Here is a 57,671-nt window from a genome sequence, read left to right as displayed (position 1 = left end):
AAGCTATCGTCCGTCAGGGTGCGATTGATGATGTGGACGCTGTCTTTGGGCTGCATCTCTGGCAGCCTCTTGAGAGAGGAAAGATCGGAATCAGTATGGGCGCGATGATGGCGTCTGCTGATGATCTGCGCATCGTCATTACCGGACGTGGAGGACACGGCTCGATGCCACACGAAACCGTTGATCCGATCTATGTGGCAAGTCAGGTGATTAACGCGATTCAAGGAATCGTGGCGCGCTGCGTCAACCCAATCGAACCTGCGGTCATTTCCATCTGTCGGATGGAAGCTGGCTCGACCTATAACATCATCCCGAATCAGGCCGTTTTATATGGAACATTGCGGGCGCAGTCAGAAAAGACGAGGCAACTCTTGGCTCGCGAGCTGAAGCAGACGATTGAGACATTGTGTTCGGCATGGGGCGCAGATGCCGAAGTCATGGTAGATTGGGGGACCCCGCCTGTTGTCAACGATGAGCGAATGAGTCGATTCGTTGCTGATGTCGTAACCGATCAATTTGGCGAGAGCTGTCTTGCTATTGTGGAGCCGGTTATGGGTGGCGAGGACTTTTCTTACTATTTGGAGCGCAAGCCTGGCAGTTTTATTTTTATAGGAATGCGTGGAGAAAAGAGCTGCTACCCCCACCATCATCCGCGTTTTGACATTGATGAGGATGTCATTCCGACCGCTGTTGAACTATTGATTCAATTAGTGAAAAGATTTTAATAAGGAGGAGTAGTTCATGTCGTTGACGGTATCCTTTCTCGATATTGTAAAGGCTCACAAGAATCTAAAGGGGCAGGTTGTCCATACCCCGTTAATTTCATCACCCGCGTTGTCTGCCATCGCAGCTGCCGATGTCTGGCTGAAGCTGGAATGCCAGCAGAAAACAGGCTCATTCAAGGCGCGCGGTGCGCTAAACAAAATCGCATCCTTGACGGAAGAGGAGCTAGCTCGGGGCGTAATTACCGCTTCAGCAGGCAACCATGCGCAAGGGGTGGCGTATGCGGCTTCGCTTCGAGGGGTGTCGGCCTTGATCGTCGTGCCAAAAACCGCACCAGAGACCAAAAAAGCGGGGATCAAGCGCTACGGTGCGGAGTTGGTCGTGTATGGAGACAGCTATGATGACGCAGAAAGATATGCCTATGAACTGGCGAAAGAAACTGGGCGAATGTTCGTCCACGCCTTTGAAGACAACGAAATCATAGCAGGACAGGGAACGGCAGCCCTAGAAGCTCTTTTGGAAGAGCCGGATTTTGACGTCATTCTCGTACCTGCTGGCGGCGGAGGGTTAATTTGCGGAGTAGCGCTCGCAGCAAAGGCAATCAATCCGGATGTGCAGGTGATTGGGATTCAGACACATGCGTCTCCGCCCTGGTACTATTCGTTCCGAGAAAAACGGTTGGCTGATGTGGTATACAGCGATTCGCTCGCAGATGGTCTTCACGGGGGAATTACCCAAGGCAATCTGGAATTGGCCCTTCAGATCGTCGATGACTTCCTGCTCGTAGAGGAAGAACATGTTGCCCAAGCCATGAGTTGGCTGGCAAAGGAGCATCATCTGATGGTGGAAGGCTCTGGGGCGGTAGGTATCGCTGCACTCATGCAGGGAACGGTACCCGATCTTGAAGGGAAAAAGGTACTGACGATCGTGAGCGGCAGTAACGTAGATGCTCGCAAGCTGGCAGAGATTATAAAGAAGCACGCATAGGGTATCGGTTGAACATAGAGCCACTCTCGGCTACACTTTTTCTAACAGAGTTTGTTCAAAAAGCTGACTTTTTGAACACGCACGTACACGAAGAATGGGTGTCGTTCGGTGAGGGAGTGGATAATCAATCATGGAGTTACGCAATCTGAAGACATTTCAGGTCGTTGCCGAGCATTTGAACTTGACGAAGGCTGCAGAGCAGCTCGGATACAGCCAGCCTACGATTACACTCCAGATTCAAGCATTGGAGCGGGAGTTGGGACATCCTCTGCTCAATCGGGTAGGCAAGCGCACGTTTTTGACACCGGCCGGAAAAATAGTGAAACAGCATACGGATCAGCTTTTCTACGTTCTTCAGCACATGGCGGAGGGACTTAATCACTTAGACATGCCTGTAGGACCGCTGGTCGTGGCGGCCCCGGAGTTTTATTGCATCCAATACATGCCCCAAATTCTGAAAGCTTATGTGGAGACACATCCACAGGTCAATCTGCAGGTGATTTCATGCACCAGCCAGGAGACTTTGAAAAAAATCCAAGCCCACGAGGCGGATATTGGGATCATTGCGGGCACCACCTCGCAACCAGGTATTCATTCCAGCGTCGTGGACTTAGAACAATTTACCTTGATTGCCTCTCCTGATTTGATGAAGGACAAAACACTGGCAGACGCACTCGTGACCTTTCCTTTTTTGTCCTATCAGGAGGGGTGCAATCTCGATGAATTTATTACCCAGTGCCTGATGGAGTTAAACTACATCCCACCCTCTGTCATTAAATGTAGCAGCGAAGAAACGATCAAACGGTCAGTCCTGAATCAAACTGGCATAGCCCTGCTCAGTAAGGTTCTAGTGGAAAAAGAGCTTCGAACAGGAGAGCTAATCGAGCTGTACCGCTTTTCCAAGAAAGCAGAAACATCGCTGGTCTGTCTGGGGCGCCGAAGAGAAGAACCCGCAATCCAGACCTTCATGGAGCTCGTCAAAGACATCTGGTTATCCGTAAGAGAAGAGTAGTCATGAGAAGGGTCTGTCCGCTACTTTCAACAAGTTATGTGCGATTTCCCGAATTCCTAACTCGACATAAGGGCAAATTATCTCTTGGAAACAATGCTTGCACCTTCTAGAGCGAGGGTTGTTTGCGTGATATAATTTTGATTTCTTTCATTTGGAACGGCAATGATAGTGTAAAATGACAGAAGGTAAGAGAAATAGGAGATGACAACAAATGAGTAAGCAAGTAAACGAAGCCGAACTCGTTTCGCATGTAGCTACAAAAACAAAAGTAGACCCGGAAAAAATCAGGATCGTACTCAAGCATGAGCAAGCGTACATGAACAGTGCGAAGGCAGATGCAAAAGGTGATGTCGACGTTGATTTTGATGATCTCGTAGATTACGTCATGGGTAAGGCAGATGTGAAGCTGGATGAGATCACCGTCGAGAAGATCCTGGATGTAGAGATGGAATACTTGATTAAAAAAGGAGTCGCTGGATACATAGACTAATAGAGGACGTTCCAAGCACATTCCCCTGTAGAGGGTGATGTGCTTTTTTTATATCTGAAAGACAGTGGCTGCGGTGGGGAGAAGAATATTTCCAGACTAGGCTCAGTGCTCCGTCCCGCTGAGGGTTGAGACTGTCCGCTCCGAAGGGATTCGCGGGGAAACGCAAAAGTGGTAGCCGCTTCGTCGTATGGGCACGGTTGCGTTTCTTTTGCCCGCAAATCCCTTCTCCGCTCGGTAGGACTCCACAAGTCGCTACGTCTGGAAATATTCTTCTCTGTCGTGACTGAGTACATTCTTCCATCTTTTAAGGCTTTTAAAACTCGTTTAACACTGGAAGCTCGTAGAGGAAACAGGAGAACTAAGCGAAGATCTTTGGTACACCGACCGAGACTCCATACAAAAAGCGAAACACGATCTTAAGCGTCCACCTCTGAAACACATCCTGAATGGACCACTTTGGACGCGGTTTCGCTTTTTGCATGGGGTCGGGCAGTGAATCCCTCAGCGGGTGGGACAAGAATCTGAGCGTTTTCTCCTGTTTCCTCCCCACCACAACAGCGTAGCGACTGGATTTTTAGTATTTTTTAACAAGGGATATATACATTAAAAAAACCAAAAAATATCTGAAAGACAAATGTAAATTGTTTGACTATTGGGTGCAGCCGTGTCTATAATTTGGTTATCTTTGTTAGTAATGTTAACTAACTGTGTGGCGGTGATCGATGAAGCGTGCAAGCTCCCAAAAAAACAGGTAACAGCAAACTCGTGAAAAAACTGAATAAAGAAGAAGTATTGCAACAGGTTGTCCAGCACGGGCAGATTTCTCGCGCTGATATCTCCAAACAGACACAGCTCAGCCGTCCGTGTGTTTCCGCCCTCGTGGATGAAATGATCCAGGAAGGACTCCTGCAAGAAGTAGGAATGGGCGATTCAAAAGGCGGCCGCAAGCCGATTTTGTTGGAGTACAACTATCAGGCCTACGCCATTGCCGGCGCGATTTTTGAAGGCTCTACCCTGAACATGGCCATCGCAGATATGAAAGGCGAGTTCTTGGCTCGCTATCGCAAACGGCTGGCGCAACCAGCGAATGGCGAAACGGTCATCGAAGATTTGGCTGCCGGACTGGATCGCTTGTTGTGTGAAAGCGGAATCCCGCGAGAGCGCCTGCTCGGAATGGGCGTCGGTTTGCAAGGGGTCACACAGCGTGGCAGTGGAACCGTCAGCTTTTCACCCAGCACAGGCTGGATGGGTTCACCTATTCAACAGACCATCGAAGCGCGACTCGGACTGCCCGTCATTATCGACAATGACGTGAATATGATGACACTGGGCGAGTACGTTCGTGGAGCAGGGGTCGGCCATACCAACGTCGTCTACATGTACGTAGGAACGGGGATTGGGGCCGGGATCATTTTGGATGGACAGTTTTATCGGGGGAGTCGTGAGGCAGCAGGAGAAATCGGCTTCATGATGATCGGCCCGGTACATAATCGCCCGAATGGCGCGTCAGGCGTGTTTGAGACGCATTATTCGATTCCGGGCATCCAAGAACAGGCTAAGGGATTTCTCTCTGACCTTCAGGAAGGGTCGAGTGTCATAGAAGAGCTGATCCGGCACGCCAAACAAAATGCACAAGCAAAGGAGCTTCTTGCGGATGTGTATCGACATTGGGCGTACGGAATGGCGAACATCATCAGTATTTTGAACCCGGAAATATTGATCCTGAGCGGGGAGATGGTCCATGTCGATGGTGAAGGGGTGAAGCAAATTCACGAATGGCTGAGAGAATGGGTGCCCGAGGTGCCTAATCTTGAAAAAGCAAGTCTGGGGGAGCGAGCTGGTTTAATTGGTGCTGTCCACAGTGTTTTGGAAGCGTTTCCTTTCACACGACTGCTTGACAAAGAGTGAGAAGAACAAGAGGGGGAGTTCGTTTTGAAGAAGACAACTAGCAAGCTGAAAACATGGATGAAAGGCGTATTTGTCAGCTCCTTGGCTCTGACTGTAGCTGCCTGCGGCAGTGGAGGACAGGAAGCAAAGCCTGCCGACAACAGCGCAGGCGGCCAATCGGGCACGGCTGCTCAACCTGCTGATTCATCGGGTGACCCACAAAGACTGGTGATTTACACCGGACGGGACAAAAACATTTTTGAAATCGTGTTGCCAAAATTCAAAGAAAAGTACCCGAACATTGAAGTGGAAACACTCGAGATGGGTGCCCAACAAATTTTGGAGCGCGTTCGTGCAGAGAAGGCGAACCCACAGGCTGACTTCTGGTGGGGTGGTACACAATCTGCTCTAGCGACAGCAGCCAATGAAGATCTGCTGGAGCCTTACAAGCCGACTTTTGCAGACAAGGTTCCAGACCTGTACAAAGATCCGCAAGATCGCTGGTACGGCGAAATGCTTTTGCCAGAGGTCATCATGTACAACTCGCAGGTGCTGAAGCCAGAAGAAGCGCCGCAAGATTGGGACGAATTGATCGATCCGAAATTCAAAGACAAGATCGTGATCCGAAACGTACTGCCGTCCGGCACCATGCGTACCATTTATTCCGCAATGATCTTCCGTCAAGGGGCGGATACTCCTGAAAAAGGTTTTGAATGGCTGACCAAGCTCGATGCCAATACAAAAGAGTACACACAAGACCCGACAAACCTGTATCTGAAGCTGGATCGTCAAGAGGGCGTCATCTCCTTGTGGAACCTCCAAGACGTTCTGATCCAAAGCAAAAAGAACAACCATCCGTATGACTTCATTTATCCGAAGAGCGGAGCACCGATTCTTGTTGACGGCGTGGCTCTGGTAAAAGGCGCGAAAAACCTGGATGCAGCGAAAAAGTTCATGGAATTCTTGATGAGTCCTGAAATGGCTGCCCAATTGGCGAAGGAGCGCTTCCAATTCCCATCTCGTACAGACATCAGCAAGGACGAACTGCCAGACTTCATGAAAAATCTCGAGCTGAAGCCAATGGAACTCGATTGGGCTGTCATGGCTGAAAAAGAAAAAGAGTGGATGCAGCATTGGGATGAAAACATCAAGGGGAAAGGCAAGAAGTAAGGAAGGGTTTTTCGAAGCAGCTAGGCGGGAAGGAGTTGTCCTTTCCGTCTAGTCACTTATAGAAGTTGTTTTTATACGGACGCAGCTTGAAATGACTTGCGATGAAGGAGGAAACACAACCCGATGAGCAGCGTAACACTTGATCACGTTCACAAAAGGTTTGGCCAAGCAAAAGGGGTCGAAGATGTGCACATTCATATCGAATCAGGAGAGTTTTTTACTTTTCTCGGTCCGAGTGGCTGCGGCAAAACGACTACCCTGCGCATGATTGCCGGCTTTTATTATCCAACGGAAGGCCATATCCGCTTTGGATCACAGGAGGTTACATCTCTTCCTCCCCACAAGCGCAATACCGGGATGGTATTCCAAAACTACGCGTTGTTCCCGCACATGACTGTTTTTGAAAATATCGCGTTTGGCTTGCAGGTTCGGAAGGTGAACAAAACAGATGCAAAAGAGCGCGTAGAACGGATCATGAAGCTGGTCCGTCTGGAAGGCTATGGCGAACGCCGCATTGATCAGCTTTCCGGGGGACAACAGCAACGGGTAGCACTGGCACGGGCGCTGGTCATCGAGCCGCAGATTCTGCTGTTGGATGAGCCGCTGTCCAATCTGGATGCGAAGCTTCGTGAAGAGACGCGCTTCGAGATCAAGAGACTCCAGCTGGAGCTGGGGATTACGACGATTTACGTTACACACGATCAGGCGGAAGCCATGTCCATGTCAGATCGGATTATGGTCATGCAAGGCGGAGAAGTGCAGCAGATCGGGACACCGCATGAGATTTACCATCGTCCTGTAAACCGTTTTGTCGCTTCTTTTATTGGCGAGACGAATCTGTGGGAAGGTACAGTTACAGGGTTTGACGGCGATGAAGTGCTGGTTCGCACAGCTTCTGGACAAATGCTCAGCGGATTTAAGAAAAATGCCTCGCCACGTGCACAGCTGTCAGTTGGGGAGAAAGTAACGATGTCCATTCGTCCTGAATCCGTTCTGGAGAGTACAGGCAACGAGGGACAAAATGTAGTGACAGGCTCTGTTGTCATGTCTGAATTTACAGGGGCGTGTGTCAATTACGTCACGGAAGTAGGAACGGAGAGCCTGCGCAGCATGTCCATCAACCTGGGACGACCAATTAAACAGCGCGGCGATGCCATCGGCCTACATATACCGAAAGAGAGCATTTATTTTGCCGGATAAGGGGGAAGAAGCTTTTGAGAGCAGAGTTGCAGCAAGCGCCGACAGCAGCCAGACGAAAGTCCATCACCGCTTCACCCGCCTTCGTCTACGTGCTGGTATCGCCACTCTTTTTAATATTGTTGGCTTATGTCGTTTATCCATTGTTCGAAACGTTCGTTGCGAGTATCAAAATCGATGAGGAAATTACGTGGAAAAACTACATTCGCTTCTTCAGTCTGGAGCATACCGCTAACCTGGAAGCGTTGTGGAACAGTATCTACATATCGGTTCTGAGTGTCATTACGTGCGGAATTGTCGGGGTTGCGATGGCGTTTTTATTGGAGCGTTATGAGTTTCCTGGACGAAAAATTCTTTCTGTGCTGGCTTTGGTTCCGATGGCGTTGCCTCCGCTCATTGGCGTTCTCTCGTTTACCTTTTTGTACGGAGAGAGCGGAATTATCCCACGGGCGATCAAAGAGCTGTTCGGGCTTGCCCAGGTTCCTTTCTCGTTAAAAGGAATTTGGGGTGTGGTCGTCGTTCATACGTTTACGATGTACACCTATTTCTTCATGACAGCAACAGCAGCAATCAAGGGACTCGACCCGTCCTTGGAAGAGGCGGCTGCCAGTCTTGGAGCGAATCGCTTTACCGTTTGGCGGCGCATTATTTTGCCGATGCTCACGCCAGCCATGGTCGCGTCTTCTCTGTTGGTTTTCATGATTTCGATGGCTTCTTATACGGCGCCACTCATTTTCGGCATTGACCGGACGATGACGATGCAAATCTATCTGTCTCGCACCAATGGAGATTTGGACATGGCTGCGACACAGTCTACGATTCTTTCGATTGTTTCTGTTGCTTTTCTTTTGATCATGCGTTGGTACCAAGGCGCGCGCAACTACCAGAACCTGAGCAAAGGGGTCAGCGTGCATCGTACCGAGATCAAGAGCAAAGCGGGACGCTACACCACGATTGTGCTGTCATTTATCGGTACAATCATTCTGATGCTGCCAATTCTCGTATTGGTACTCATCTCCTTCTCAGTGGATGGTACCTGGACGGTGCAAATATTACCACCTGAGTATACCTTGTCGCATTACATGGATTTGTTCACGGATAGCAAGACATGGCGTCCGATTCTGAACAGCTTGCAGTTGTCTGCGATCGCGGTAATCGGGATCGTCATTTTCGGTGTAGCTGCGGCTTATGCCATGGTTCGCCTCAAGTTTCGCGGGAAAACGCTTCTTGATGTGTTGATCATGCTGCCATGGGCATTGCCAGGGACAGTCGTGGCGATCAACCTGATTGCAGCGTTCAGTGAGCCGAATGCATTCAGCTTTGGACAGGTTTTGATCGGAACATTCTGGATTATCCCGTTGGCTTATTTTGTCCGACATCTGCCACTTGTGTTTCGCTCTACCAATGCGACTTTGATGCAGATGGACCCATCTGTCGAGGAGGCAGCGCGGAATCTGGGTGCTTCCTGGTGGTACAGCTTCAGGCGTGTCGTGTTCCCGATGGCGTGGGGTGGAATTCTTGCAGGTACGCTTTTGGCATTTGTTCAGTGTATCGGGGAGTTCGTGGCTTCGATTCTGATTTTCACACCGAAGACAACGCCATTGTCTGTCGCGGTATTCCAACGCATGTACAGTAATGAATTCGGCACCGCTTGCGCTTATGGTGTCTTGCAAATCGTGGTCATCATCATCGTGTTGTTCATCTCCAGAAAACTGACCGGAGATAAAGCGGGAACTGCCGTGTAAAGCTGGATGCCTTCGTGAAAAAGGAGGGGCTTCACGTGGATGTCAGTGAATCGATGGACAAGAAATCACCGATGGTACAGCCGACCAAACTGCCCTGCCCGCCAATTCCCGCATCTGTTCGCACCATGCAGGGGGAACACGGATTGCTCGATCTGTGGAAAGCAATCAAGCCGCTCGCTACCATTGCCAGTGCCATGAACACAGGTGCCCATCCAGACGATGAGCACAGTGCCATGCTCGCTTACTTGGCGCTGGGGAGAGGCGTGTATACCACGAGTGTGATCGCGACGAGAGGCGAAGGCGGCCAAAACGAAATCGGCTGCGAGCAAGGAACCGCGCTGGGGATTATCCGCACGCGTGAGCTGGAAGAAGCCTCATCTCTTAGCAATGTGACGCTTGGCATCTTAAGCGAAGAGCTGGATGATCCCATCCATGATTTCGGGTTCTCCAAATGCGCCGAAGAAACCTTCCGCAAATGGGGCGAAGAAGTCGTGTACGAGCGATTGATTCGAAAAATCAGGGAGCTGCGCCCCGATGTGGTCATCGCATGCTTTGAAAATGAACCGACGACACACGGACATCACCGGGCGATTACGTTACTGACACAGCGAGCTTTCCACGAAGCAGCAGATCCACAGATATTTCCGGAGCACAGACAGACTGGACTATTGCCGTGGCAAATGAAAAAGCTGTATCTGCCTATCATGGACAACGATGATTATCACGTCGCTGTACCCGTGGGGGAATACGACCAAATCTACGGCTCATCCTATGTACAGCTTGGTGAGCGATCGAGGTTTATGCATAAGACACAGGGCATGGGTGTTCATTACGATGAAGGTCCGACCTACAATTACTATCGCCTGGATGCCTCTGTTTTTCCGGCACCGGAAAAAGAGCGCGACTTTTTTTCTGGACTGCCCGTCAGTTTTGCTGATTTGGCTCAGAGCATCGCTGCAAAAGGCGGGCAAGAACTCGCGGAAGTGCTTCACCATATGCACGATGCGGCTACAGATGTACTGAATGCCTACCCGCGTTTTGCTGAGGTAGCCCAAAGGGTTCACCGCATGAAGGCTTTGCTTGCGACTGCACAACAAGAAGTACGCAAGGCTCCACTCGATGAAGAAACAAAGATTGATTTGATGTATCGGCTAGGACTCAAGGAAGCGCAGCTCAACCGTGCCAGTGCGGAGGCTCTGTCTTTGGTCGTGAAAATCAAGCCCGAGACGGGCGAGTGGGTGGCAGGCCAGACGACAACGGTTACCGTAACGGCTTACAACGGCGGCTCCCTTGAGGTTGAGCATGTGCAGCTGCGTATGCGTGTCCCCGCTGGATGGACGGCGAAACCGCTTACGCCAACTGCGTTTCCGCGACTTGCTTACAATCAGACGGTGTGTACCGTATTTGAGGTATCGATTCCTGCACAGACGGAGCTGTTCCATCCTTACAAGCCGCCCGTGCTCGATGTCGAGGTACTCTATTTCGCCTTCGAGACAGCCAGTACGATTCGTGTAGAGCCGGAAAGCCGTGTAGCTGTGCTTCCGCCGTATGCCGTGACGCTGACTCCGTCCGATGTGGTGCGAAACACGCTGCATACGGATGAGACGATCCCGGTTAAGGTAACACTGAAACAGTACCGGCCGGGAAGCTCTACAGCCAAAGTCGCTCTCGTTGTCCCGGCAGGCTGGACAGCGGAGCCAGCCTTTGTCGATGTTCCGTTTTCTTTCCGCAGCGAGACGAAAACGATCGCTTTTACTGTTCATACCACACCGCAGGTGACGAATGGCAAATATCAGATCAGCGCTACGGTCACGGGAACAGACGGTGTGACAGAGATTGCGCAAGATGTGCAGGTCATTGAATACCCGCATGTCGGCCGCACGTATTTCATTCGGCCCGCTACGCTGACTGTTCAAGCCTTTGACCTGGCCATCCCGAAAAACCAACGGATCGGCTACGTATCCAGCGGCTTTGACAATATGGATAAATACTTGCGCGCGGTTGGGGTGAATTGCCTCAATCTCGACGCAAACGAAATACAATCGGGCGATTTGTCCCGCTACGACACGATTGTTCTCGGCATTCGGGCATACGGATTCCGCCGCGAATTAATCGAGAGCAACCAACGTCTATTGCACTATGTAGAAAACGGCGGAAATCTCGTCGTTCAATATCATAAGCCGGAGGACAAATGGAAGCCGCACTTGGCGCCATACCCCATTTTTATCGGCGAATCGCTGATCGATTGGCGGGTGACCAATGAGCAATCAGACGTCCGTATGCTGGCCCCTGACCATCCGATGTTCCAAGAGCCAAACGTGATTACCCAAGCAGACTGGGATGGATGGGTGCAGGAGCGCTCCATCTACAATCCTTCTCGCTGGAGTAGCGAGTATACCGAGCTGATTGCGACAAGTGATCCGGGAGAACCGGAGTTCCGCGGCATTTTCCTCACGGCGCACTATGGAAAAGGGACGTACACCTACAGCTCGCTTGCCTGGTTCCGCGAGATTCCACAGCTAGTCCCTGGCGCTTTTCGCTTGTTCGTCAACATGATCAGTCAGAAGCAGTAATGCCCCATCCACTCCGGGCCAACCGTGGGTCGATCCATGGCTACATCAATGAAATGCAAACGTACAGACCGCCATGATTGATATAGACATCAATCTGAATGGAATGGAGGAGTTGTTCATTGAGTAAGGGGAAACTTGCCAAGCTGTACACGATTACGACTGCAGCGGTGCTGGCCACGAGTCTGATTATGCCGGTAGCACCCGAGACCGCCCATGCAGACCGCGGGGTTGTCGACCTGTGGAAAGCCATCAAGCCGCTCACCACGATTGCCAGTGCGATGAACACCGGAGCACATCCGGACGATGAGCACAGTTCAATGCTTGCGTATTTGTCGCTTGGCAAAGGGGTGGACACATCCAGTGTCATTGCGAACCGAGGCGAGGGAGGACAGAACGAGATAGGCAGCGAGCTGGGCAATGCGCTGGGGATCATTCGTACCCGCGAATTGCAGGAAGCTTCCAAAATCACGAACATCCATCTGGAGAACCTCAGTGAAAAAATCGATGACCCTATTTTTGACTTCGGCTTTTCCAAAAGCCCGGATGAAACCTTACAAAAATGGGGCGAGGATGTCGCGTACGAAAAGCTCATTCGCCGTATCCGGACACTGAGACCCGATGTCGTGATTCCCGCATTTTTGAACGAACCTTCGACTCACGGTCATCATCGCGCGATTAATGTCATTACGGTACGGGCATTCAAGGATGCCGCAGATCCAAACGTTTTTCCACAGCATGCAAAGGAAGGCTTGGCTCCGTGGCAGGTGAAGAAGCTGTATCTGCCTGCAAAGGAAAAGGATTACACAGTAAAGGTGCCTGTTGGCGACTATGACGAAATTTATGGCGCCTCTTACGTCCAACTCGGCGAAGAATCCCGTTTCATGCACAAGAGCCAGGGCATGGGACGTCACTATGACGAGGGGCCAAGCTTCAATTATTACAAGCTCGATCAATCCATCGTAGAGACAAAAGACAAGGAAGCAGACTTTTTTGAGGGAATTGCCTATTCGTTTGACGATTTAGCGAAGGAAGTTGCCAGCCAGTCTGGCGGGGAAAAAGTCGCAGGCGAACTGAAAAAGCTGGAAAAGGATGCCGCAGAGGTCATTGCTGCGTACCCAAGCTTTGCCTCCGTAGCCAAGGAAGCGCATGAGATGCTGGCGGATGTGGAAAAAGCGACGGCAGCAGTCGAAGCGTCCTCCTTGCCAACTGACACGAAAACAGACTTGCGCCATCGTTTGGGAGTGAAAAAATCCCAGTTGAACAAAGCCAGTGCCGAAGCGCTCTCGCTCGTAACCAAAGTAAAGCCTGAGACAACCGAACTGGTAGCAGGCCAAACGACAAAAGTTACGGTCACGGCATACAACGGCGGCCAAGCAAAAGTCGGGAAGATCCATCTCGCGCTGAATGTACCAAAAGGCTGGCAAGCCAAGCCGCAATCGACAACGAGCTTCTCATCGCTCGGCTACAATCAGACGGTGAAAACGACCTTTGATGTTACAGTTCCTTCTGATGCTGCTCTGTTCCAACCGTATGCCGCTCCTGCCATTACAGCTGACGTCAGCTACAGCTTTGCAGGCTCGACGGCGAATAGCCATGTGACACCAGCAGATGCCATTGCAGTTCTTCCATCTTTTTCTATGGTGCTGAGTCCAAATGCGACGGTTTTGAATACGCAGAAGCCAGAGGAGCCAATCCCGGTCAAGGTTACGGTGAAAAACTACAATCCAGGTGCAGCGAAAACAACCATCTCTCTCGATGTGCCAAAAGGCTGGAGCGTGGAGCCACAAGCAGCACCGCTCGCCTTTGAAGCCAAGGGAGAAACGAAGTCGGTTGCCTTTACGGTCAAGGCAGATGCTTCGGTCCAACCGGATAAGTATACGGTGACTGCAGTAGCGTCTGGCAGTGGTAAAGAGAGCCGACACGGAGCCCAAGTCATCCGTTACCCGCATATCGGCACGACTTACTTTGTTCAACCAGCGACTCTTGCCATCCAGGCATTTGACCTGAAGGTGCCGGAAGGTTTGAAGGTCGGTTACGTATCCAGTGGCTTTGACAATATCGATCAGTATTTATCCCAATTGGGAGTCGATGTGACGAATCTGTCGGCAAAAGACATCGAGTCTGGCGATCTGGATCAATACGATACGATCGTGCTGGGTATTCGCGCTTATGGTTTCCGGCCAGAGCTGATACCTTCGAATGCCCGCTTGCTGAAATACGTGGAAAACGGTGGAAATCTGGTCGTACAATACCACAAGCCAGAGGATAAATGGAAGCCGGAGCTGGCTCCTTATCCGATCAAAATCGGTGCTCCGCTGATTCAATGGCGTGTCACAGACGAAACCTCCAAAGTGACAGTATTGGCGCCTGATCATGCTTTGTTCCATTCGCCAAACAAAATCACGGAGAAAGATTGGGACAACTGGATTCAGGATCGTTCCGCTTACAACCCATCCGAGTGGGGCAAGGAATACACAGAGCTAATCTCCAATGGAGATGAAGGCGAGAAGGAATTTACGGGTACGTACCTCACTGCCAAGTATGGAAAAGGAACGTATACCTACAGCTCACTTGTGTGGTATCGCGAAATTCCGTCACTCGTACCGGGTGCGATCCGCTTGTTTGTCAACATGATCAGCCCACAGCAGTAATCATAGTAGAAGGGAAGGCGATCGTTCGGCGGTCGCCTCCTCCTAAAAGAAGATCAGACGCAAAAATAGAAGCAGCTTACGAATGGATAGGGAAGGAGATGCAAGAAAAATGAATTACAGAGAGCGAATTTTTCAACAGGAGGGAGCCAGCTTCCCTGGCAAGACATACGTGGAGGCGGTTTTGGAGCCTGCATTCAATGAAGCGAAGCATCATCTGCTGCATCCGATGATGGCGATTAACAAGGCACATTTGATCATGCTTCGTGAACAAGAATTGCTCACAGACGATGAGGCCAAAAGAATTGCTGGTGCACTGTGTGGGATCGAAATGGAAGAGCTGCGCCAATCGCATTACACCGGACAGTTTGAAGATTTGTTCTTTCAGGTAGAGAGCCGTTTGCTTGAACTGGCTCCTGATGTGGCAGGAAATCTGCATCTGGCTCGCAGCCGCAACGACATGGGGATTACCATTTACCGCATGGTGCTGCGTGAAAAATTGTTGGTGACCTTGGCTTCTGCCCTCTATCTGAAAGAGCATTTGCTCCTCTTTGCAAATGAGCATGCGGATACGATTATGATTGGCTACACACACACGCAGCAGGCGCAGCCGACGACAATGGCGCATTATATCATGGCGGCTACTGACATGCTCAGCCGTGATATCAAGCGACTGATCCAAGCCTATCACACAGTCAATCGCTCACCGATGGGGGCCGCGGCCTTGACGACTTCTGGCTTTGCGATCAGCCGGGAGAGGATGCGCGAATTGCTCGGATTTGATGAGCTGGTGGAAAATTCCTATGATGCAGTCTGCGGCGCGGATTATTTGGGGGAAGTAGCGACAGCCGTACAACTGGCAGCGATCAATTTGGGGCGTACGGTTCAAGATATGCTGCTGTGGTGCACACAAGAATTCGCGGGGTTAAAAGTCGCGAGTCCATACGTGCAGATCAGCTCCATCATGCCGCAAAAGCGAAATCCGGTTTCCTTTGAGCATATGCGCTCTCTGTTGTCCAGTGCAGCAGGAAATGCGACGACAGTGCTCACGATGATGCACAATACGCCTTTTGGCGATATCGTGGATACCGAGGATGACATGCAGCCATACGCGTGGCGGAGCATGGGAGTGCTCGAGCAGATGTATCGCTTGATGGCGAGCGTTGTAGGTACAATGGAAGTGAACAAGGACGTCCTCCTGGAGCGGGCAAAGGGCAGCTTTGCGACCGTCACTGAGCTGGCAGATACATTGGTGCGCACGGATCAGCTTTCGTTCCGCAAATCGCATCATATTGTGAGTCGTGTGGTAAAAGAAGCGATGAGCGAGCAACTCGCTGCGAACCAAATCAGCTTGGAGCTGGTAAACCGTGCAGCCGTGGAAGTAATTGGGCGGGAGCTGTCGCTCACAGCAGAAGAGCTCAGTCTGGCGCTTGATCCGGTTCATTTCGTAATGATCCGCAAGCTTCCTGGTGGACCCAATCCAGAGGAAATGAAGCGCATGATCGCCGCTCGCCAAGCTGTTCTCCAGCAGGAAACAGAATGGCTGGCACAGAAAAAACAGGCGATTGCGAATGTGATGAAAGGGTTAGATCAGATGACAGCTGAATGGAGTGTGGGGTAATGGCAATGGTGCGAATACCTCTTCTGGCAGTGGACGGAGGGGGCACCAAGTGTCTGGCGGTACTTGTGGACCGCTCCAGAAATGAAATCGGTGCAGGACGCTCCGGTTCATGCAATTATCAAGGGATCGGGGAGGAAGCGGCAGCTCGTGAGTTGGTTGCAGCGATCAGTCAAGCTCTGGACGATGCGATCGCTCGTCAAACAGTTGCCCCCTTTATGAGCGGGACTCCGACACTGGATGGACCAATCGAATGGGAAATCGAGTGCGCGGTGTTCGGGATCGCTGGCCTGGACACGGAGTATGATCGACAGGTGATCTCGCGGATGGTGAGCAAGGTGCTGCACCAGCTCGGTATTCGCGTCCAGCAGCTGATTGTGGAAAACGACGGGTTTGCGGCATTGCTCGGTGCCACCGGAGGCAAACCCGGCATTCTGGTCATCGCAGGCACAGGCTCGATTGCCTTTGGTGTAAATGATGAACAGGAAACAGCGCGAGCAGGAGGCTGGGGGCATCGAGTTGGTGACGAGGGCAGCGGCTACTGGATCGGAAAGCAAGCGATTATGGCGGTATTAAAAGCAGCGGATGGCCGCGGCGAGCCGACTGTATTGAAGAAGCTGCTCCTCCCGCACGTTGGACTGGGACGCGTAGAAGAATTGTTTAACTGGACGTACAGTGAGCATTATTCCGTCGAGAAGGTAGGAGAGCTGTCGCCGTTGGTCAGTCAAGCGGCACTTGCTGGCGATAAGGTGGCAGCGGCTATCTTGCAGGTCGCAGGCGAAGAGCTTTTCGATGCTGCTCGGGCGGTCATTGATACATTGCAAATGAAAGCCAAGCCGTTTCAGATGATCATGCAGGGAGGCGTTTTGCAAAACGATGATCGCGTGCGAGAGATCGTCGTAGAGCGCGTCCGAGAGTACGCTTCGCAGGTCGTCATCGAAAATGCGCAAAACGATCCGATTTACGGTGTCATAGCAAAAGGATTGGCTTATTTAGAACGCCAATCGGGAGGCAAGTGAGGTGCCAGAAATGAAAAAAGTAATGGTCGTTTTTCCCCATCCGGACGATGAGTCTTTTGCCTGCGGGGGAACGTTGGCAAAGTGCAAGGACGCCGGACATGAGACATGTTATTTGTGCATTACCTCCGGCTGCAAAGGACGCAGCGGTCCATTCGATATCGATTGCAGAGAAAAGCTGGCAAAACATCGAGAGCTAGAGCTGAAAACAGCGGCGGAAGTGCTCGGAATCAGTCGTCTCGAATTGTTCCGGTACCCGGATGGTTCCCTGCAAAATGCCGATCTGGATGAGCTGGTGGGTAAGATTCGGGAAGCGATAGAGGAATGGAAGCCCAATGTCGTCGTTACGTTTCCGCCGGACGGGGTAACGGGTCATCCCGATCATATCGTCACGTGCGAGGCGACGACGCGAGCGGTCGAACAAGCCGAAGCGAGCTTAACTCCGGCAGAATATCCTGATCTGTACTATGTTTCGATCCCGCACTACTACGATCATTGCCCGGATCATGGTCCAAAGCCAGCGGTTCCGATTACAGGCAAGGTCGATATTTCGGGCTATCGGACACAAAAAGGAGAGGCGCTGAAGGCTCACCTCAGTCAGGAGTACTCCGTGAATCGCGCTTATCCAGGTGTGATCGATGGGGACTTTGGCGTCATTGGCTGCTATGAGTACTTTACTTTGGTGCGGTCAGCGGGCAAGGCGATTGAGCCAGTTAGTGTGGGCGGCAGTATTCCTGTCATTGAGCTATAGTCTAAAAAGTAGAAAGGGCTGACCAGCATGATTTTTGCTGGTCAGCCTCAGACTGTCGAAAAAGTCGGAAGTCTTTTTAATTTATCATAATTACACACGACACCGCGTTAATTTACTGTAAATATGAATGGTAGGTTTTCTACAATCATGAATATGGTTGAGGGGCAATTTTATTTGCTTTATTTTCTCCTGGATTTGTTGAGAGCGACGCAGGAATGAACTCCGAGGTGTCCGCTTCGATATGCATATGTTTTTCAAGCAATGCCAGTAGATAATGAAAGGTAGGAACCGATTCTTTCGCAAGGATAATTCCTTTTTTGTCGATCAGGACAGCAGATGGGATGGCATCGATTTGGTATATTGAAAACGAAATGGCAGAGTCGATATACTGAATATCGTCCTGGTTTTGGGTCTCGTGAATGAGCTTTCCTGAATAAACAACTAGTAATTTAAGCTGAGGAAATCGTAGTTTTACCTTCTCTAAATGCGGAATGATTTGCTGGCATATGGGACAACCTTCTGCCGTGAAAAGTGCAAGTGTAGAGTGGCTTTTCATCTCTGTAAAATCAATGCTTGTTCCAGATGGACTGTTATCGATCAGAACCGGGGCTCTGGAGCCTATCCAGTTGTCTACACTCGGTTTTTTTTCTTTTGCTTGTAATTTATTGATAAAATCTGCTACTAGTTTTGTTAGCAGGTAGATAACGACGAATTGCACAATGACAAATACCCATAACGCAATCACAGACCATTGTATAAACGTTTCCACAGAGGATCTCTCCTTTTTCGTGAGGGAATAATATTTATTTTTGTGCGACTAGCTCCTGTACTTTCTTCCGAATGCTTCCTAGATGTTGACCAATCAGAATCACAAGTGTGGACAACAATGCGATGATCATTAACGTCCAGTACTCTTCCCCATATACGGTCCTGAAATTTCCTGTTTCTAATGCCCATGAGAGATTCCCATAGGTGGTCTGTAGTTGATAGACCCAGAGACACATCGCAATGAGCAAAACGTTTCGGCTGACCAGAACCCATGATAGATTGTGATTGCCGACGATGCCACCACAACCACATGATATTTCTCGTCTTCCGCGCAATAAATTGACCACAATAGCCACGCTATACAGGAGTAGTAAACCACTACCAGCCAGAGCTGCCCAGGAATAGTACAGCCCGAAAATGAGTAGCAATCCAATCAACAATTCAGAATAAGTGTCGAGGGCGGCAAAAAATCTAATAGATCGTTCAGGTAGTATTTTGTAGTCTTTTACCATTGAAGCATGAGTCGTGCTGTTTTTGATTTTTGATACAGACGAGCTTATAAACAACAGTGCTAGAATCATGCGAAAGATAAAGGATGCGATTTCCAATTTTTCACCTACTTTCCACTGGTGTTGCATACCATTGTGCTTGAGCATGATACATCTGAGCATATTCTTTATTACGTGCAATCAGTTCATCATGCGTTCCAGACTCGACTAACTGACCATCCTTCATCACGATAATCCGGTCTGCCATTTTAGCGGCAGCCATACGGTGTGAGACAAATAGGGTTGTTTTATTTTCGGTCAGTTTTCGTACGAGTTGGTATACAGAAAGCTCAGTCATGGGATCAAGCGCTGCTGTTGGCTCATCTAAAATCACAATATCACTATTTCGAAACAGAGCACGAGCCAAGGCAATTTTTTGCCATTGTCCTCCAGAAAGATCGGTTCCCTCTTGCAAATAGCGACTTAAATAGGTTTGGTAGCCATCTGGAAGTTTGGAAACGATTTGATCCACGCCAGCTGTAGCGGCAATTTCTTGCATCCATTTTAGATCGTTTATTCGTTCGGTATCACCAAAACCAATATTATCTTGTAACGTATAGGCATATTTGATGAAATCCTGGAAGATCACCGTCATATTTTTGCGTAAATCATCAGGTTTGATCTGGCTAATACTGAGGCCATCGAAGGAAATGTCACCCTGTGATATGGGATACAACCCCATCACACATTTGACTAAGGTTGATTTACCCGAGCCATTTTCACCGACGATTGCGATTTTTTCACCAGGCCGTATGTGCAAGTCAATATCCCTTAGAACAGGATTTGTCGTATTCACGTAGGTAAATGACAATCCTTTTATAAAAATGCCCCGTTGTAGCGGTGCAGGAAAGAGAGCCGAGCCTTGGTCGCTTGCATCCTTTTCAGGGTGTTCATATTCGATGAAATGAAAAAAATCGTTTATATAGAGAATCTCTCCAAATATTTTGGCTAACTGGTTAGATAGCTGGTTGGTCAATCCTTGTGTTCCCTGCACAGCTTGTCCGATTGCTACAAACTCGCCGATTTGCATAGAGGTGGTACGGATTAACCAGATGATAATTCCAGCTGTCCCAAAGTACAAAAGTGCGGTAAACCCATCTAGGCCGACCTCAGTTGCTTGTTGCTTTCGCAGCACCTTTAATGTTTCAGTGAACTGGTGGGTAATGGAGGTTGACCATCTTTTCAGTAGCATTTGACCTAAGCCAAATACTCGAATTTCCTTGGCTGACTGCCGATCTTTCAATAAAAAACTGGTATATTGTATGTCGCGAATTAAGGGGGTTAAGCCGTATCTGAGCCAATAATTGATACTGCCAAACCGAATTTGAACAAAGAAGACGGGAATTGCCGCGATCAGACTTAAAATGACGAGGCTCCAGTGAACGGTAAGCAAAAAGAGCAAGAAACTGAAAATAGTAATACTGGCTCTAACGATCTCTAGTAGGATCGTGAGTGGTGATAAAAAGCGTGTGCCCACATTCAAGTGAACTCTCTCTAAATGATTGTAAAAATCGGGAATATCAAAATAGAAAAGCGGTACCGCTTCTACCTTTTGAAGTACAAGTGATTGCGCCGCGATTTCCAAAACATTTTCAAGCTTTCCATTCAGGTATTGTTGGATATTGAGAAGCACAGATGTAGCTATCGCTATTAAAAATTGAAGTGAGAGTAAGAAAAAAGCATAACGATAATCACCCACTTGGAGTTGAATGATTTTCGAGACCTCATTGATCATTTCTTTGGATAGCCATAGGGTGGCTACTGGTAGTAAACCAATCATGATAGTTAAGCAAACTAAAAGCGTGAGAAGTAGCCGGGCATTTGCCCATAAGAAAGCGAACAGCTTGATAAATGATTGAACAATCATGAGGAACACCTTTTCTAGTTTTATTGGATGTTGTGAAGCTTTTGTTTCTCCTTGTGCCTCAAGATGTCTACTAGCTCACCAACTGAGCGTCCTACGTATCGAATGATCCCCTGTGAGTCAACAATAAACAGGCTTGGGAAGTTGATGATTTGTAATTCGCTCATGGTTTTTTTGTCGACGGGAACCATAGTAATTTTTCCGCTAAATGTGTCAATAAAGTGCTGATAGTCAGAATCATCCTGCTTAACCGCACATAAGAAAGGAAGGTTAGTTGTTTTTTTCTTGATATGGGTTAAGTATTTTTCTACTTCGTGATGGCATGTATCACATGAGGGGGCAGCGAACATGACAATGGTTGGTGTTTGTGAAAAATGCGTGGGGAATATAAGTGACTCTTTGAGATTTACACCGATAAAATACTGGTTTAGAAGTGAAAATAAAGAATCTTCTACAGAAAAGAGAGTAATGATATTCCTGAACTTTCGGTATGAATAGAGTTGCATGCCGAATAAAGCAACTGCTACCGTTAGTGGAATGAGAACGTACACAGAAACCCTCCCTCAAACTCTAATTTGGTAAATATTTGTAAATAATATATCATTTGACAGTAAGTGTTGCAATTATTATAATTGAATTGAAAGTAAAAAATGTAAAAAAGTGGAGGTAATGACTATGTTAGATCAATTTTCAAAGTTAATTGGCGTCAAGAAAGATTCAACAATCGGTTTCGATCCTCCCTGCACCGTTAATGTGTTTTGTATTTTAGAAAAGGGGACAGCAAAACATAACTTGCAGAACCCTCTCAAATTTACTTGCTGCTAGGAAAAAGAATAATTTAGGGGATGAGGGTACCAGCATTAAACGAAAAATTTGCTAGGATACTAAATCATCCTCTACAAACAAACCTTCAAAACCACGAGAAATGTGGAGCTGGAGGTTTGTTTTGCATTCACAAATATTAATCCTATCCGTACTCCTGATAACGCCGTCGCCATTTCACTATGGATGTTTTGTCAACTCTTTTCGTTACTCGTTAAAACGGAGTTTCTCTACAGTCTTGGGCTGACCAGCATGATTTTTGCTTGTCAGCCTTTTTCATTGGATAGACCATCAGTCGGATTGTTTTACCTTGCTAGATTTGCTTACAATGTGGTCAGAAGCAATTGGAAATCAAAGGGAGAGAAGAAATGTCACACAGAGTCTATGTATATAACGTCAGTGAACCTTCTCAAGCGCAAGGCAACGACACGATGATGGTGGAATGGGGCTATGAGGTCCCATTACTCTTGCAGCCGCTTTTCATAGAAGGTGGTTTGATCGCTGGAAACAATTACAACAACCATACCGAGCCGGACAATTCCGGACTCTTTTACGACGCGCAGACAGGCATCGAAAATGTGAAGCGATTCTACGATTTCCTGGAGAGACAGGAAGGGCTAATCCGTAACAAAGAAGCATTTTTGGAAGCGAGAAACCAGCTTTTTAGCTATCTGGAAAAACGAAGGCTTCCGTATTTTCACATCGACGCCTGGGACGTATTCAATATGGATGACATCCCTCATGACGAGCAGGCGGAAAGTTTGCGCGCCATTATTGCCCATAACAACGAGATCATGACAAAGGCAATGGACAACGATGACATCTCGCTATTGAACTACTCCGAATTGATGGATGTGAACCCGGGCTTTCGTTCTTTTGCCGAGCTGCTCAATTATGAGGACTACCAATACGGCTGGGGACACATCTGGCAGCCTTATGAAGAACATCCTGATGTAGAGATTTTTGAGGAAGCTGGCTTGCTTGGTCTCAAAGACGCAGAGGGAAACGTATTGCTTGCTCCTCAGTTCGATGCCTTTTACGATTTCGCTTCCGAAGATCTCGCCGTAGTCGCTAGAGATGGCAAATATGGCTATGTACATAAATCCGGGAGAATCGTCATTCCGTTGGAGTGGGAGGATGCCTACGATTTTGAATATGGCTCTGCTTGTGCCATTGTCAAACGAAACGGTCGATATGGTCTGATCAATCTGGAAGGCCAAACGATTGTCCCTACCCACTATGAAGAGTTAGAACTGCTTGATTACCAAGGATTTTATACGGCAAAGAAAGACGGAAAGTGGGGCGTGCTAGACGAAGCTGGTTCTGTAACGATAGATTTTGAGCATGAAGAAGCTTTCAAGTGTGGGGACGGCTTTTACCATACAGCGGTCAAAGGCAGGAAAAATCGGAAAATCTTTAATGAATATTGGAAATGCATAGGGGAATTCCCTCTGGCGGCGGTCGAACATATCGGCGAAGGGCTTACCCTCGTCAAACCACACAAGGATGCCAGCCACAGCACCTTGTACAAAAAAGACGGCACTGTCGGCGCATCCGGCTTCGATAAACTGAATCGGCAAACCTATTTTCCGAATCTGCTCGTCCTGCGCAAGGGAAAGAAGTACGCCGCTTACGGCAAGCAGCAGGAGAGCCTTCTGTTGCCGTATGAATACGATGGACTGATTGATTTGCAGGTTTATACGGAGGCAGGGCAGGGCAATCAGGTGCTGGCGAAAAAAGATGGAAAGCTAGGCGTTTTTCATGGAGATGCCGATCGGCCAGCGTGGTTATTCCCCTTAGACGATTATGAGGACATTTTTTGGCTGCATGAGGATGCGTATGCTTTGAAGAGAAATGGATTATGGAGCATTGCCTTATCGCCGGAAAAGCGATGGAGTGATTTCGAATTCGATCTGGTGGTGAAAAAGGATCTGGTCGAGGGTTTTGCTTATGCCTTCAAGGGCAACGACGTTTATTTAGTAAGCGAGTACGGACTGTCGAGGGCAAATAAAACACTCGTGCTGGAGGATGTCGAAGATCGTTATTACAGCAATTGTTTTGATTCCGAGGTTCGGAAGCGACTGTTGGCCTATGCCAAAGGGGAGCAATCCGATGGTGAAAGCATAGATCAGTACACCCCGGTAGAAACATTGTACAACCTGGGCATGGAAGCGTATGAAGCAGGCGATTATGAGAAAGCCATTCTATACGATACGCTTGCTGCCGAAAAGGGCTATGCCCCATCCATGAACAACCTTGCGCATACGTATTACAATCTAGAAGGCTTCGTCGATGCTGATAAAGCTTTTTACTGGTATGAATTAGGGGCTGCGGCAGGCAACCACCATGCTATGAATGGATTAGGCTGCTGCTATCGACACGGGATAGGCACGGAGCCTGATGCCGATCAGGCAATATACTGGATGGGCAAGGCGGCAGAACACGGTCATGCGCTGGCTCACAACAATCTTGGCGCCACCTATTATGACGGGGAGCTGGTGCCGCAAGATTTGGACAAGGCTCTCTGGCATTATGAACAGGGGGAGTTATTGGGCTCGCCGGCTTTTGAGTGGCTTGGCTATCTGTACGATTCAAAAGGAGACTTCGAAAAGGCGCTGCATTATTATCACCAAGATTACGAAGCAGGCGGCGATTTCAGTGCCCATAATTTGGGAATCTTCTACTATAATGGCTACGGTACAGCCAAAAATATCGACGCCGCCATCACTTATTTTCATGCTGCTTTGGAAAGAGATTACCCGCATGCACATATCGAACTGGCAAGGATTTACCGGAATGAAGCGCAATATGTGGACGAGCTTCTGGCGAAACATCACCTCGAAGAAGCAGAGAAGGCGGGTCTTGATATCCCTGAGGAGCTCACACAATCGTAGAAAAAGCAAAAAGCGGATCGACAGAAAAAGTCGTCGGTCCGCTTCCTACTAACCGGCATGTTAAACAATGGCTTCCACTTCAATCTCAACGAGCAGACGCGGGTCAATCAATGCCTTGACCTCAACCATTGTAGCGACAGGCTGAATCTCGCGGAAAAACTCCCCGTGTGCTTTTCCGATCTCCTCCCACTTGCTGATATCCGTTACAAACATCCGCGTTCTGACCACATGAGACAAATCAGCATCTAATTCTCGCAATGCTTTTTCAATCGTTTCCAGGATGAACCGCGTTTGTTCATAGGCATCGCCCACACCAACGACTTCTCCGTCCTTCATGGCGGTGGTACCAGCTACTTCAATGCGGTCTCCTACTCGGATTGCGCGGCAATATCCCACGACAGGCTCCCAAGGTGAACCCGTGAATATTTTCTTCCGATTCATAGTAGAATGTCCCCTCTCATTTCCGCAATACTTGGAATATACTACAAAAGGAAAGGGAGTGGAGTGGTTTATGGACTTTTTTCTCACCCTTTTTTCCAAGTGCAAGTGCTTGATCCACACTGCGTTTGGTCATGAAGAATACATTCGTGTGGCAAATAAGCTAAGCTCTCATGGCATTCGTTTTCGGACACGCATTCACTCTCATAAGCTTCGTCATTTAGGGGGAGACATGGAGATGCTGCCCCAAGAAGATCATAAGCAATATGATATCTATGTTGCGAGAAAAGACGAACACCAAGCACATTCGGCGATACATGCTCGCTGATAGATACCTGTACGAACCCGAATAACCTTCGATATAATGGTTGGGATTCGTATGAAAATGGTAAACCGAGGAGGAACCAGTATGTCCGTACTAGAGGCACTCAAAAGCAGAAGAGCCGTACGTAACTATATTCTAAAAGAAGTAGAAACAGAAAAAATCCAAGCGTTGCTAGATTGCGCTGTGTTGGCCCCGAACGACCGCTTGCGTCAGCCGTGGCATTTTTACGTGATCAGAGGAGAAGCGAAGCTGCGGTTCGAGGCAATCGCGAAGGAATTTTTGCTGGAGCGTTTTCCGACCAAGCCGAATCTCGTGCAGGATTCCTTAACCGTCCTGGAAAAAACACCGCTCGTCATTGTCGCGACTGCTGATGTGATCCCAGGGGATGAAGCATCCTCAGAGGATAACGAATACGCGGTTTGCTGCGCGATTCACTCCATGTGGCTGGCAGCGAAGGAATTGGGGCTTGGCATGGTATGGCGCACGAGAGGAATCGGCTTGGTTCGCGACGAGCGCTTGCTGGAATTCCTCGGATCGCCTGAAAATAAAAAGGTCGTGGGTACACTGTTCATTGGCTATCCCGAGGCAGATGCTCCTGAGACCAGTCGGGTAGCAGCGGAAGAAAAGACGACCTGGCTGTAATGCTCCAGCTGGCTTCTTTGAAAAACACGGAACGGAAAAGAAAAACTGGGTGAAGCACTGTAGTTGTTTGCAACTAAGTCCCCCCACGCACGTATAAATGGTAAAGGTTACACCGTACATAACGAGGGGAGCTGTTAGATCATGTTTGGAAAGCTTGCCGCAGACGCGCTCGGCTTGAGCAATGTAGGAATCGTGGTAAAACCAGCAGATTACGACAAGGTGGACGCTGATGATTACATCATGCACGAGGACAATGAGAAAATCTATTTTTTGATCAAATCAAAGTCCGACGAGTATTGCTTCACCAATCTGGGGCTGGTTCATCTGGATGGAACGAGTGCCACCAGCAAAAAACGCATGCTGCGCCGCTATTCCTACCATACACACCCAATCTCTAACGTGTATTTGGAAACAGCCGGAACCGTCGATTTGGATGTAGAAATCAAGTTCACGATGGGCAATGAGCACTACTCAATCGATGTCAACAAAAAGCATTTGGAGGAGCTAAAAGACCTCTACAAAGCCCTTGTGAAGATCGCCTCGATTATGCACGATAACGAACTTGCGCTCCAGCATGCAAAAGAAAGCCTCCACGTCGCCCAAAGCACACTGGGCCGCGTAACTGGCCAGCAAGCAGACGTAGCTTCACAATTCAAGTCTATCAACCAATACACCTTCGATTGGCTGGAGGACATCCGATACAAGTATGTCGTTAAAGACTTTGGGAAAGTCTTTGAAAAATATATTCATAACTAAAATGGAAGAGCCTCTTTCAAAGAGGCTCTTTTATATTCAAGCGAAATCTTCGTCAAGCTCCTACTCTTACAAGTAGTTCAAAACGAGCAACCCAAACAGCTGTACGGGAAGGAGTGGCACATGTTTGGAAGGAGACCGCCCGAACAAAGTGAGGAAAAAGGCGACTGGAAAACATGTGCCACTCCTTCCTCCCGACCACTACAGCCTGATGACCAAGTTCTTTCGAGCTTTACTCCTTGTGCAAAAGCTTGCCGATCTTGAGCGCCAGCTGGATTTGGAGCAACTCCTCCGAGTTTTTCAAATCCATGTTCAAAATCTCTTTGATCTTCTCGATCCGGTAAATAAACGTATTGCGGTGAATGAACATCGCTTTCGCCGCTTCACTGACGTTTTGATTGTATAGAAAGTAATTGTCCAAGGTCACCATAAGGCTCGTGCCTAACTCTTGATCATGCTCGTACAGTTTCCCCAGACGCTTCAAAAAGAAGTCTTCCAGTTCAATGTCCTTAATGTTGGAACCAAGGAAATGATAGACGGAGTAATCATCGAAATGGGAGACATCGCCTTTGCTGTTGAACTTCTGCATCAGGCGGATCGCTTCGTGTGCTTCGGAAAAGCTTTTATGCAGCGAAGCGATGTTTTTATACTGACGTCCAACTCCAATAAAGAACAAGGTTTTCTTGATTTTATCCACGAGAGCGCTGTACAGCTCATTGGCGAATTGCTTGGCTTCACTTGCAGACACCACAGGACGATGTTCATTTTGTCCGATGAGAATGATGATCCGATTGTTCCGATAAAAGCAGGTGATTTCTCCGGGAGCTTTGTTTGAATAGTCATACACGAGATCCACGCATTTTTTGGCGATCCGATCCAGCTCGTACTTGCGATCGATTATATCCTCCAAATTTTCCAACTCAACAGGCTCGATATTAATAATCATACAAAAATACATGTAGCTCGATTGCAGTCCGTGCAAATCACATAAGGTTTGCAGCGAGTCAGCCGAAGTAATTTTACCTGTGAGCAAGTCATCGAAAAAGTCTTGTCTGATCTTCAGCTTCACTTCCTCGATTTCCCTCGCCTTGATCCGCTCCAGCGCCACGATGGTGGACGCCTGCTCCAGTACGATGTAGTCAAATTCAGTCAGTTCCCACACGGTTTGCCAGACGACGATGTATCCGTAGATGTGGTTGGCAACAGCAACAGGTAAAATCCTGCATTTAACCTCGTAATCTTTCGCATGGTAGATACGCTTGATTGACTTTTTGATCTGGCTAATATTTTTCGGGACGGAATCGGTAAAGTCACGGGTAAAAACAGGTCTGTTTTTGATCAAGGTCAGGCAGGAGTCAAGCGGAATCGGATTATGCCAGATTTCCGTGTAATGAAGCAGATGCCAGTCCTGATCCAGTATAAGGATCGGGTTGTTGATCGTCTCGGACAGCTCGGAAGCGATCCGATCCAGTCCGCCTCCTTCCAGCGCAATGCGAAACAGGGCGTTATGCATGTCCAATGTTTTGCGGTTCAACAAATCGTAGCGCCCGGAGGCTTTCTCGTTAATAATGGCAATCACTTTAGAAAGCGTGTATTCAAAAGGCAGGGCCAAGAGCGGCAGTCCATACTTGTTGGCATGATCAATCATGTTTTGCGGGATTTGATCGAAATAGCGATGCATCTTGATGCAGAGCCCAGAGCAGTTGATTTCCGCCAGTTCCTTGATGATTTTATTTTGCAGCTCGGGATTGTCCTTGAAAATATATCCGGTGGAGAGCAGTAATTCATTGGAAGACAGCCAGTCAAAAGCATCCGGGTTCTCCATGATGTTGACGATGGAGATGACGTTATTGATGCCTTGCTCTCCAGCGATGATTTTGATGCCGTCTATGGATTGAATGGTTAGCAAATCTTTGATGGTCAGCACCCTGTTCACTCCTTTGCCACAAAGGGACTCCTGTAATTGTGCAATGTGCACAAGTGAACCTCAATTTTTTTAGTTTCCATACACAATGACGATTCCATTCACCCTGTCTAAAATAATGATGTAAGTACGGGGGCTTGTCTAATTATTTTTTAAAAAGCAAGCACTCAGCCAATCTTGGCAGGTTGTTCAATCACGAGATCATGGAGGGCTTACTATGACAGACAAAAGCGTAGTACAAGCATTTCTCGAGGCAGCGGCTGAGGGGAATATCGAAGCACTGAAAAAGCATCTGGAGCAGGGCGTAGATATTAACGCAAGAAACAGACAAAAGCGTACAGCGATTCTGACTGCTGCCATGAACGACAAATTGGAAGCGGTATCGTTTTTGGTAGAAGCGGGTGCAGATGTAGATTTGCAGGATGAGACATGCTTCAACCCGTTCTTGTTCGGTTGCATCAACGGCAAGCTGGAGCTTGTCAAAATGATGATCAAGGCAGGAACAAACCTGGAGCTGTTGACTCGTTTTGGTGGCGTAGGGATTACCCCAGCGTGCGAAAAAGGTCACGTGGACATCGTGCGTGAGCTCGTAACGACGACTGACATCAATGTAAACCATACCAACTTTGTAGGGTGGACACCACTCATCGAAGCGATCATCTTAGGTGATGGCGGCGAGAAGCAACAAACGATCATCAAACTGTTGATTGAGCATGGCTGCAATGTGCACATGGTAGATAAATACGGCGTAACACCGCTTGAGCTTGCGAGAAGAAAAGGCTACACCGAGATCGAAAAAATCTTGCTGGAAGCAGGAGCGAAGTAAAGCGTCCCATGTACATCCAGGCGTTGTCTGGTGATGCTGGTTTCCTTGAGCGTTTGGCACGAGCAAACTTTAGCGGGAGCGTACACAGTATTTTTGAGCGCACGATCAATCTGATATGCAGCGAAAACGGGGAATTGTACACCATTGGCAACCATCAGCTAGACAATGCACCGAACACGCTCATCATTGATGTAAAGGGCTTTTCAGAGCTGGGGCTGTCCGTTAACGCTCCGGTCATGACGGAAGATAGCACACTCGTTATCGGAGCGGATTTGCGAATATGGATTCAGCAAGCAACAAAGTGGGAAGGTGAACTCCCTTCCTATCCTTGTGACATAGAAGGCGTAGATGTATTGCGCAGAAATGTGGCGTTCACGAAGAACTACGTGGACGTATACGGCAAGACGGGGGGCATGAAGATGTCCTCCCAACCTGCCAGTCCGTTTGAGAAAGAGATGTCCCGTATGCTGATTCAGCGTGCAGGCATGCTTTCCGACGATCTGGCGAACAAACGCATAGAGTCAGCTACTCAGCATGCGATAAGTCTTATCGGACTGGGGCCGGGGCTAACGCCATCGGGTGACGATTTTTTAGTGGGATTGTGCAGTGTATACAAAATGCAAAACATTCCCTCTTGTTTGTCATGCCCATTTTTCGATGAAATCGTCCGTTCGTCCCAAGCATTAACGAACGAAATCAGTGCGATCACGCTGAAAAAAGCAGCCCATGGACAAGTAAGAGAGTCACTAATTGACTTACTTTCATGCATGGTGTCCGGCTCTACGGAAGAGCTTGTCCCTGCTTTAGACAAAATCATCGGGATCGGCTCGTCGTCGGGGACGGATATCCTGCTTGGCATCCTATGTGGTTTGGAACGAAATCTAGAAGCTGGAGGTAATGTATGTCTACCAAAGTCGTAATCAAGCAAAGCACGTATTTTGACTCGGTATCCCTGATGTCTCTATCTACAAAAGCGAATCAAATTGAAGGTGTCGAGCAAGCGGTTATTGCGATGGGCACCGACATGAACAAAGAAGTATTGAAAAACGTTGGTTTGCTCACACCTGAGCTGGAAGCGGCGAAAACGAGCGACTTGATGATCGTGGTGAAGGCAGCGACAGACGAGCTGTGTGAGAGTGCTCTCATCGCCATCGAAGAGCTGTTCAAGAAAAAAGGCGGCAGCAAATCCGCAACAGAGATCAAATACTCCACGATTGATTCTGCGGCAGCCAGCATTCCAGAGGCGAATCTTGCTGTCATCTCGGTAAACGGTGCATTCGCAGCGAGAGAAGCGAGAAAAGCATTGGAAAACGATCTGCACGTCATGCTGTTCAGCGACAACGTGAGCATCGAGGAGGAGATCGCTCTCAAGCAATTTGCGCATGAAAAAGGCCTCTTGATGATGGGACCTGACTGCGGTACTGCGATTATCGGCAATGTGGCACTGTGCTTCGGAAACGCTGTGAGAAAAGGCAACATCGGGATCGTAGGTGCATCTGGTACAGGAAGCCAAGAGGTGAGCGTGCGTATTCACGACTTCGGCGGCGGTATCACGCAGCTGATCGGTACAGGCGGTCGCGACCTCTCCGAGCAAGTCGGCGGCATCATGATGCTCGATGGAATCAAAGCACTGGAAGAGGATGAGGCGACAAAGGTCATCGTGCTCATTTCCAAGCCACCGGCACCAAGTGTTCAGGAAAAAGTGCTGGCACAGGTGAAAAGCTGCAAGAAACCTGTGGTTGTGTACTTCATTGGTGGAGAAGAAACAGCAGTTCTGGAAGCAGGCGGACATTTTGCCAAGACGAGCAAGGAAGCAGCCATCAAAGCAGTTGTGCTGGCTGGTGCCAACGAAGACGAGCTTAACAAGCGCGCACTCAACTGGCCGCTGATTGAAGAAGTCCGGGCAAAGCTGACACCTGAACAAAAATACATTCGCGGGCTGTTCTGCGGCGGTACGCTGTGCGACGAAGCTATGTACCTCTCGATGGACAAGTATGAAGACGTATACAGCAACATCCAAAAGAAAGCGGACTACAAGCTGAAAAACATCCATGAGAGCAAGGCTCACACTTTCCTTGACATGGGCGATGACGACTTTACAAATGGCAAGCCGCACCCGATGATCGATCCTTCCACGCGCATCGCGAGATTTTTGGAAGAAGCAAAAGATCCTTCCGTCGGCGTCATTTTGATGGACTTCATCTTGGGCTTCGGTTCCCACGAAGATCCTGTCGGCGTGATGCTGCCAGCGATCATCGAAGCAAAAGCGCAGGCTACCAAAGAAGGCAGACACCTGGAAATTCTGGGCTATGTGTTGGGTACTGACCTCGATACACCGAACTTCGATGAGCAAGTGAAGAAGCTGATGGATGCGGGTGTAACGATTGCGAGCAGCAGCACGAACGCAGGTCTTCTGGCTAGAGAATTTGTTGCGAAAGGGGAATAATCATGAGCAAAATCAACGAGCTGTTTAACGGGAAAATTCATGCGATCAACGTAGGGATCGAGTTTTTCAAAGACGATATCATCAAGCAAAATGCGAATGCGTCTCATCTAGATTGGAAGCCACCAGGCGGCGGAAAGCCTGAGCTGATCAACGCTCTCGACAAACTGGAAAATGCAGCTGTCGCTGATAAAATCGCTGCGGCAAACAAGCTGGCGGTAGAGCGTATCATCAACTCCCAGCCGATGCTCGTTGGCTTCGACCAAGCGATCAATGTGGTGCCAGGCATGACTAAAACCACGATTCTGCACGCAGGTCCGCCTATTACTTGGGACAAAATGTGCGGAGCAATGAAAGGTGCAGTAACCGGAGCAATTGTATTCGAAGGCTTGGCAAAAGACATCGAGGAAGCTGAACAGGTAGCTGCTTCCGGCGAAATCACGTTCTCGCCATGCCACGAACACAACTGCGTAGGCTCCATGGCAGGTGTGACATCCGCTTCGATGTTCATGCATGTGGTGAAAAACAAGACGTATGGCAACGTCGCTTACACCAACCTCAGTGAGCAAATGGCTAAAATTTTGCGCATGGGTGCCAACGATGAAACTGTCATCGCTCGTCTGAACTGGATGCGGGATGTTTTGGGGCCAATGCTGCGTAATGCAATGAAGATTGCAGGTGAAATAGATCTGCGTCTCATGCTGGCGCAAGCACTGCACATGGGTGACGAATGCCACAACCGCAACAACGCAGGTACGAGCTTGTTGATTCAAGCGCTGACTCCGTACATTTTGGAGACAGATTTCACAAAAGAGCAAAAGCGCGAAGTATTCGAATTCGTAGCGAGCAGCGATTACTTCTCTGGCCCAACATGGATGGCGATGTGCAAATGCGCGCTGGATGCAGCACATGGAATCGAGAACAGCACGATTGTTACCACAATGGCCCGCAATGGGGTAGAGTTCGGTATCCGTGTAAGCGGCATGGCTGGAAACACCTGGTTTACCGGACCAGCACAAAAGGTAATTGGTCCGATGTTTGCAGGCTACAAGCCAGAGGATTCCGGCTTGGATATCGGGGACAGTGCGATCACCGAAACATACGGGATCGGCGGCTTCGCGATGGCAGCAGCTCCAGCGATTGTTGCGCTCGTAGGCGGAACGGTTGAAGAAGCGATCGGCTTCTCCACCACGATGAAGGAAATTACGACAGCAGAAAATCCAAACGTCACGATTCCACTCCTCGACTTTAGCGGAGTACCGACAGGAATCGATATTCGACAGGTGATCCAAACAGGCATTCTGCCGATTATCAACACCGCCATTGCGCATAAAGACGCAGGTATCGGCATGATCGGTGCGGGTATAACATATCCGCCAATGGAAGCTTTCGAAAAGGCATTGCTCGCAGTAACGGAAACGATTAGCGAATAGCTTTTCATCCTAGGTGACTCAGCTTTCGTAGCAAAAGAAGGTTGCGAAAGCTGGGTTGAAAGAGGAAGGTGAATGAACATGGGACAAGCAAACGTAAAGGAATCATATGAAGAATTCAAGTCCTATGGATACGCGGACGATATTTTGCCAAAGACTTCCGAAAATCGAGATTGGGGCACCTTTAACTACGTGACCGTATGGATGGGCGCTGTGCATAATCTCATGTCGTACATGACGGTAGCCGGATTCTTTGTCCTCGGATTATCTGTTCCGCAAGTCTTGTGGGCAGTCATGCTTGCTGCCTTGATTGTTTCGGCTGGCTATGGGTTGAATGGCTATGCGGGAACGAAGTACGGGATTGGCTATTCGATGCTGTTGCGCAGCTCCTTTGGTGTAAAAGGCTCGATCATTCCTGCTATATGTCGCGGGCTTATCGCTGGTGTTGTGTTTTTTGGGACAAAAACAATTATTGGCGCACAATCCTTTAATGTGATTTTTGAGAAAATATTCCCTGGCTATATAAGGATGGTTCCGGGCTTTGATTTTCTCGGATTAGATTTCCCGACCATGCTTTCTTATGTGATCCTCTGGGTCATTACAGTTGGATTGTTTTTAGGTGGAATGAAAATTCTCAGTCTGTTTAGTAAATGGTCTTCACCGATCATCTATATTTTCATCGTAGGTGCAGCGATTTGGGCGATCAGCGTTGCTGGCGGATTTGGTCCGATCTTTGCTTATGCTCCTGCCAAACCGATGGAGAATTGGCTTGTATTTATCGCATGTGTAAGTGCATTGGTATCGAACTGGGGTGGCCCGATTGTCAATATCGCAGACCTTACGCAAAGGGCAAAACACCCGAAAGCTCCAATGATTGGTCTGCCGCTTGGAATGATTGCATCCTACATCCTGTTTGGTATTACGTGTGTAGGATTGTTGGTTGGAACGCAGATCGCGTTTGGCATCAAAGACTTTAATGTCGTCGCTGCCATTGATCAAATTGGGAATCCTGTTGCCGTCATTATTTTGTTGCTGGCACTGAATATAGGTTCGACGAGCTATGTTGTGTTTGGGAATTTGCTTCCATCTGGACTGCAAATGACAGCGCTTCTTCCGAAAATGTTTACAGTGAAATCAGCGGCTATCTTGACAGCTGTATTGGGGACTGTCATTTTACCTTGGAAGCTGGTGGACGGCACGGCTGCGCTGTATATGTTCTATAGCTTTATCGGTTCCATGTACGGTCCTATTACGGGGATCATGCTGGTTAGTTTCTTTATTGAAAGAAAAAGAAAGCTAGATTTATCTGCTATCTACGTAAAACCAGGTGAACACGGTGAATACAAAAACGGATTAAATATGGTGGCATGCGGCGTACTGATCGTCAGCTTCTTGATTACGCTATCCGGCTCTTTCTTGCCAAATGTGCCACTGTTGACAAACATCAGCAAGTCAGCATTCCTTAGCGGGTCGATCATATCCGGCGTTTTATATGCGCTGTGCTATAAATGGAACAAACCAATCACGATCACGCAGAGTGAAACAACTGCAAAAGTATCTTAACAAAGGGAGAAGTGCCCAGTGGAAAAACTCGTAATTGTTGCAATCGGCGGCAACTCATTGGTTAAGGATAATGGTCGCAACACAATTCAAGACCAATATGAAGCCGTATGTGAAACCGCAGCAAATATAGCAGACATGGTGCAAGAAGGTTACAACGTTGTTGTTACTCATGGCAACGGACCCCAGGTTGGATTTGCTTTGCAACGATGCGAAATCGCCAATGAAGTGTCCGGAATGCCTACAATCCCGCTGGTCAATTGCGTGGCGGATACGCAGGGGGGAATCGGCTACCAAATCCAGCAGGCACTCACCAACGAATTTGCCAAAAGAGGAATCAACAAAAGAGTGGCGAGCGTCATCACACAGGTGGAAGTCAGCAAGGATGATCCGAACTTCCAGAATCCAACGAAGCCAGTCGGCTCCTTCTTCACGCTTGAGCAAGCGGAAGAGATGCGCAAAGAGCATCCGGACTGGGTATTTATCGAGGATTCCGGTCGCGGCTACAGAAGAGTGGTTCCTTCTCCAAAGCCAATCGACATCGTGGAAAAAGACGCAATTAAATCGTTGATCGAAACGGGATATGTGGTAGTCGCTGTTGGCGGCGGTGGTATTCCGGTTGTGAAAACGGACGAAAATACGTACGATGGGATTGATGCTGTCATCGACAAGGATTTTGCCACCAGCTTGCTGGCAGAGCAAATCGATGCACAGACATTGATCATTACGACAGGTGTTCCGCAGGTGTGCATTAACTTCGGCAAGCCGAATCAAAAGGCGCTGGAGCGCATCACGGTAGAGGAAACGAAGCAATACGTTCGTGAGGAGCACTTCGCAAAAGGCAGCATGCTGCCAAAAATCGAGGCAAGCCTGAGCTTTTTGGAGAAAAACGGGTCAAGTGTGATCATTACGAACCCAGAGAGCTTAAAGGACGCGATTACGAACAAAGCAGGGACACACATCGTAAAATAAAAGCCTCTTGAGGGAGGATGCAAGTCTATGGATTACATGAAGCTGGCAGTGGAAAAAACGATGGAAGGCATGAACAACAAGCTCGGCGGGCCTTTTGGAGCGGCTGTCGTGAAAGGGGACGAAATCATCGCCGTATGCAGCAATCGCATGATAGCAGATATGGACCCGTCCCAGCACGCAGAGATGGTAGCCATTCGCGAAGCGTGCAAGACGCTGGGCACGATGAATCTGACAGGCTGCGAAATTTACGCGACATGCGAGCCTTGCCCGATGTGCGTGGGCGCTATCATTTGGTCTGGCATCAAGGTTGTTCATTACTGCTCAACTGCGGAGGATGCGCATGAGAACGGTTTTTCGGATAAGCATCTTCGCGACTATTTTTCCGGTAAGGATCAGAGCGTTTTGAACATGATCAAGGTCGAGAAGCGTGAGGACTGCGATCAGTTGTTTACCCACTTTCATCAACTGAACAGAGAGTAGTGGGTAACTGAATAGCAGAATAGAAACACGGATGTAAGGGCCTTATAAGGGCCCTTTTTCTCTTTGTTATACTTTCCGCATATGGTAAGGTGACTATTTTTTCCAAACACCGTCTTATTGTGTGAGCTTCAACGTCAAGAAAAGATGGGGGATACACGTATGACCTCGACCTCTCAAAGGCGTTATCCTGTACTGGCAAGTAGCGCACTCCTAATAGCCACACTGCTCCTGTCACCAGCCTCGGGCACAGTCATGGCAAATCAGACAGGGAACCAACAAGCAGCAGCTCGCCTTCCGGAAAATCAGTTAAGCGAAAAGGCAAAACGAACGGAGCAAAAGCTGCAAATGCTCTTCCCAGCGCTCGATGACACATCAAGATATGTTACCTTAGTCACGAAAGACCAGCCTGTGTACGAGATCCTTTATGAAAAAAATAATGAATTTTTTGCCATAGCCAATATCCATGCAGAAACAGGGAAACTGCTTACGTATCATTGGGATGACAAGGATCTTGAAAATCCTGATGACAAGCTGGCCTATAATAGCGCCGATACCTTCATGGAGGGGTGGATCGGTGAAATGCGTAGCCTGTACAAGGTAACGCGGGTTCCTGCAGGGGATGTCATCTATAGCCGCTATGTAAATGGCATCGAGGTAGTTGGCGATGAGTTTCGGTTGTCAGTAAACAGTGCGGGACAGGTAACTTACGTTTCGGCAGGAGAAAACACGCTGACAAACATTAATCCAGCTGATTTCCTCCCCCCAGCCCAAGCGATGAAGAAAGATCAGCTCAGTCGCTTTATCCCACCTCAACTGCAACTCATGTACATCCTTGATGAAAATAAAACCGATCTCGTCTACAACACTGTAGGCTCCCATTATTTGGACGCAGTAACAGGAGCTGAGTTGATCCCTAATCGGCAATACATAACCTGGAGGTGGAAACCAATCTCCCTCACACCTGGTGGAAAGGTAGTAAAGGTGAAGAATGAGCAGGAGGCAACCCGGATTTATGAAAGCGAGTTTGGTATCAGCTTGAAGGGAAGTACCTTCAACGGCGTCAGAGACGAGAAGGAAAGAGTCTATGTTTCCCCTGATGAAAATGAGGTTTTGTTTACGAAGGATGGCGTTGTGATCGGTTTTATAAGCAATTCGAACGCCGAACCCCAAAAAGGGAAGCCAACATTGTCGGAAAAGCAGGCTCTTGAGAAAGCTGTTCAGTTCCTGCAACCATATCTCAAACAAGAAGAAAAGGAGTTCTACTACATGGTGAATCCTGATACACAGAATCCACATGAGTATGTAGTAGAGTTTGTGCCATCTGTTGAGGGACTTCCGCTGATATACGGCCGAAGCATTGATATTGGTGTGAATGGAGTCACGGGGAAAATCACCGACTACTATCAAAAGCTCCACCAAAATCCCGCCAAGCTCCCGGATAAGAGGAAGGCTGTCTCCATAGATGCAGCAGCCAAGGCCTTGTCAGAGAAACCCACTGAACTGCTATACATCTACCCATTTATTAATGGAAAGAGATTGGCCAAACCGGTTCTTGCCTATTGCATAGATGGTAACAATATCAATGCCCTGACAGGTAAGGTCGAAGAGTAGGACTCAAGGATGTTGTCATGCAGAAACTGGTATGTTAAAATCGTGCTGACAATTAACGATAGGAGATGAAGAGGATAATGTAATCATTCTTGCCACTTTTTTAAAGAATAAAGCAGAATTTGTCTTATTCTTTATTGGCAAGATCGTTACCTTATTCTTTTCACTCAGAAAATATATCCTTTTTATACCCTGCAATGGGTTGGATGTGTCGTATTTTTTGAGCTACAGGAAAGGTAACTTTCTTGTAGCTCTTTTTTTATTCTGACAAGAGATAAGCCTAAACCATTTCTAGGAGGATGAAAGCGATGGAGATTGAGGTTGTAGATGATTATGTGAACCGGTTCCAATTGTGTGAAGCGGTTCACAAACAAATAAATCGGTTGCCGGAGATTTACCTATTTATCGACAGATGCACGTAGTAATCTGTCTGCAAACGTATGCGCTTTTTCTATATAGATGAATAACGTGTCATAGCGCCCATTGACGGTTGCTTTATATGGTTTCTCCGGCAGTAAGGAGAAGACATGAAACTAACCTCGAAATATGAAACGATTCGGCGAATATTGTCCGAATGCAAGCAGCCCGAGTATCGGTATGCCCAGATTATGGACGCCATTTTCAAGCAAAACATCGGCGAATACGAACGGATGACCATACTACCCAAATTTTTGCGCGACGAGTTGAACCGGATACTTGGTCCGAACGTTTGCAGTATCGCTCCGGTAAAGGAACTCACGTCGAAACAGGTTAGCAAGGTGCTGTTTGCGATTCCGGGCGACGAACAGGTGGAGGCTGTACGACTTACTTATGAGCGGGGGTGGAAATCGTATTGTATTTCCACACAGTGCGGCTGCGGATTCGGGTGCAAGTTTTGTGCTACCGGAACGATTGGTTTGAAACGAAATCTGACCGCCGACGAAATTACCGACCAATTGCTGTACTTTCGCTTGAACGGCCACTCTTTGGACAGCATCTCATTCATGGGCATGGGGGAGGCGCTCGCCAATCCGCATATTTTTGATGCCATGACGATATTGACCGACCCTTCTCTCTTTGCTTTAGGACATCGACGAATTACGATTTCCACGATCGGCCTGTTGCCGGGGATCGAAAAGCTGACGCAGGAGTTTCCCCAGGTCAATCTAACCTTCTCGTTGCATTCGCCTTTCGACGATCAGCGAAGCGAGCTGATGCCGATCAACGACCGATTCCCAGTCCGCGACGTACTGATGGCATTGGATCGTCACATCCGGGAAACAGGGAGAAAGGTGTATATTGCTTATATTCTTCTTCGTGGAGTAAACGACTCGACAGCGCATGCGGAAGCAGTTGCCGAGTTGCTAAGGGGAAGGGGATCTTGGGAACATCTCTACCACGTTAACCTGATTCCCTTCAATTCGACCGAAGTTACGCCGGACAGCTATCGGCAATCAGATCATTCTCGGATTAAAGCGTTTGTTCGGATCTTAAAGTCAAAGGGGATAAGCGTCACGGTCCGAACTCAATTCGGATCAGACATAAACGCGGCATGCGGGCAGTTATACCGTTCTGAATAATCGATGTCGTAAATTAAAATTTATTACGCCGGGCGCAAGCAGGTTTGCAACAGACCTCGATATACCCATTTCGTCAACAAACACTTTAGAATCTAAGTACAAAAGCGCCTCCATCCAGAAAGCCTTGGGGTTTACCTATGAAAAAGATCTATGAAAACACCTCTTTTTCATGAGGTGATTGGGCTATTTATGTGTCGATCTAGATGGAGGATAGTGGTATATTGGATCATAATGGAAGTGGTAAGTGATGGAGGGGGACATACCATGGAGAAACGCCGCGTATTGTTGCTCGGGGCTAGCGGCTACTTGGGAAGTCAAATCTATCAGGAGCTTTTGCGGGATAATGCCATTGATCTGATGGGTACATGCTTTTCTGCACAAGCTGTCCATCAATTGCTTCGGGTCGATGTGACTGACACCCCTTCTTTTTTAGCCATACTGCAAGAGTTTTCACCGAATGTTGTCATTTGGGCGTTGATGAGTGCAACAGATGAACGAGAGCTAATAGAAAAAGGCTTGGATGCTCTGCTTTCTCATTTGCCGGAAAAGAGCAAATTCATCTTCATCTCCACAGACGGTATTTTCGGAAGAGGAACGGGCTCTTATCGGGAACAAGATTATCCCGAGCCATTAGATGAGAGAAATCAGTTAGCTGCTTATTCGAATGCCAAAATACGAGGGGAAGCACGCATTCGTGAGCGGCATCCCAATCATGTTATCGTGCGAGTGGGCCCGATCTATGGTCGAAATGCGGTTGGGCAATGGGATAAACGCGTCGCTTCGATGTGTGCAGAGCTGGAAGCTGGCAGAGAAGTAAGCCGGTCAGGTAATTTGCACAAGACGTTTGTCCATGTGGAAGATGTGGGAAAGGCCATCCACGAATTGCTGCACGGCTCTTACCTTGGAACCCTTCATCTCGGTCCAGCAAAGAAAGAGAGTTATTATTCTTTTTACAAAGCGATGGCTCTGGCATTAGGGCTGAATGCTGATGGTGTAAAAGAAACCTTGTTAACAGAAGTGGAGGCACTGGAACGAGGGATTCCGTTGGATACTTCGTTGTGTACGAAAAAGGCGCATGAACTGCTACAGACCCGTTTTCGTCAGGCGGGATGGGAAAACGCAAATGAAAACGATAACGACAAAGGAGAGTAGAGAACAATGAAAACAATCGGATTAATTGGCGGCATGAGCTGGGAGTCCTCCTTGGTCTACTACCGTTTGATCAATGAAACCGTCAAGGAGCAGCTGGGCGGCTTGCATTCGGCAAAAAGTATCCTGTATTCTGTAGATTTTGCCGAGATCGAAGAAATGCAACGAGAAGGACGATGGGAAGAAGCCGGCGAGCGGATGGCGCTTGCGGCAAAAAGTCTGGAAGCGGCAGGAGCCGACCTGATCGTTCTTTGTACGAATACGATGCACAAGCTGGCCTATGCCATCGAGGAAGCGACCAGCCTGCCATTTCTGCATATCGCCGATGCGACAGCGCAAGCGATCGCGAACCATGGGCATAAACGAGTGGCACTGCTTGCGACGCGCTTTACGATGGAACAGGATTTCTATACAGGGCGTCTGCGTGATGTTCATGGATTAGAGGTACTGTTGCCGGATGAACAAGAGCGAACACTCGTCCATGACATCATTTACCACGAGCTGTGCGTCGGGATCATTCGCGAAGAATCCAAACGTACTTACCAGGCGATTATTGAGCGACTGGTCAAGGAAGGCGCTGAGGCAGTCATCCTCGGTTGCACGGAAATCGGTCTATTGATCACAGCCCAAGATTGCACGGTCCCGGTATTTGATACGACTGCGATTCATGCAAAAGCGGCTGTGGAGGCTGCTTTGCGGTAGATCAAAGCCCAAAAAATAAAAGACTGAGTTCATCTCATTTGCTACTAGAATGGATGACTCAGTCTATTTTTGTTTATGAAGCCAACAAATCACAACTAAAAACACATAAAAACAATCAATTTACGTTGCGTTCATATCGGCTTAATATTTTCCCAGTAAGATTGGTGTCGTAGGAACCAAGAAATGAACATTCCGCAAAGAGGAGAGGTTCTCATGAAGAAATGGCATTATCCTTTACTTGCTTCCGTTCTATCAATCGCGTTTTTAGCAGGATGTGGACAAGCACCAGGGTCACAACCAAACACACAAACTTCCACAAAGGAAAGTACAAACGCCTCCGGAGAGATTACAGTTTATACAGCGCTGGAGGATGACCAGATCAAAACGTATTTGGAATCCTTCAAAGCGAAATATCCAGATGTAAAGGTCAATATCGTCCGCGATTCTACAGGGATCATCACAGCAAAGCTGCTGGCGGAAAAAGACAATCCACAAGCAGACGTCGTATGGGGAACGGCAGCGACAAGCCTGCTTGTACTCGAACAGCAAGGCATGCTCGAAGGCTATTCGCCCAAAGGCATCGAGAAGGTATCCCCGGAGTTTAAGGATTCCAAGGAACCTGCAAGCTGGGTAGGAATCGATGCATGGGAGACTGCAATCGCGGTCAATACCAAGGAGCTGAAAAAACGCAATTTGCCCATCCCGCGCTCTTATGAAGATCTGATCAAGCCGGAGTACAAAGGGCTGATCGTGATGCCAAATCCGGCGTCGTCAGGAACTGGGCTTCTCACCATCAACGGAATCATGCAACTGAAAGGGGAGAAAGAAGGCTGGGCGTACCTCGACAAGCTGCATGAAAATATGGCGATCTACACGCATTCCGGCTCGAAGCCAGCGAAAATGGCCGCATCGGGCGAATATCCAATCGGCATTTCCTTTGGCTACCGTTCGATTACCGAGAAGAAAAAAGGCGCACCCGTTGAAGTCGTCTTCCCAACAGAAGGCTCGGGTTGGGATGTAGAGGCGAATGCTTTGATCAAAAAGAGCGAGATCAAGCCAGAATCCAAGCTGTTCTTGGACTGGGCCATCTCGGATGAGGTCATGAAAGCCTATAACCAGAACTTCGCCATCGTCAGTGTGAAGCAAGAAGGCGCGACACTCCCGGAAGGCTACGCAGTAGATCCGATCAAGCAATTGATCAAGCTCGACCTGAATCAAGCCGCACAAAATCGTGACAACGTCTTGGCAGAGTGGGAAAAACGATACGCGACCAAGAGTGAACCCAAGTAAGCAGCGAGGAGAACAGCATGACACAATCCTATCTATCCATTCAAGGGGTCAGTAAACGCTTTGGTTTGTTTGCCGCATTGGAGCACATTTCCATCGAAATTGACAAGAATGAATTTGTTTGTCTGCTCGGTCCCAGTGGCTGCGGTAAAACGACATTACTGAGAATGCTGGCTGGATTGGAACAGCCGACGACAGGCAAAATGATCCTGGGAGACAGGGAGATTACTTCTCTGCCTCCCGCTAAACGAAACATTGCGATGATGTTCCAGTCATACGCATTGTTCCCTAATTTGACGGCTGCCGAAAACATTGCCTTTGGCCTGCAAGAAAAGAAGCTGGGGAAAAAAGAGATCGCAGCCAAAGTAGAAGAGGCGCTAGACATGGTTGATTTGTCTCATGCCGCCGCCAAATATCCTAGCCAGCTCTCAGGCGGTCAACAGCAGCGAATTGCCTTGGCGCGAGCGATTGCACTATCGCCGGATGTCTTGCTTTTAGATGAACCATTATCCGCATTGGATGCAAAGGTAAGACAAAAGCTGCGCCGGGAGATTCGGCGTTTGCATGAGCAGTATGGCATGACTACAGTGATGGTCACCCATGACCAGGATGAGGCATTGACCATGGCAGACAAGATCGTTGTAATGGATCACGGCGAGGTCGTTCAGGTAGGAACACCCGAGGAGATCTATAACAAACCAGCTAATCCGTTTGTTGCTGACTTTATCGGAGCGATCAACTTTTTTGAGTACAGTCGCTTCGAGAATGCCCAATCTGATCCGAATCGCTTACTTGCGATCAGACCGGAGCATGTGCGGCTTTTGCAGCAAGAATCCGAATGCGCGATACCTGCGACTATTTCCGAAATCGAATTTCGCGGTGCTTTTTACCGAATCTTTCTGGAGTGGCAAGAGGAAGGTCAGATAAAAAATGAGCTTCTGACAATCGATTTGATAGCGGCCGAGGCACAAAGGCTTGGAATTGCCCGAGGAAAAAAGGTGTGGCTGGAGTTTCCGCTGGAGAACTTGCTGACATTTGAGCATGCGCCAACCATAGAGGAACAGGAGTGAGCAGCATGAAGGAAATGACATCGATCTTCGATGGAAAAGCCATACAAAAGTGGCTCATCGGCCTTGTCGTTCTTGGATTGTCAGCGAGTGTTCTGTTGCCGCTTGGCCAGCTGTTTTCCAAAGCATTCTATAACAAGAACGGTCAGTTCATCGGCCTGGACAATTTCGTTACGTATTTTTCCACCCCAGCACTGGCAGGGTCGCTGAATAACACCTTGTATATTTCCGCGATGACGACGCTGATTGCAGTCACGCTCGCTTTTCTGTTCGCGTATGCCTTGACGCGCAGCGGGATTCGCGGAAAACGAGTCTTTCGGGCGATCGCGCTGCTGCCGCTGTTTGCGCCCACGATGATGCACGGAATCGCCCTGACCTACCTTTTTGGGAATCAAGGGCTGGTGACGACAGGGATCTTCGGGTTGCTTCCGTTTCAATGGGACATCGATCTGTACGGCCCAGTGGGGATTATTTTGGCGGAGATCGTCTATGTTTTCCCGCAAGCGTATTTGATTCTCGCTGTTTCCCTTGCGTTTGCCGACTATCAATTGTACGAAGCGGCGGATACGCTCGGGGCGAATCATTGGCGCAAGTTTTTTGTAGTGACGATTCCCAGTGTGAAATACGGTATCGTCAGCGCCTGCTTTGTCTGTTTTACTCTCTCGTTTACTGACTTCGGAGCACCAAAGGTTGTCGGCGGACAGTTTTCCGTACTGGCGACAGACGTCTACAAGCAAGTCATCGGTCAGCAAAATATGACGATGGGAGCAACGGTTGGGCTGCTGTTGATCATTCCCGCTCTGGTGGCGTTTGTCGTGGACCGGATTGTTGAGCGAAAGCAGCACGCGGCTGTAACAGCGAAGTCCAAACCGTATCGAATCAAGGAAAATCGTTTGCGCGACTTGTTTTACTACATTCTTTGTGTGAGCGTCAGTGGATTTTTGCTGCTCCTCATGGCTGCGGTGGTACTGGCTTCTTTCATCAAAGTATGGCCGTACAATCTGACTCTCGGCTTGGATCATTACGACTTTTCCAACGTAGCCGGTGAAGGGATCGAGCCACTGTGGAACAGTATTCTCGTTGCCTTGCTGACGGCAGTGATCGGGACGGCTGTCACATTTATTACGGCCTACACCATTGAAAAGTCCCAAGTGTGGAAGGGGCTTCGCCAAGCGGGATACTTCCTGTCGATTCTACCGCTGGCATTGCCGGGGATGGTCATTGGACTAGCCTACATTTTCTTCTTCAATAATCCGTCGAATCCATTTCACGGCATGTACGGAACGATCTGGATTTTGATTTTGGCGAACGTCATTCATTTTTTCGCAGTCGGCTTTATTACAGCAACGAGTGCGCTGAAAAAGCTCGATCCCGAGTTCGAGCAAGCGGCAGAGTCCATGGGGGTCTCGCAGACAAAGCTATTGTGGCGCGTCACGATTCCCGTCTGTATGCCGGCGATTGTCGAGATGGCGGTGTACTTTTTCATCAACTCGATGGTGACGATCTCGGCGGTTGTTTTTCTGTACGCAGCGGATTTCAAGTTGGCATCTGTCTCTATCGTCAACATGGATGACGCAGGGGATGTGGCTCCGGCAGCAGCGATGTCGGTATTGATCGTCTTCCTCAACATCATCGCACGTGCTGGCGCAGAATGGATCGCATCCAAACTTCGCAAGCGGACAACAGGGTCCTACCAAGAGAAAGGTCAGGTGGCATAAAGCATGAAAGCAGTAGTATTTGATTGGGCAGGAACGATGGTAGATTACGGATGTTTCGCTCCTTTAGCTGTCTTTTTACAGGTGTTCAAAAAACGGGGGATCGAGCTGACAGCAGCAGAAGCTCGTGAACCGATGGGAATGCTTAAGCGCGATCATATCCAGGCCCTTTGCAAAATGGAGCGGGTAGCAGCGCTATGGCAAGAGCGTTACGGTCGACTTCCGAACGAAGCGGATGTGGACGAATTGTACGCCGACTTCGAACCAATGCTGATGGCGACGCTGCACGAGTACGCCACTCCTGTTCCAGGAGCAATTGAATTGGTAGGACGACTGCGTGAGCAAGGAATCAAAATCGGCTCGACCACAGGCTACACAAGGGAAATGATGAATGTTGTAGCAGCATCGGCTAAACAACAGGGCTACGAGCCGGACGCACTGGTCACCCCGAGTGAAGTGCCTGCTGGACGCCCATATCCATGGATGTGCTATCAAAATGCGATCCTGCTGGACGTATATCCAATGAACGAGATGGTCAAGGTCGGTGATACGACGAGCGATATGAGAGAAGGCAGAAACGCCGGGATGTGGACGGTTGGTGTTCTGAAGGGTGGAAGCGAGCTCGGTCTGTCCTTGGAGGAAGTGACGAGCATGTCACAGGAAGAGCTGGATAAAAGGCTGGCTATCGCAACGGAGCGACTGATGGCGGCGGGTGCGCACTACGTGATCGAGGAGATCGGATGCTTGGATGAGGTGCTGAAAAAGATCGAGATGCGTCATGCAGAAGGAGAGAGACCATGAATCAGACAAGACCAACCGATAATCCGTACTTGTTGCTCACACCCGGACCATTGACCACTTCCTCAACCGTCCGCGAGGCAATGCTGCGGGACTGGTGCACGTGGGATCGTGATTACAATGAACTGGTACAGGCAATCCGCCAAAAGCTCGTCCGATTGGCAACATCGCAGGTAGAGGATTATACGAGCGTTTTGATACAAGGCAGCGGGACCTTTTGTGTGGAAGCGGTGGTGAGCAGTGCGATTCCCGCAGACGGCAAGCTGCTCATCCTGACGAATGGCGCATACGGGGATCGGATCGTGGAAATGGCACAAGTTTATGGAATTGCAACGGAGGTCATTGATTTTGGCGAAGTGACAAAAGCCAATGCAGAGGTATTGGAGCAGAGACTAGCGGCGGATGCAACCATTACGCATGTGGCTGTTGTGCATTCAGAAACGACTACGGGCATGCTCAATCCCATCAAAGAAATCGGAGAAGTCGCCAAGAAATACGGAAAAGTCTATATCGTAGATGCAATGAGCAGCTTCGGTGGCATTCCAATGGATGCAGCAGAGCTCTCGATCGACTTCCTAATCTCCAGTGCGAACAAATGCATCCAAGGAGTGCCTGGCTTCGGCTTTGTCATCGCCAAAACGTCTGCGCTCATCAAATGCAAAGGGCTTGCCCGTACGTTGTCCCTCGATTTATACAGCCAGTGGAAGACGATGGAGGAGCAAAATGGAAAGTGGCGCTATACTTCTCCGACTCATGTCGTGCGAGCCTTTTATCAAGCACTGATAGAGCTTGAGGCAGAGGGCGGAGTGGAAAAACGTTACGAGCGTTACCAGCGCAATCAGCAGCTACTCGCTGAAGGCATGGAGCGTATCGGTTTTCGTATCCTGTTGCCAAAAGAATCGCAATCGCCCTTCATCACCTCCTTTTACTATCCCGAAAGCGAGGCATTCACCTTCGCACAGCTGTATGAGCGGCTAAAGCAAGCAGGCTTCGTCATCTATCCGGGCAAAATCTCGCAAGCGGACACATTCCGAATTGGCAATATCGGAGAGGTTTACCCAGAGGATATCGAGAGATTAATCGCTGCAATAGAAAACAATCGTTTCTGGCTGGAGTAAATAACAGGAGGCTATCGTGATGAAAGTGTTTTGCTTGGGTGGAGCGGGAAATATTTGTCGGGAAGCTGTGCTTGATCTCGTGATGCATTCGGATTTTGAGCAGATCACGATCGGTGATTTTAATGAAGAAGAAGGTCGCAAGGTAGTCGAGTGGCTGAACGATCCACGCGTAGATTTTATTCCGGTAAATGTACGCGATCATGCGGATACGGTCCAAAAAATGCGCGGTTATGACATCGTTATGGACGGAACCACGATCACACTGAACGGCCTGTCTACTGCTGCGATTGCGGAGGCTGGCTGCCATGGCATCAATTTGAACGGTTTTGGAGAAGAAAATGCATCAGATGCGATCTTCCGCGACCATGGGAAGACCTGTCTGCCAGGCTTTGGCATGACGCCTGGATTGACCCAAATGATGGCGATGCATGCAGCGAACCAGCTCGATGAAGTCGACGAAGTCCGCGTCAGCCACGGCTCCTTTCGCCCGATTGCCTTTTCCAAATCGATCACAGAGACGACGACCTATGAGTATGATCCAGACTTGCCAGGGCGTGTCGTCTATGAAAATGGCTCGTTCATTCAAGTTCCGCCATTTGCTCGCCCACGCGAAATAAAGCTTCCCGAGCCGTACGGAAAAACAATTCAGTACATCATTCCTCATGCAGAAACGAAGACGCTGGCACAGGCTTTGTCTCCAAAAGGGGTAAAGCTGATCGAGGTGCGGGGAACATGGCCGAAGCAAAACATGGAGCTGGTCAAAGCCCTCTATGATTATGGCTTTTTGCGGAACGATCCGATCACGGTAGGGGAAACAAAGGTGGGAATCCTTGATTGTATCTCCCAATACCTCTACAATTCTAGGGAGGGAAAAGAGACGGATTTATACGGGTATTCGCTTCATGTCGAGGTAACAGGTACCAAGGACGGCCGCAAAGTAGGACACATCCTGTACCATACACATCCGGCATCTGACGGCTCTGTTGCTGACTGGGCCGGGCTGCGCGCCTATACCCGCAACGTAGGAATCCCGCTGGCGATTGCGACTGAGCAGATCGCAAAAGGAAACGTAAAAGCTATTGGCGTCATAACACCAGAAGAGGCATTTGATCCGGCCGTGATTTTTCACGAGCTGGCAAAACGTCAGATTTACATCCATGGAGAGAAGATCGAATTGACGTAAAGTACGATATAGGGGGACATTCGGCGTGTCTTTGTTCGGGGAAGAGCGTAAGCAAATCATTTTGCAGTTGATCAATTCCAATGGCAAGGTGCGGACCAATGAGCTGGTCGAAAAGCTGCAAGTCTCGTCTGAGTCGATCCGCAGGTACTTGGAGGAGCTGGAAGCGGAGAAAAAGCTGAAGCGCGTTTATGGCGGCGCAGTAAAGCTGACAGTGGAGCGCTCCGAGCCCTCTCATATTACCCGTGAAGTCTTGCGAGCGGAAGAAAAGAAACGGATTGGACGGTTGGCAGCAGACTTGGTGCAAGACAGCGATACCATTGTCATCGATGAAGGGACAACGCCTTTGAAAATGATCAGCTTTCTCGTGACGAAAAAAGATTTGACGATCCTCACTAGCTCGATCACGGCGCTGAATCGATTAATCGAGTACCAAAACAATGGAATGCTTGCGGCAGACATCTACTTCCTAGGTGGAAAGGTGAGCGCCAAGCATCATCGGGTAAGCGGGACCTATGCAGAGAAAATGATGAAACAATTTTATGTGGACAAGGCGTTTATCGCGGCTGACGGCATCTTGCTCCATAAAGGCTTGACTTGCTATGAGCCGGATCGAACGGAACTCGCCCGTTGTTTTATCGAAAATGCCAATGAAAGCATTGTGCTAGCGGACCACTCCAAGATCGGGGTCAGCACATTGTGCAAGATAACAGACTTGGGAGAGGTCGATATCATCATAAGCGATACGCCAGCACCAGCAGAATGGAATAAAGGACTCCAAGCAAAAAATGTAGCATGGATGGTAGCAGAGGAGTAGGAGTAAGAGTAAGCAGGCCAGCGATTCCCCACGACAGGGAAGCTGGCCTGTTTGCTTCAGGAAGAATGGCTCAGCAATAGTGGCAGCATATGCAGCAATCTTTCTCTGGTAAGGGCAGCGCCGCAATTCCATTTTTGCGCTTCTACAAAATAGACATAGCCGTTTTGAACGGCAGGCAGACTGTGCCACCTCTCACTTTGCAGTAGTGCGGCAGTAGCTTGACGCGATTCGGGGTCTTCAGACAGCAGCATAAAGATCCGATCACCTGCGTACAGGTGGATGTCCTCCTCTTGAATTTCGATAAAACCGTAGCCTGCTTGCAGTACTTCTTGCATTTTATCCACAGGAGAAAAACCATTTGGATGGTAGAGGGCAGATGAAAGTCCTGAAGTGCCCATTACGAACAGACGACCTCCATGCTCATGGATAAAGACGGAGGCAGTCTCACCCGGCACAAGCTCGGAGCGGAGCTGATTCCACATAGTCGTAGCATTCGTGTTGTATTTCCTGAGCCATTCCCGCGCCTCGTTCTTTTTCCCCAGCCAATCTCCGAGTGTATGCAATCGTTCCTCCAGCGAAGCAAATGAATTAAATGTGAGCGTTGGGGCAATCCGGCTCATCTGCTTGTAATTATCTTCTTCTGCGTTCGCGAAAATGATCAGATCTGGCTTCATTGTCGTCAAATGATCATAGTCAACGGGAAAGGCGATATCCTGCACGTGTCTTACTCTGTCTCGATAGATTGTTCGTTCCATCCAGGTAAAATTTCCGCCGATGATATTTTCCACATGGAGCGCGAGCAAATCATTAAACGTCTCGCCAATATAAATAATGCGTTGTGGCTGAAGGGGGATCTCTACCTCATGCCCTGTCCAGTCCTGCACGAGCTCCATGCGTTGAGTCAGCCTGGAATATTCCCTCGGCGTGTAACCGGTCGTCTTTCGAAAGCGACGGTTGAAATAATACTCGTCTGAGAAGCCGACCTGCGAGGCGATGTCCCGCAATGAATCGTTCGAGCTTTTCAGGAGCTTTTTCGCATGATGAATACGCAGCGCTGTCAAATACTCCAAAGGCTTTTTACCCGTCAGCTGGCGAAAGAGCAGTGTGTACTGCCACGCGGGCACATTGGCCAGTTGTGCCAACTGCTTGACCGTCATGTTCTCTTGATAATTTTGCTGGATATAACGAATGCTGTTCTCGACCTCTTTGCTATTGCTAGGGATAAGGTCAGGAGATAAATTTTGCTCCAGCAAAAATCCGAGCAACTGCTGGAACCGCAATTGCTGCCAAAAGCTGTGCATTTCGGAGGAAGGGGAACTGCCCAAGAGCACCGCGTCACATAAGCGAAAGAGCTGGGCAGGGGGGTGAGCGGACAGCTCGATACGGCCATCAAGCAGTGCATATGGGTACGGGGAGGGCTTATTATCTGTATCGAACTGGATGACGGTAAACGAGATTTGGAAGCAATCAATCGCGCTGTCGTACAGGGATTCGATAGTAAAAGGAGTAGACGGTGAAAGCAAAAAACACTTTCCTGCCAAAAGTGAAATCTTTTGATTGTGAACATGGAGGCTGCCATAACCTTTTGTGAAGAAGAGCAGGGTATGGAAGGGAGTGGCTGAAGGACTAGCCGTCCGCTCTGCCTTACACAACTGAAAATGAAGGGAACCGAGCGGGGGATGAGGTGGTATAAAGTAAAGCATCGGTTTTGCCCTCCTTTTTGTGAGAATAATTATCAATTATTCTATCATTCGAATACAAAAGAAAGAAGCTTTTCAATCATTGTTGAAAAGCTTCTCGTGTTCGATTCAGACGGAGATGATAGATTATTTGGCTAGCATTTCAGGAATCTTTTGCAGGAGCCACTCTCTTGTTGTCGCATCACTGCTAGATTTTTCGATGTCGATAAAGTAGACATATCCATTTTTCACAGCAGGAAGGTCTTTCCAGACGCGTGATTTTAGCAGCTCCTGCGTTGATTTCTCGGCTTCCTCGCTCGCTGTATTCAAAATAAAGATACGATCTCCCGCTATTTCGGGCAAACGTTCCACGGAGATGAGCTCAAATCCTTTTTGTGCATCGAGTATTTCCTGAATGGGCGCAGTGGGATTGAATCCGTTTGTATCATAGAGGACTTGGGAAAGCCCTGTTCTTGCCATGACAAACAGCCGATCACCCGGATAATAGGTAAAGACAGAGGCGGTTTCTCCTTCTTTCATGATGCCAGACTCCTTCAGCTTCTTCCACATCTCCTCCGATTTGCGTTTGTAATCGGCAAGCCATTTCGTAGCTGTCTCTTGTTTCCCAAGAATATCACCGAGCTGGGTCATTCGCTCTTCCAACGGCGCGAATGTATCAAAAATAACGGTAGGGGCGATTTTGGCTAGCTGTTCATATTCTTTTTCTTCCGTATTTGCATGGATAATCAGGTCAGGCTGTAATTCCAGGACCTTTTCGAGATTAACGGGAAAACCGACATTTTCGACATCGTGCAGTTGGTCTTCAAAGATTTGGTTGGTGTAGCCGAAGCCCCCAATCGGTTTTACGCCCAATGCGAGCATATCGCCAAATGTCTCACCGGAATAGATGATTCGTGAAGGGGAGACCGGGATGTTGCCTGCATGTCCGAGATAATCCGTATAGGGACGCGTCTGGCTTTTCTGACTTGCCTCACTGCTCGTTGCGGTCGTTGCTTGCGAAGCAGATGAACTGCATCCGATGAGCAAGCTGCCAGCCAGTACGAAGATCCCTAGCGTTCCGCTAATGTTGCGCATGTGTTTCATTTTCACTTTCCTCCAGTTAGTCGTTCGAATCTGCTTGCTGTCAATGATAATCATTATCATATGTAGCTTGTCAGCACAATGGACAAACGTCAGATACCCACCATTGATTTTGTACAAAGGGAAGGATTTCACACGGACAGTTGTGGAGTTTAGACAAAAAATAATAGAGAAAATGCATTGCCAAAATAGAGAGGAAACTAATATGATCAGGATGCAAAAAGTGAGAATGAGAATCAATTGGGTAATCATCAACAGATGCGAGAGAGGGTAGAAAGATGGTCAGAACGGTTCGGGATGCAGGATTGGCATGGATGGCATTATTATTGATCATGATGCTCGTGTTAACTGCGTGTGCAGAAAAAGCAGCGGAGCCAACATCCACTGAGCAGAAAGCATCGACAGAGAACACCGCTGCGAAAACCAAAGTGGTGAAAGACGCCTATGGGGATGTAGAGATTCCGGTAAAGCCAGAGCGAGTAGCGGCGATTTATCAGGAGGACTTTTTGACAGCACTGGGTGTGACCCCGGTTGTCCAGTGGTATCACCCGGCCTGGGGCAAACAGGATTACCTCGGGCTGGACGTGCCGCTTTTTGATATTACAGGAAGTATTGAAGCGTTACTTGCAGCCAATCCGGATATCATCATTGTGGATGGCTACGCAGATCCGAAGAAATACGAGGAATTCAGCAAGGTAGCCCCTACGTACAAGCTGCCCGATGAACTCCGTAACGACACGATTGGAAGACTCAAGAAAATCGCCGAGGTGTTAGGCGTTCCAGAAAAAGCAGACGAAGCGATCCAAAAGTACAATGAGAAAATTGCGGATACCAAGGCAAAGCTGGAAAAGGCGATTGGCAATGAAACAGTGGCTGTCATTCGTTTGAACGTGGGAAATAAGCCGAATTTGGCCCTCTTCGGAGATGGCAATGTTTACACTGGCATGCTGTATAAGGAGCTGGGCCTTACACCGTATTCTGCTGCCAAAAATCAGGAAACCCACGTGGTATTATCAGAAGAAGCCATCCCGGCTATCGATGCAGACCATATCATTGTGTTCCAGTCAAATGGCACGTGGACCTCCGAAGAAAACAAGGATGCACTAAAGATTTTGGAGAGCCCCATCTGGAAATCCGTTCCTGCGGTAAAAAAAGGTCATGTCTACCCAATGGAGCGAACGCATTGGCAATCTGGTGCCATTCTGGCCAATATGAAGAAGGCAGACGATTTGGTCAAAGCGATTGTAAAGTAAATCGAGTTTAGTAGAGAAAGCGCGTCATATCGGTTGATGCGCTTTCTTTTTTTATTTGTGGAGCTTGTCGTCGAGATGTTAACTCATTATAATAGAAATGATAATCATTCTCACGATAAGGGTGAGGGAGATGAATAACGAAGCATCCGGGGCCAAGCTATCTCCACCATCATTCTTTGCCATGACGGCCATCCAAAAAGTCAATGTGGAAAGCTGGCAGGACTATCAGGAGCCGGAAGACTACACGATGATTGTAGCAACAGATGGAGAAGGGCTCATAGAAATCGAATCATGCACATATCGGTTTACTCGGGAGCGGTGCTGGATTGCAGCACCGCGTCAGAACGTTCGGATCAGCTGCACGAGTCACGTTCTCGACTACTATTCTCTGACATTTCGTGTCGTCCACACGGGAGCTCCGATGGAGGAACAAGCTTCCGTGGATTTTTTCTGTATCGGGGAGTTGACCTGCACGCCTTTTTCACGTGTCGTTGAATTGATTACGGAGATTTACAAGCATCGCGATGCCACGGAGGCGCTGCAACTATTTTTTAATCACGTGCGGTTTGAGGAATTGCTATGCGTTTTGGCCCTGCAAAATGTACCAGGCAAAACAAGTTTGGACCCGAGGCGGGCTGTTGAACGTTCGATTACGTATGTAGAGGAACACTATCAAGAGCCGCTGACTGTAGATCAGCTAGCACAGGAAGCGAATGTTCCGCGTTGGCGATATACGCAGCTCTTCAAGGAAAGGACGGGAGAAATACTGCTCGATTACATAAATCAACTGCGGATCAATCGGGCGAAGCAACTCCTGCTTATGACAGGGGATCGGATCAAAGAGATTGCCCAAAACGTCGGATTCAACAGCGAGTATTATTGCAATCGTCGTCTTAAGCAGGCAGAAGGTAGCCTTCTTGCGCATCTCGGCTGATCAAATCCTCGTGGAAAAAAACTACACATCGCAGGTGCTGTTTCAAGATTTGGAAATAGAGCCGGCCCTGCTGGTAAAAAAAATTTGCCAAGCAAGTGAGAGAAGGGGTGTCGTGGGAAGAGCTGTCTACACTGGATGCCGATCATATCTTTTTTCGCCTTTGACAAATGGCATGGGGGAAAACCAGGTGCCGAACAGCTACAGCTCGACCATCCCGTGTGGCAAGCGCTTCCTGCTGTCCAGAGCAATCGGGCTTACCAGGTGGATTTCATGACCTGGATGAATCACGGTGTGATCGCCAACGGGAAAAAGGTCGACGATGTCCTACAAGTATTAGCGTAAATGTGCAAAGACAACTTCGCGATTGTCCATTGACACTGTTTTCATCCATCGCCTAAAATCCTTATATGATAATAAGAATCACTATCACTAACAACTCAGCTCCAAACTAACGAAAAAAGGTGGCACGTATGAGTCAACACGCACATTCCCTGAAAGAGGGGAATAACGGAAAGCCGGTTGCGTTTCGCTCTCGCCCTTGGGCAGCGACACTCATTTTGACCGGTGGAGTTTTCGCATTAATACTAGGAATGTTTTTGTCTGTGTCATTTGGAGCAGCCGACATCCACTTCGCAGTCGTATGGGAAGCTATTTTTCAATTTAATCCAGATATTACCCAACATCAAATTATTCAGGAGATTCGTTTGCCGCGTCTACTCGGCGGTGCAATGGTCGGGGCCAGCCTCGCTGTTGCAGGTGCCATTATGCAAGGGATGACACGCAATCCGTTGGCAGATTCTGGACTGCTTGGTTTGAATGCAGGTGCCGGATTTGTTTTGGCTCTTTGCTTCGCTTTTTTCCCGGGTCTGCCGTTCATGTACCTGATTCTCTACAGCTTTTTGGGTGCTGGAGTTGGGGCAGGTATGGTCTACGGGATTGGTTCCTTGGCAAAAGGCGGCTTGACTCCGGTGCGCCTCGTTTTGGCGGGTGCCGCATTGACCGCACTATTGTCTGCGTTAAGCGAAGGGATTGCGCTTTACTTTAAAATTGGACAAGATTTGGCCTTCTGGTATGCAGGCGGTGTGGCCGGAACCAAATGGTTTCAGCTCGAAGTCATGTTTCCGTGGATTGTCGCAGCTCTTATTGGGGCGATGATGCTGTCGCGCTCCATCACGATGCTCAGTCTTGGAGAAGATGTTGCAAAAGGATTGGGGCAGCGCACGGCGTTAGTTAAACTGGCAGGGATGATCATCGTCCTGATTTTGGCTGGATCAGCAGTCGCGGTTGTTGGGGCTGTAGGCTTTGTTGGATTGATCGTTCCGCATTTGACCCGCTTTTTGGTTGGAGTCGATTACCGATGGATCATTCCTTGCTCAGCCATTTTGGGCAGCTTGCTCGTCGTTTTCGCCGATTTGGCCGCAAGAATGGTAAATCCGCCGTATGAGACGCCGTTAGGGGCACTTATTGCGCTAATTGGTGTACCGTTCTTCCTTTACCTGGCGCGTAAAGAAAGAAGGGAGATGTAATGATGCAGCAAATGCTTTCCCATTACCAAACCCGCAAAAGAAATAGAGCCTTTGCGGTTATGACGATACTCGCTATCCTCATTTTCGTGGCGTTTATCATCAGCATGAACACAGGCTACATACGGTTGTCACCAAGCGATCTGCTGATGACGCTAATCGGTTCTGGAACAGACAAGCAAAGCCTGATCTTGTTTGAATTCCGCTTGCCGCGGATTGTGATTTCCCTCCTGATTGGGGCAGGACTTGCCGTATCCGGGTGTATTATTCAAGGAATTTCCCGCAATGCGTTGGCTGAACCTGGTATTTTAGGGATCAACGCTGGTGCTGGCTTGATGGTGATGCTGTTCATTTCGTTTTATCCATCAACGTCTGCGGCACCTGTTTTTTTGCTGCCAGTGTTGGCGTTGCTTGGAGCCAGTGTGACAGCAGCGCTGATCTTCGCATTGTCTTATAAAAGGCACAAGGGATTGTCTCCGACCCGTATCGTATTGACGGGGATTGCTGTGGCGGCTGGGATGAGTGCTGCGATGATTGTCTTGACGCTGAAGCTGAGCCCGGACAAGTACCAGTTTGTGGCGACTTGGCTCGCCGGTAGTATTTGGGGGACCAACTGGAAGTTCGTTCTTTCACTCTTGCCTTGGATCGCCATTTTAATCCCTTATGTTTTTTACAAAGCACGTGTTATGAATGTGCTCAATTTGGGGGAAGAATTGGCGAAAGGCTTGGGTGCACCCGTTGCCAAAGAGCAATTGAAGCTGCTGGCTGCCGCTGTCGGGCTTGCCGCTTCCTGCGTGGCAGTGAGTGGAGGCATCGGTTTTGTCGGGTTGATCGGTCCGCATTTGGCCCGCAGATTAGTAGGGCCAAAGCATGAGATGCTTTTGCCTACATCAGCGCTGACTGGCGCGCTATTGGTCATCGTGGCTGATACCATCGGTCGCTGGATCATGCAGCCGTCAGAGATTCCGACTGGTATCGTTGTAGCCGTAATCGGTGCTCCGTATTTCTTGTACTTGCTGGCACGTTCAAAAGCATAGCTTCGCAAATGGTGGATATGGCGAGCGTTTTCCCGTCTAGGTACGAGGGAGACGCTCGTTTTTTTATAGGGCGAAGTGGGGATCAGGCAATTTGGGAATTGAAAAGAGGGAAATGTTGGAGGACAATGGGGAGAAGAAGCAACCGCCTTGTGTTTGCTATAATAACAGCATGAGCATGTATCGGGACGAGAAGGAGTAAAGGCATATGATCGATCGATTAGACCACCTGGTTTTGACGGTAAAAGACATCGAGGCAACCTGTCACTTTTACGAAAAAGTCCTGGGTATGAAGGTTGTTACCTTTGGCGACGGCAGGAGGGCCCTGCACTTCGGCCAGCAAAAAATCAATTTGCATCAAATCGGACAAGAATGGGAGCCAAAAGCGATGCATCCAGTCGCAGGCTCCGCTGATCTGTGTCTTATCACATTGCTTCCACTGGAGCAAGTCATCAAGCATATTCATGCATGCGGCGTCCATTTGGTGGAAGGACCTGTTCAAAAAACAGGGGCCATCGGGCCAATTCGTTCGGTATATTTTCGTGATCCGGATCAAAATTTAATCGAGGTCTCTCAGTACTTGCCACAGGAAACAGGGGAGGATTCCCTTGCTCCTGCCATCAGGGAGATTTCCAAGAGAC

The 57,671-nt window shown here is 48.7% G+C and carries 48 protein-coding genes (2 of these 48 only partly in view); 40 read left to right on the top strand and 8 right to left on the bottom strand.

Features of this window, described 5'->3' with window-relative positions; all coding sequences use genetic code 11:
* The 13 genes from C7R91_RS06145 to C7R91_RS06080 all read left to right on the top strand — a co-directional run.
* Positions 1-725, top strand: partial view of a M20 metallopeptidase family protein gene (locus tag C7R91_RS06145; protein ID WP_047071362.1) — the 3' portion only. The gene continues 421 nt to the left of window position 1, outside the view; 725 of the gene's 1,146 nt are visible here — the last part of the coding sequence; its start codon lies off the left edge, out of view; its stop codon occupies positions 723-725.
* Between the two features lie 16 nt (positions 726-741).
* On the top strand, positions 742-1,710 hold the full coding sequence (locus C7R91_RS06140; protein ID WP_047071364.1) for a threonine ammonia-lyase: 969 nt from the start codon (positions 742-744) through the stop codon (positions 1,708-1,710).
* Positions 1,711-1,840: 130 nt separating this feature from the next.
* Positions 1,841-2,722, top strand: coding sequence for a LysR family transcriptional regulator (locus C7R91_RS06135; RefSeq protein WP_047071366.1), 882 nt, complete (start codon positions 1,841-1,843; stop codon positions 2,720-2,722).
* Between the two features lie 211 nt (positions 2,723-2,933).
* Positions 2,934-3,212 (top strand): hypothetical protein, encoded by a 279-nt coding sequence (locus C7R91_RS06130; protein WP_047071368.1) that lies wholly within the window; start codon positions 2,934-2,936, stop codon positions 3,210-3,212.
* 729 nt (positions 3,213-3,941) lie between these two features.
* A complete protein-coding gene (locus C7R91_RS06120) occupies positions 3,942-5,120 on the top strand; it encodes an ROK family protein (protein ID WP_047071370.1) in 1,179 nt (392 codons plus the stop codon).
* 24 nt (positions 5,121-5,144) lie between these two features.
* Positions 5,145-6,269 (top strand): extracellular solute-binding protein, encoded by a 1,125-nt coding sequence (locus C7R91_RS06115; protein ID WP_047071372.1) that lies wholly within the window; start codon positions 5,145-5,147, stop codon positions 6,267-6,269.
* A 123-nt stretch (positions 6,270-6,392) separates the two neighbouring features.
* On the top strand, positions 6,393-7,469 hold the full coding sequence (locus C7R91_RS06110; RefSeq protein ID WP_047071373.1) for an ABC transporter ATP-binding protein: 1,077 nt from the start codon (positions 6,393-6,395) through the stop codon (positions 7,467-7,469).
* A 14-nt stretch (positions 7,470-7,483) separates the two neighbouring features.
* Positions 7,484-9,211 (top strand): ABC transporter permease, encoded by a 1,728-nt coding sequence (locus C7R91_RS06105; RefSeq protein ID WP_047071376.1) that lies wholly within the window; start codon positions 7,484-7,486, stop codon positions 9,209-9,211.
* Positions 9,212-9,264: 53 nt separating this feature from the next.
* Positions 9,265-11,784, top strand: a complete 2,520-nt coding sequence (locus C7R91_RS06100) for an NEW3 domain-containing protein (protein WP_047072007.1) — start codon at positions 9,265-9,267, stop codon at positions 11,782-11,784.
* Between the two features lie 119 nt (positions 11,785-11,903).
* Complete coding sequence (locus tag C7R91_RS06095; RefSeq protein WP_047071378.1) at positions 11,904-14,435, top strand: NEW3 domain-containing protein; 2,532 nt, start codon at positions 11,904-11,906, stop codon at positions 14,433-14,435.
* A gap of 109 nt (positions 14,436-14,544) precedes the next feature.
* Entirely contained in the window at positions 14,545-16,053 is a 1,509-nt protein-coding gene (gene argH, locus C7R91_RS06090; protein ID WP_047071380.1) for an argininosuccinate lyase, read from the top strand.
* Entirely contained in the window at positions 16,053-17,069 is a 1,017-nt protein-coding gene (locus C7R91_RS06085; protein WP_047071383.1) for an N-acetylglucosamine kinase, read from the top strand. The genes argH and C7R91_RS06085 overlap by 1 nt, the downstream gene beginning before the upstream one ends.
* 10 nt (positions 17,070-17,079) lie before the next feature.
* Positions 17,080-17,817 (top strand): PIG-L deacetylase family protein, encoded by a 738-nt coding sequence (locus C7R91_RS06080; protein ID WP_047072009.1) that lies wholly within the window; start codon positions 17,080-17,082, stop codon positions 17,815-17,817.
* A gap of 145 nt (positions 17,818-17,962) precedes the next feature.
* Here the strand turns inward: C7R91_RS06080 and C7R91_RS06075 are convergent, their stop codons facing one another.
* The 4 genes from C7R91_RS06075 to C7R91_RS06060 are packed head-to-tail and all read right to left on the bottom strand — an operon-like array spanning position 17,963 to position 21,548.
* Positions 17,963-18,586 carry a thioredoxin domain-containing protein gene (locus C7R91_RS06075; protein ID WP_047071385.1) on the bottom strand — a complete coding sequence of 208 codons (624 nt, stop codon included), beginning with the start codon at positions 18,584-18,586 and terminating at the stop codon, positions 17,963-17,965.
* 34 nt (positions 18,587-18,620) lie between these two features.
* A complete protein-coding gene (locus tag C7R91_RS06070) occupies positions 18,621-19,193 on the bottom strand; it encodes a MauE/DoxX family redox-associated membrane protein (protein WP_047071387.1) in 573 nt (190 codons plus the stop codon).
* Between the two features lie 4 nt (positions 19,194-19,197).
* Positions 19,198-21,000, bottom strand: coding sequence for an ABC transporter ATP-binding protein (locus tag C7R91_RS06065; protein WP_047071388.1), 1,803 nt, complete (start codon positions 20,998-21,000; stop codon positions 19,198-19,200).
* A gap of 20 nt (positions 21,001-21,020) precedes the next feature.
* On the bottom strand, positions 21,021-21,548 hold the full coding sequence (locus C7R91_RS06060; RefSeq protein WP_047071390.1) for a TlpA family protein disulfide reductase: 528 nt from the start codon (positions 21,546-21,548) through the stop codon (positions 21,021-21,023).
* A gap of 639 nt (positions 21,549-22,187) precedes the next feature.
* Between C7R91_RS06060 and C7R91_RS06055 the strand changes: the two genes are divergently transcribed.
* Positions 22,188-24,713, top strand: a complete 2,526-nt coding sequence (locus C7R91_RS06055; protein ID WP_047071392.1) for an SEL1-like repeat protein — start codon at positions 22,188-22,190, stop codon at positions 24,711-24,713.
* 60 nt (positions 24,714-24,773) lie between these two features.
* Here the strand turns inward: C7R91_RS06055 and C7R91_RS06050 are convergent, their stop codons facing one another.
* A complete protein-coding gene (locus C7R91_RS06050) occupies positions 24,774-25,154 on the bottom strand; it encodes a RidA family protein (RefSeq protein WP_047071393.1) in 381 nt (126 codons plus the stop codon).
* 406 nt (positions 25,155-25,560) lie between these two features.
* Between C7R91_RS06050 and C7R91_RS06040 the strand changes: the two genes are divergently transcribed.
* Positions 25,561-26,118 carry a nitroreductase family protein gene (locus tag C7R91_RS06040; protein WP_047071395.1) on the top strand — a complete coding sequence of 186 codons (558 nt, stop codon included), beginning with the start codon at positions 25,561-25,563 and terminating at the stop codon, positions 26,116-26,118.
* A 141-nt stretch (positions 26,119-26,259) separates the two neighbouring features.
* Positions 26,260-26,874 (top strand): PH domain-containing protein, encoded by a 615-nt coding sequence (locus C7R91_RS06035; RefSeq protein WP_047071397.1) that lies wholly within the window; start codon positions 26,260-26,262, stop codon positions 26,872-26,874.
* A gap of 229 nt (positions 26,875-27,103) precedes the next feature.
* Here C7R91_RS06035 and C7R91_RS06030 read toward each other — a convergent pair whose 3' ends face one another.
* Positions 27,104-28,798, bottom strand: a complete 1,695-nt coding sequence (locus C7R91_RS06030) for a PucR family transcriptional regulator (protein ID WP_047071399.1) — start codon at positions 28,796-28,798, stop codon at positions 27,104-27,106.
* A 214-nt stretch (positions 28,799-29,012) separates the two neighbouring features.
* Here C7R91_RS06030 and C7R91_RS06025 point away from each other — a divergent pair, with 214 nt between their 5' ends.
* From C7R91_RS06025 to C7R91_RS05940, 18 genes are all read left to right on the top strand, one after another.
* The gene (locus tag C7R91_RS06025) at positions 29,013-29,621 is read left to right on the top strand and encodes an ankyrin repeat domain-containing protein (RefSeq protein WP_047071401.1); all 609 of its coding nucleotides are present in this window, start codon (positions 29,013-29,015) and stop codon (positions 29,619-29,621) included.
* An 8-nt stretch (positions 29,622-29,629) separates the two neighbouring features.
* A complete protein-coding gene (locus C7R91_RS06020; RefSeq protein ID WP_047071403.1) occupies positions 29,630-30,541 on the top strand; it encodes an oxamate carbamoyltransferase subunit AllH family protein in 912 nt (303 codons plus the stop codon).
* A complete protein-coding gene (fdrA, locus tag C7R91_RS06015) occupies positions 30,523-32,067 on the top strand; it encodes an acyl-CoA synthetase FdrA (RefSeq protein ID WP_047071404.1) in 1,545 nt (514 codons plus the stop codon). Before C7R91_RS06020 ends, fdrA begins: the two co-directional genes overlap by 19 nt.
* Positions 32,068-32,069: 2 nt before the next feature.
* On the top strand, positions 32,070-33,497 hold the full coding sequence (locus C7R91_RS06010) for a YlbE family protein (RefSeq protein ID WP_047071406.1): 1,428 nt from the start codon (positions 32,070-32,072) through the stop codon (positions 33,495-33,497).
* Between the two features lie 78 nt (positions 33,498-33,575).
* Complete coding sequence (locus C7R91_RS06005) at positions 33,576-35,057, top strand: cytosine permease (RefSeq protein ID WP_047072011.1); 1,482 nt, start codon at positions 33,576-33,578, stop codon at positions 35,055-35,057.
* 18 nt (positions 35,058-35,075) lie between these two features.
* Positions 35,076-36,026 carry a carbamate kinase gene (arcC, locus tag C7R91_RS06000; protein ID WP_047071408.1) on the top strand — a complete coding sequence of 317 codons (951 nt, stop codon included), beginning with the start codon at positions 35,076-35,078 and terminating at the stop codon, positions 36,024-36,026.
* 27 nt (positions 36,027-36,053) lie between these two features.
* The gene (locus tag C7R91_RS05995; RefSeq protein WP_047071410.1) at positions 36,054-36,506 is read left to right on the top strand and encodes a nucleoside deaminase; all 453 of its coding nucleotides are present in this window, start codon (positions 36,054-36,056) and stop codon (positions 36,504-36,506) included.
* A 159-nt stretch (positions 36,507-36,665) separates the two neighbouring features.
* On the top strand, positions 36,666-38,117 hold the full coding sequence (locus C7R91_RS05990) for a YcdB/YcdC domain-containing protein (protein WP_047071411.1): 1,452 nt from the start codon (positions 36,666-36,668) through the stop codon (positions 38,115-38,117).
* A gap of 524 nt (positions 38,118-38,641) precedes the next feature.
* Positions 38,642-39,673 (top strand): Cfr family 23S rRNA (adenine(2503)-C(8))-methyltransferase, encoded by a 1,032-nt coding sequence (locus tag C7R91_RS05985; RefSeq protein ID WP_047071413.1) that lies wholly within the window; start codon positions 38,642-38,644, stop codon positions 39,671-39,673.
* 264 nt (positions 39,674-39,937) lie between these two features.
* Complete coding sequence (locus C7R91_RS05980; protein WP_047071415.1) at positions 39,938-40,825, top strand: sugar nucleotide-binding protein; 888 nt, start codon at positions 39,938-39,940, stop codon at positions 40,823-40,825.
* Positions 40,826-40,831: 6 nt separating this feature from the next.
* Complete coding sequence (locus tag C7R91_RS05975; RefSeq protein WP_047071416.1) at positions 40,832-41,524, top strand: aspartate/glutamate racemase family protein; 693 nt, start codon at positions 40,832-40,834, stop codon at positions 41,522-41,524.
* A gap of 213 nt (positions 41,525-41,737) precedes the next feature.
* Complete coding sequence (locus C7R91_RS05970; protein WP_047071418.1) at positions 41,738-42,814, top strand: putative 2-aminoethylphosphonate ABC transporter substrate-binding protein; 1,077 nt, start codon at positions 41,738-41,740, stop codon at positions 42,812-42,814.
* Positions 42,815-42,831: 17 nt separating this feature from the next.
* The gene (locus C7R91_RS05965) at positions 42,832-43,881 is read left to right on the top strand and encodes a putative 2-aminoethylphosphonate ABC transporter ATP-binding protein (protein ID WP_047071420.1); all 1,050 of its coding nucleotides are present in this window, start codon (positions 42,832-42,834) and stop codon (positions 43,879-43,881) included.
* Positions 43,882-43,886: 5 nt separating this feature from the next.
* The gene (locus C7R91_RS05960; protein WP_047071422.1) at positions 43,887-45,596 is read left to right on the top strand and encodes a putative 2-aminoethylphosphonate ABC transporter permease subunit; all 1,710 of its coding nucleotides are present in this window, start codon (positions 43,887-43,889) and stop codon (positions 45,594-45,596) included.
* Between the two features lie 3 nt (positions 45,597-45,599).
* Positions 45,600-46,394 (top strand): phosphonoacetaldehyde hydrolase, encoded by a 795-nt coding sequence (phnX, locus tag C7R91_RS05955; RefSeq protein WP_047071424.1) that lies wholly within the window; start codon positions 45,600-45,602, stop codon positions 46,392-46,394.
* Positions 46,391-47,509 (top strand): 2-aminoethylphosphonate--pyruvate transaminase, encoded by a 1,119-nt coding sequence (gene phnW, locus C7R91_RS05950; protein ID WP_047071426.1) that lies wholly within the window; start codon positions 46,391-46,393, stop codon positions 47,507-47,509. The genes phnX and phnW overlap by 4 nt, the downstream gene beginning before the upstream one ends.
* A gap of 19 nt (positions 47,510-47,528) precedes the next feature.
* The gene (locus tag C7R91_RS05945) at positions 47,529-48,692 is read left to right on the top strand and encodes a saccharopine dehydrogenase family protein (protein WP_047071429.1); all 1,164 of its coding nucleotides are present in this window, start codon (positions 47,529-47,531) and stop codon (positions 48,690-48,692) included.
* A 25-nt stretch (positions 48,693-48,717) separates the two neighbouring features.
* Positions 48,718-49,506, top strand: coding sequence for a DeoR/GlpR family DNA-binding transcription regulator (locus C7R91_RS05940; RefSeq protein WP_047071431.1), 789 nt, complete (start codon positions 48,718-48,720; stop codon positions 49,504-49,506).
* 56 nt (positions 49,507-49,562) lie between these two features.
* On the opposite strand, the gene C7R91_RS05935 is transcribed toward C7R91_RS05940, so the two are convergent.
* The gene (locus tag C7R91_RS05935; protein ID WP_047071433.1) at positions 49,563-51,209 is read right to left on the bottom strand and encodes an AraC family transcriptional regulator; all 1,647 of its coding nucleotides are present in this window, start codon (positions 51,207-51,209) and stop codon (positions 49,563-49,565) included.
* A 123-nt stretch (positions 51,210-51,332) separates the two neighbouring features.
* On the bottom strand, positions 51,333-52,289 hold the full coding sequence (locus tag C7R91_RS05930; RefSeq protein ID WP_047071435.1) for an ABC transporter substrate-binding protein: 957 nt from the start codon (positions 52,287-52,289) through the stop codon (positions 51,333-51,335).
* 275 nt (positions 52,290-52,564) lie between these two features.
* Between C7R91_RS05930 and C7R91_RS05925 the strand changes: the two genes are divergently transcribed.
* The 6 genes from C7R91_RS05925 to C7R91_RS05905 all read left to right on the top strand — a co-directional run.
* On the top strand, positions 52,565-53,539 hold the full coding sequence (locus C7R91_RS05925; RefSeq protein WP_047071437.1) for an ABC transporter substrate-binding protein: 975 nt from the start codon (positions 52,565-52,567) through the stop codon (positions 53,537-53,539).
* 130 nt (positions 53,540-53,669) lie between these two features.
* Entirely contained in the window at positions 53,670-54,473 is an 804-nt protein-coding gene (locus C7R91_RS05920) for a helix-turn-helix transcriptional regulator (RefSeq protein WP_236697913.1), read from the top strand.
* 135 nt (positions 54,474-54,608) lie between these two features.
* The gene (locus tag C7R91_RS29655; protein WP_236697914.1) at positions 54,609-54,815 is read left to right on the top strand and encodes a hypothetical protein; all 207 of its coding nucleotides are present in this window, start codon (positions 54,609-54,611) and stop codon (positions 54,813-54,815) included.
* A gap of 128 nt (positions 54,816-54,943) precedes the next feature.
* On the top strand, positions 54,944-55,999 hold the full coding sequence (locus tag C7R91_RS05915; RefSeq protein WP_047071438.1) for a FecCD family ABC transporter permease: 1,056 nt from the start codon (positions 54,944-54,946) through the stop codon (positions 55,997-55,999).
* A gap of 2 nt (positions 56,000-56,001) precedes the next feature.
* Entirely contained in the window at positions 56,002-57,033 is a 1,032-nt protein-coding gene (locus C7R91_RS05910; RefSeq protein WP_047071439.1) for a FecCD family ABC transporter permease, read from the top strand.
* A 205-nt stretch (positions 57,034-57,238) separates the two neighbouring features.
* Positions 57,239-57,671, top strand: partial view of a VOC family protein gene (locus tag C7R91_RS05905; RefSeq protein ID WP_052773418.1) — the beginning only. Its footprint extends 584 nt past the window's final position; 433 of the gene's 1,017 nt are visible here — the first part of the coding sequence; it begins with the start codon at positions 57,239-57,241; the stop codon falls past the right edge of the window.

The sequence above is a fragment of the Brevibacillus formosus genome, assembly GCF_003013405.1.
Taxonomy (GTDB): Bacteria; Bacillota; Bacilli; order Brevibacillales; family Brevibacillaceae; genus Brevibacillus; species Brevibacillus formosus.
The sequence above is the reverse complement of the archived record's forward strand: the minus strand, read 5'-3'. Positions and strand labels throughout refer to the sequence as shown.

Excerpts from the sequence above, each read along its gene's own strand:
- C7R91_RS29655 (WP_236697914.1), top strand. The coding sequence starts at position 54,609 with ATGCCGATCATATCTTTTTTCGCCTTTGACAAATGGCATGGGGGAAAA.
- C7R91_RS05975 (WP_047071416.1), top strand. The coding sequence starts at position 40,832 with ATGAAAACAATCGGATTAATTGGCGGCATGAGCTGGGAGTCCTCCTTG.
- C7R91_RS05990 (WP_047071411.1), top strand. The coding sequence starts at position 36,666 with ATGACCTCGACCTCTCAAAGGCGTTATCCTGTACTGGCAAGTAGCGCA.
- C7R91_RS06085 (WP_047071383.1), top strand. The coding sequence starts at position 16,053 with ATGGCAATGGTGCGAATACCTCTTCTGGCAGTGGACGGAGGGGGCACC.
- phnX (WP_047071424.1), top strand. The coding sequence starts at position 45,600 with ATGAAAGCAGTAGTATTTGATTGGGCAGGAACGATGGTAGATTACGGA.
- C7R91_RS05910 (WP_047071439.1), top strand. The coding sequence starts at position 56,002 with ATGCAGCAAATGCTTTCCCATTACCAAACCCGCAAAAGAAATAGAGCC.
- C7R91_RS06035 (WP_047071397.1), top strand. The coding sequence starts at position 26,260 with ATGTTTGGAAAGCTTGCCGCAGACGCGCTCGGCTTGAGCAATGTAGGA.
- C7R91_RS06055 (WP_047071392.1), top strand. The coding sequence starts at position 22,188 with ATGTCACACAGAGTCTATGTATATAACGTCAGTGAACCTTCTCAAGCG.
- C7R91_RS05980 (WP_047071415.1), top strand. The coding sequence starts at position 39,938 with ATGGAGAAACGCCGCGTATTGTTGCTCGGGGCTAGCGGCTACTTGGGA.
- C7R91_RS06005 (WP_047072011.1), top strand. The coding sequence starts at position 33,576 with ATGGGACAAGCAAACGTAAAGGAATCATATGAAGAATTCAAGTCCTAT.
- C7R91_RS06140 (WP_047071364.1), top strand. The coding sequence starts at position 742 with ATGTCGTTGACGGTATCCTTTCTCGATATTGTAAAGGCTCACAAGAAT.
- C7R91_RS06050 (WP_047071393.1), bottom strand. The coding sequence starts at position 25,154 with ATGAATCGGAAGAAAATATTCACGGGTTCACCTTGGGAGCCTGTCGTG.
- C7R91_RS06065 (WP_047071388.1), bottom strand. The coding sequence starts at position 21,000 with ATGATTGTTCAATCATTTATCAAGCTGTTCGCTTTCTTATGGGCAAAT.
- C7R91_RS05985 (WP_047071413.1), top strand. The coding sequence starts at position 38,642 with ATGAAACTAACCTCGAAATATGAAACGATTCGGCGAATATTGTCCGAA.
- C7R91_RS06080 (WP_047072009.1), top strand. The coding sequence starts at position 17,080 with ATGAAAAAAGTAATGGTCGTTTTTCCCCATCCGGACGATGAGTCTTTT.
- C7R91_RS06010 (WP_047071406.1), top strand. The coding sequence starts at position 32,070 with ATGAGCAAAATCAACGAGCTGTTTAACGGGAAAATTCATGCGATCAAC.
- fdrA (WP_047071404.1), top strand. The coding sequence starts at position 30,523 with ATGTCTACCAAAGTCGTAATCAAGCAAAGCACGTATTTTGACTCGGTA.
- C7R91_RS06040 (WP_047071395.1), top strand. The coding sequence starts at position 25,561 with ATGTCCGTACTAGAGGCACTCAAAAGCAGAAGAGCCGTACGTAACTAT.
- C7R91_RS06110 (WP_047071373.1), top strand. The coding sequence starts at position 6,393 with ATGAGCAGCGTAACACTTGATCACGTTCACAAAAGGTTTGGCCAAGCA.
- C7R91_RS06025 (WP_047071401.1), top strand. The coding sequence starts at position 29,013 with ATGACAGACAAAAGCGTAGTACAAGCATTTCTCGAGGCAGCGGCTGAG.
- C7R91_RS06020 (WP_047071403.1), top strand. The coding sequence starts at position 29,630 with ATGTACATCCAGGCGTTGTCTGGTGATGCTGGTTTCCTTGAGCGTTTG.
- argH (WP_047071380.1), top strand. The coding sequence starts at position 14,545 with ATGAATTACAGAGAGCGAATTTTTCAACAGGAGGGAGCCAGCTTCCCT.
- C7R91_RS05970 (WP_047071418.1), top strand. The coding sequence starts at position 41,738 with ATGAAGAAATGGCATTATCCTTTACTTGCTTCCGTTCTATCAATCGCG.
- C7R91_RS05935 (WP_047071433.1), bottom strand. The coding sequence starts at position 51,209 with ATGCTTTACTTTATACCACCTCATCCCCCGCTCGGTTCCCTTCATTTT.
- C7R91_RS05945 (WP_047071429.1), top strand. The coding sequence starts at position 47,529 with ATGAAAGTGTTTTGCTTGGGTGGAGCGGGAAATATTTGTCGGGAAGCT.
- C7R91_RS05920 (WP_236697913.1), top strand. The coding sequence starts at position 53,670 with ATGAATAACGAAGCATCCGGGGCCAAGCTATCTCCACCATCATTCTTT.
- C7R91_RS05930 (WP_047071435.1), bottom strand. The coding sequence starts at position 52,289 with ATGAAACACATGCGCAACATTAGCGGAACGCTAGGGATCTTCGTACTG.
- C7R91_RS05915 (WP_047071438.1), top strand. The coding sequence starts at position 54,944 with ATGAGTCAACACGCACATTCCCTGAAAGAGGGGAATAACGGAAAGCCG.
- C7R91_RS05960 (WP_047071422.1), top strand. The coding sequence starts at position 43,887 with ATGAAGGAAATGACATCGATCTTCGATGGAAAAGCCATACAAAAGTGG.
- C7R91_RS06130 (WP_047071368.1), top strand. The coding sequence starts at position 2,934 with ATGAGTAAGCAAGTAAACGAAGCCGAACTCGTTTCGCATGTAGCTACA.
- C7R91_RS05925 (WP_047071437.1), top strand. The coding sequence starts at position 52,565 with ATGGTCAGAACGGTTCGGGATGCAGGATTGGCATGGATGGCATTATTA.
- C7R91_RS05995 (WP_047071410.1), top strand. The coding sequence starts at position 36,054 with ATGGATTACATGAAGCTGGCAGTGGAAAAAACGATGGAAGGCATGAAC.
- C7R91_RS06100 (WP_047072007.1), top strand. The coding sequence starts at position 9,265 with ATGGACAAGAAATCACCGATGGTACAGCCGACCAAACTGCCCTGCCCG.
- phnW (WP_047071426.1), top strand. The coding sequence starts at position 46,391 with ATGAATCAGACAAGACCAACCGATAATCCGTACTTGTTGCTCACACCC.
- C7R91_RS06135 (WP_047071366.1), top strand. The coding sequence starts at position 1,841 with ATGGAGTTACGCAATCTGAAGACATTTCAGGTCGTTGCCGAGCATTTG.
- C7R91_RS05965 (WP_047071420.1), top strand. The coding sequence starts at position 42,832 with ATGACACAATCCTATCTATCCATTCAAGGGGTCAGTAAACGCTTTGGT.